Origin of the sequence: Streptomyces xylophagus (assembly GCF_000716435.1) — a bacterium.
In the GTDB taxonomy this organism is placed as follows: domain Bacteria; phylum Actinomycetota; class Actinomycetes; order Streptomycetales; family Streptomycetaceae; genus Streptomyces; species Streptomyces xylophagus.
Window position 1 is genome coordinate 57,672 of record NZ_JNWO01000017.1, and the last position, 57,671, is coordinate 115,342.

47 protein-coding genes, 1 other RNA gene and 3 pseudogenes (2 of these 51 cut by a window edge) are annotated in these 57,671 nt (G+C 68.4%); 35 read left to right on the top strand and 16 right to left on the bottom strand.

What is annotated here, in order from left to right; translation table 11 throughout:
* The 3 genes from OO70_RS32820 to OO70_RS32830 form a co-directional block, all read left to right on the top strand.
* On the top strand, positions 1-452 hold the end of the coding sequence (locus OO70_RS32820; protein ID WP_043679293.1) for a serine/threonine-protein kinase. The gene continues 790 nt to the left of window position 1, outside the view; 452 of the gene's 1,242 nt are visible here — the last part of the coding sequence; the start codon falls outside the window, past its left edge; the stop codon is at positions 450-452.
* Positions 453-801: 349 nt separating this feature from the next.
* The gene (gene prfB / locus OO70_RS32825; RefSeq protein WP_043679296.1) at positions 802-1,908 is read left to right on the top strand and encodes a peptide chain release factor 2; all 1,107 of its coding nucleotides are present in this window, start codon (positions 802-804) and stop codon (positions 1,906-1,908) included.
* A gap of 322 nt (positions 1,909-2,230) precedes the next feature.
* A complete protein-coding gene (locus tag OO70_RS32830; protein ID WP_043679299.1) occupies positions 2,231-2,845 on the top strand; it encodes a hypothetical protein in 615 nt (204 codons plus the stop codon).
* Between the two features lie 97 nt (positions 2,846-2,942).
* On the opposite strand, the gene OO70_RS32835 is transcribed toward OO70_RS32830, so the two are convergent.
* Positions 2,943-3,134: a hypothetical protein gene (locus OO70_RS32835; RefSeq protein WP_043679302.1), complete on the bottom strand. Its 192-nt coding sequence runs from the start codon at positions 3,132-3,134 to the stop codon at positions 2,943-2,945.
* 260 nt (positions 3,135-3,394) lie between these two features.
* Here OO70_RS32835 and ftsE point away from each other — a divergent pair, with 260 nt between their 5' ends.
* Together ftsE and ftsX are read left to right on the top strand one after the other, a co-directional pair.
* A complete protein-coding gene (ftsE, locus tag OO70_RS32840; RefSeq protein ID WP_019065989.1) occupies positions 3,395-4,084 on the top strand; it encodes a cell division ATP-binding protein FtsE in 690 nt (229 codons plus the stop codon).
* 55 nt (positions 4,085-4,139) lie between these two features.
* The gene (gene ftsX / locus OO70_RS32845; RefSeq protein WP_043679305.1) at positions 4,140-5,057 is read left to right on the top strand and encodes a permease-like cell division protein FtsX; all 918 of its coding nucleotides are present in this window, start codon (positions 4,140-4,142) and stop codon (positions 5,055-5,057) included.
* A 36-nt stretch (positions 5,058-5,093) separates the two neighbouring features.
* Here the strand turns inward: ftsX and OO70_RS32850 are convergent, their stop codons facing one another.
* A complete protein-coding gene (locus OO70_RS32850; RefSeq protein WP_043679308.1) occupies positions 5,094-6,296 on the bottom strand; it encodes an RNA-guided endonuclease InsQ/TnpB family protein in 1,203 nt (400 codons plus the stop codon).
* Positions 6,297-6,510: 214 nt separating this feature from the next.
* On the opposite strand from OO70_RS32850, the gene OO70_RS32855 reads away from it, so the two are divergent.
* The 3 genes from OO70_RS32855 (at position 6,511) to ssrA (ending at position 8,819) form a co-directional block, all read left to right on the top strand.
* Entirely contained in the window at positions 6,511-7,695 is a 1,185-nt protein-coding gene (locus OO70_RS32855) for a S41 family peptidase (protein WP_199827455.1), read from the top strand.
* Positions 7,696-7,776: 81 nt separating this feature from the next.
* A complete protein-coding gene (gene smpB, locus OO70_RS32860; protein WP_043679314.1) occupies positions 7,777-8,325 on the top strand; it encodes an SsrA-binding protein SmpB in 549 nt (182 codons plus the stop codon).
* Positions 8,326-8,431: 106 nt separating this feature from the next.
* Positions 8,432-8,819, top strand: a transfer-messenger RNA (tmRNA) gene (ssrA, locus tag OO70_RS51850).
* A 51-nt stretch (positions 8,820-8,870) separates the two neighbouring features.
* Here the strand turns inward: ssrA and OO70_RS32865 are convergent.
* The 7 genes from OO70_RS32865 to OO70_RS32895 all read right to left on the bottom strand — a co-directional run bounded on the left by OO70_RS32865 (position 8,871) and on the right by OO70_RS32895 (position 19,639).
* The gene (locus tag OO70_RS32865; RefSeq protein ID WP_051741855.1) at positions 8,871-11,789 is read right to left on the bottom strand and encodes a glycoside hydrolase family 3 protein; all 2,919 of its coding nucleotides are present in this window, start codon (positions 11,787-11,789) and stop codon (positions 8,871-8,873) included.
* A gap of 46 nt (positions 11,790-11,835) precedes the next feature.
* On the bottom strand, positions 11,836-12,846 hold the full coding sequence (locus tag OO70_RS32870; protein ID WP_043679320.1) for a LacI family DNA-binding transcriptional regulator: 1,011 nt from the start codon (positions 12,844-12,846) through the stop codon (positions 11,836-11,838).
* The gene (yicI, locus tag OO70_RS32875; protein WP_043679323.1) at positions 12,846-15,086 is read right to left on the bottom strand and encodes an alpha-xylosidase; all 2,241 of its coding nucleotides are present in this window, start codon (positions 15,084-15,086) and stop codon (positions 12,846-12,848) included. The genes OO70_RS32870 and yicI overlap by 1 nt, the downstream gene beginning before the upstream one ends.
* A gap of 16 nt (positions 15,087-15,102) precedes the next feature.
* Positions 15,103-15,927, bottom strand: coding sequence for a carbohydrate ABC transporter permease (locus OO70_RS32880; RefSeq protein ID WP_043679325.1), 825 nt, complete (start codon positions 15,925-15,927; stop codon positions 15,103-15,105).
* Positions 15,924-16,901: a carbohydrate ABC transporter permease gene (locus OO70_RS32885; protein ID WP_043679327.1), complete on the bottom strand. Its 978-nt coding sequence runs from the start codon at positions 16,899-16,901 to the stop codon at positions 15,924-15,926. The genes OO70_RS32880 and OO70_RS32885 overlap by 4 nt, the downstream gene beginning before the upstream one ends.
* Positions 16,898-18,169, bottom strand: coding sequence for an extracellular solute-binding protein (locus OO70_RS32890; RefSeq protein ID WP_043679330.1), 1,272 nt, complete (start codon positions 18,167-18,169; stop codon positions 16,898-16,900). The genes OO70_RS32885 and OO70_RS32890 overlap by 4 nt, the downstream gene beginning before the upstream one ends.
* A gap of 255 nt (positions 18,170-18,424) precedes the next feature.
* On the bottom strand, positions 18,425-19,639 hold the full coding sequence (locus tag OO70_RS32895) for an MFS transporter (protein WP_051741857.1): 1,215 nt from the start codon (positions 19,637-19,639) through the stop codon (positions 18,425-18,427).
* A gap of 92 nt (positions 19,640-19,731) precedes the next feature.
* On the opposite strand from OO70_RS32895, the gene OO70_RS32900 reads away from it, so the two are divergent.
* The 4 genes from OO70_RS32900 to OO70_RS32915 all read left to right on the top strand — a co-directional run bounded on the left by OO70_RS32900 (position 19,732) and on the right by OO70_RS32915 (position 25,522).
* Complete coding sequence (locus OO70_RS32900; protein WP_043679618.1) at positions 19,732-20,697, top strand: LysR family transcriptional regulator; 966 nt, start codon at positions 19,732-19,734, stop codon at positions 20,695-20,697.
* Between the two features lie 477 nt (positions 20,698-21,174).
* On the top strand, positions 21,175-21,948 hold the full coding sequence (locus tag OO70_RS53985) for a hypothetical protein (protein WP_158711541.1): 774 nt from the start codon (positions 21,175-21,177) through the stop codon (positions 21,946-21,948).
* Positions 21,949-22,094: 146 nt separating this feature from the next.
* Complete coding sequence (locus OO70_RS32910; protein ID WP_043679333.1) at positions 22,095-24,224, top strand: glycosyltransferase; 2,130 nt, start codon at positions 22,095-22,097, stop codon at positions 24,222-24,224.
* Positions 24,221-25,522, top strand: a complete 1,302-nt coding sequence (locus tag OO70_RS32915; protein ID WP_043679336.1) for an acyltransferase family protein — start codon at positions 24,221-24,223, stop codon at positions 25,520-25,522. Before OO70_RS32910 ends, OO70_RS32915 begins: the two co-directional genes overlap by 4 nt.
* On the opposite strand, the gene OO70_RS32920 is transcribed toward OO70_RS32915, so the two are convergent.
* Positions 25,488-26,114: a hypothetical protein gene (locus tag OO70_RS32920; RefSeq protein ID WP_158711542.1), complete on the bottom strand. Its 627-nt coding sequence runs from the start codon at positions 26,112-26,114 to the stop codon at positions 25,488-25,490. The genes OO70_RS32915 and OO70_RS32920 overlap by 35 nt on opposite strands.
* Positions 26,115-26,302: 188 nt before the next feature.
* On the opposite strand from OO70_RS32920, the gene OO70_RS32925 reads away from it, so the two are divergent.
* On the top strand, positions 26,303-26,944 hold the full coding sequence (locus OO70_RS32925) for a hypothetical protein (RefSeq protein WP_043679342.1): 642 nt from the start codon (positions 26,303-26,305) through the stop codon (positions 26,942-26,944).
* 435 nt (positions 26,945-27,379) lie between these two features.
* Here OO70_RS32925 and OO70_RS32930 read toward each other — a convergent pair whose 3' ends face one another.
* Positions 27,380-28,018: a hypothetical protein gene (locus tag OO70_RS32930; protein WP_078651656.1), complete on the bottom strand. Its 639-nt coding sequence runs from the start codon at positions 28,016-28,018 to the stop codon at positions 27,380-27,382.
* 217 nt (positions 28,019-28,235) lie between these two features.
* Here OO70_RS32930 and OO70_RS32935 point away from each other — a divergent pair, with 217 nt between their 5' ends.
* Positions 28,236-29,627, top strand: a complete 1,392-nt coding sequence (locus OO70_RS32935) for a nitrate/nitrite transporter (RefSeq protein WP_043679345.1) — start codon at positions 28,236-28,238, stop codon at positions 29,625-29,627.
* A 136-nt stretch (positions 29,628-29,763) separates the two neighbouring features.
* Complete coding sequence (locus tag OO70_RS32940) at positions 29,764-30,927, top strand: uroporphyrinogen-III synthase (protein ID WP_043679348.1); 1,164 nt, start codon at positions 29,764-29,766, stop codon at positions 30,925-30,927.
* A gap of 229 nt (positions 30,928-31,156) precedes the next feature.
* Here the strand turns inward: OO70_RS32940 and OO70_RS32945 are convergent, their stop codons facing one another.
* The gene (locus OO70_RS32945; RefSeq protein ID WP_407702851.1) at positions 31,157-31,654 is read right to left on the bottom strand and encodes an anthrone oxygenase family protein; all 498 of its coding nucleotides are present in this window, start codon (positions 31,652-31,654) and stop codon (positions 31,157-31,159) included.
* Positions 31,655-31,874: 220 nt separating this feature from the next.
* Between OO70_RS32945 and OO70_RS32950 the strand changes: the two genes are divergently transcribed.
* The 6 genes from OO70_RS32950 (at position 31,875) to OO70_RS32975 (ending at position 39,062) form a co-directional block, all read left to right on the top strand.
* Complete coding sequence (locus OO70_RS32950) at positions 31,875-32,468, top strand: CGNR zinc finger domain-containing protein (protein WP_043679351.1); 594 nt, start codon at positions 31,875-31,877, stop codon at positions 32,466-32,468.
* Positions 32,469-32,797: 329 nt separating this feature from the next.
* Positions 32,798-33,319: a sigma-70 family RNA polymerase sigma factor gene (locus OO70_RS32955; protein WP_019056398.1), complete on the top strand. Its 522-nt coding sequence runs from the start codon at positions 32,798-32,800 to the stop codon at positions 33,317-33,319.
* A gap of 38 nt (positions 33,320-33,357) precedes the next feature.
* The gene (locus tag OO70_RS32960) at positions 33,358-34,119 is read left to right on the top strand and encodes an anti-sigma factor family protein (protein WP_043679354.1); all 762 of its coding nucleotides are present in this window, start codon (positions 33,358-33,360) and stop codon (positions 34,117-34,119) included.
* A gap of 152 nt (positions 34,120-34,271) precedes the next feature.
* Positions 34,272-36,584 (top strand): HelD family protein, encoded by a 2,313-nt coding sequence (locus OO70_RS32965; protein WP_043679357.1) that lies wholly within the window; start codon positions 34,272-34,274, stop codon positions 36,582-36,584.
* A 339-nt stretch (positions 36,585-36,923) separates the two neighbouring features.
* Entirely contained in the window at positions 36,924-38,363 is a 1,440-nt protein-coding gene (locus OO70_RS32970; protein WP_043679360.1) for an NAD-dependent malic enzyme, read from the top strand.
* Between the two features lie 417 nt (positions 38,364-38,780).
* The gene (locus tag OO70_RS32975) at positions 38,781-39,062 is read left to right on the top strand and encodes an HU family DNA-binding protein (RefSeq protein WP_019056394.1); all 282 of its coding nucleotides are present in this window, start codon (positions 38,781-38,783) and stop codon (positions 39,060-39,062) included.
* Between the two features lie 100 nt (positions 39,063-39,162).
* Here the strand turns inward: OO70_RS32975 and murA are convergent, their stop codons facing one another.
* A complete protein-coding gene (murA, locus tag OO70_RS32980; RefSeq protein ID WP_043679363.1) occupies positions 39,163-40,509 on the bottom strand; it encodes a UDP-N-acetylglucosamine 1-carboxyvinyltransferase in 1,347 nt (448 codons plus the stop codon).
* A 252-nt stretch (positions 40,510-40,761) separates the two neighbouring features.
* Between murA and OO70_RS32985 the strand changes: the two genes are divergently transcribed.
* The 11 genes from OO70_RS32985 to OO70_RS33035 all read left to right on the top strand — a co-directional run bounded on the left by OO70_RS32985 (position 40,762) and on the right by OO70_RS33035 (position 53,997).
* Positions 40,762-41,334: a YqgE/AlgH family protein gene (locus OO70_RS32985; RefSeq protein WP_043679366.1), complete on the top strand. Its 573-nt coding sequence runs from the start codon at positions 40,762-40,764 to the stop codon at positions 41,332-41,334.
* A gap of 84 nt (positions 41,335-41,418) precedes the next feature.
* Complete coding sequence (locus OO70_RS32990) at positions 41,419-41,706, top strand: DUF3039 domain-containing protein (protein ID WP_078632165.1); 288 nt, start codon at positions 41,419-41,421, stop codon at positions 41,704-41,706.
* Between the two features lie 217 nt (positions 41,707-41,923).
* On the top strand, positions 41,924-43,228 hold the full coding sequence (locus OO70_RS32995) for an extracellular solute-binding protein (RefSeq protein ID WP_043679370.1): 1,305 nt from the start codon (positions 41,924-41,926) through the stop codon (positions 43,226-43,228).
* A gap of 42 nt (positions 43,229-43,270) precedes the next feature.
* Complete coding sequence (locus tag OO70_RS33000) at positions 43,271-44,188, top strand: carbohydrate ABC transporter permease (RefSeq protein ID WP_199827457.1); 918 nt, start codon at positions 43,271-43,273, stop codon at positions 44,186-44,188.
* Entirely contained in the window at positions 44,185-45,030 is an 846-nt protein-coding gene (locus tag OO70_RS33005; RefSeq protein WP_043679376.1) for a carbohydrate ABC transporter permease, read from the top strand. The genes OO70_RS33000 and OO70_RS33005 overlap by 4 nt, the downstream gene beginning before the upstream one ends.
* A gap of 1 nt (position 45,031) precedes the next feature.
* The gene (locus OO70_RS33010; protein ID WP_043679378.1) at positions 45,032-46,657 is read left to right on the top strand and encodes a beta-N-acetylhexosaminidase; all 1,626 of its coding nucleotides are present in this window, start codon (positions 45,032-45,034) and stop codon (positions 46,655-46,657) included.
* Positions 46,658-46,891: 234 nt separating this feature from the next.
* Complete coding sequence (locus OO70_RS33015) at positions 46,892-47,785, top strand: FAD binding domain-containing protein (RefSeq protein ID WP_043679380.1); 894 nt, start codon at positions 46,892-46,894, stop codon at positions 47,783-47,785.
* Positions 47,782-49,434: a 2Fe-2S iron-sulfur cluster-binding protein gene (locus OO70_RS33020; RefSeq protein WP_043679384.1), complete on the top strand. Its 1,653-nt coding sequence runs from the start codon at positions 47,782-47,784 to the stop codon at positions 49,432-49,434. Before OO70_RS33015 ends, OO70_RS33020 begins: the two co-directional genes overlap by 4 nt.
* Positions 49,431-51,749 (top strand): xanthine dehydrogenase family protein molybdopterin-binding subunit, encoded by a 2,319-nt coding sequence (locus OO70_RS33025; protein ID WP_043679387.1) that lies wholly within the window; start codon positions 49,431-49,433, stop codon positions 51,747-51,749. Before OO70_RS33020 ends, OO70_RS33025 begins: the two co-directional genes overlap by 4 nt.
* 248 nt (positions 51,750-51,997) lie before the next feature.
* Positions 51,998-53,170 carry an SUKH-4 family immunity protein gene (locus tag OO70_RS33030; RefSeq protein WP_043679390.1) on the top strand — a complete coding sequence of 391 codons (1,173 nt, stop codon included), beginning with the start codon at positions 51,998-52,000 and terminating at the stop codon, positions 53,168-53,170.
* A 101-nt stretch (positions 53,171-53,271) separates the two neighbouring features.
* Positions 53,272-53,997: a DinB family protein gene (locus tag OO70_RS33035; protein ID WP_043679393.1), complete on the top strand. Its 726-nt coding sequence runs from the start codon at positions 53,272-53,274 to the stop codon at positions 53,995-53,997.
* A gap of 9 nt (positions 53,998-54,006) precedes the next feature.
* Here OO70_RS33035 and OO70_RS33040 read toward each other — a convergent pair whose 3' ends face one another.
* Positions 54,007-54,393, bottom strand: coding sequence for an AQJ64_40280 family protein (locus tag OO70_RS33040; protein WP_043679627.1), 387 nt, complete (start codon positions 54,391-54,393; stop codon positions 54,007-54,009).
* Positions 54,394-54,459: 66 nt separating this feature from the next.
* A pseudogene (locus OO70_RS33045) lies at positions 54,460-54,869 on the bottom strand (antibiotic biosynthesis monooxygenase family protein).
* A 501-nt stretch (positions 54,870-55,370) separates the two neighbouring features.
* Between OO70_RS33045 and OO70_RS54790 the strand changes: the two are divergent.
* Both OO70_RS54790 and OO70_RS53990 read left to right on the top strand, forming a co-directional pair.
* The gene (locus tag OO70_RS54790; protein ID WP_267881243.1) at positions 55,371-55,697 is read left to right on the top strand and encodes an effector-associated constant component EACC1; all 327 of its coding nucleotides are present in this window, start codon (positions 55,371-55,373) and stop codon (positions 55,695-55,697) included.
* Positions 55,694-57,178, top strand: a complete 1,485-nt coding sequence (locus OO70_RS53990) for a caspase family protein (RefSeq protein ID WP_106971807.1) — start codon at positions 55,694-55,696, stop codon at positions 57,176-57,178. Before OO70_RS54790 ends, OO70_RS53990 begins: the two co-directional genes overlap by 4 nt.
* Here the strand turns inward: OO70_RS53990 and OO70_RS56240 are convergent.
* A pseudogene (locus OO70_RS56240) lies at positions 57,175-57,502 on the bottom strand (transposase family protein); the annotation flags it as partial. The gene OO70_RS53990 and the pseudogene OO70_RS56240 sit on opposite strands and share 4 nt — an antisense overlap.
* Positions 57,503-57,510: 8 nt before the next feature.
* Here OO70_RS56240 and OO70_RS33050 point away from each other — a divergent pair.
* A pseudogene (locus OO70_RS33050) lies at positions 57,511-57,671 on the top strand (tyrosine-type recombinase/integrase); it runs 1,116 nt beyond the window's last position.

Below are 57,671 nucleotides of genomic sequence, written 5' to 3' on the forward strand. Positions count from 1 at the left end.
CCCGCCTGCGCGAACAGCTCCCCCTGCTGGCCGGGATGCCTCCACTGGACGTGGACGAACCGGACACAGAGCAGGAGGAGGCGGAGCAGGAGGAGGCCCCGGTGGCCACGCCCGCGCGCGGCGAGCGGGTACGGCGCGGTGCCGTACCGCTGGTGCCGGGCGCCAAGCCCGCCGACTCCAACCGGGACACCCACACCTCGATGCGGGTCCCCGCGCCGGACGAACTGGCGGGCGGCCCCCGCGGCACGGCCCGGGCACCCCGCCCGGCGGGCGCCCCACGCCCCGGTTCGGCTCGGCACCGGGCGGCTACGCGACGCAGGCGGCTGACCCTGGGGGCGGCGGCGGTCGCGCTGATCGCGGCGGTGGGAGTCGGTACGTGGGTGGCCACGTCGAGCGACGACTCCGGAGCGAACTCCCCGGACACGAAGAACTCGGCACCGGCTTCGCCGTAATTTCTCGCCCCCGCCGCCCCTACCCGTCCCATCCCAAGGGGCTCCGCCCCCTGGACCCCCGGTCGGCCTGAACGGCCTCGTCCTCAAGCGCCGGACGGGCTGGGTGATGCGGACCGGCGCTGGAAAGACCGAGCCGGGCGGGCTGGGTGATGCTTACCGGCGCTTGAGAGACCGAGTCGGACGGGCTGGTTGTGGTGCACCTCTCGGCCGACCGAGTCGGGTGGTGGCTGGGCGCAGGTCGGGGGGTCTAGGGGCGGAGCCCCCAGGTGCGGCGGCACCGGCACGGGGTGATCAGAGCCCGGTAACGGCCACGGCGCACCCCGCTTGGCGGAGCCGTTACGCTGGGGGCGTGGCAGTCGTCGATGTATCCGAAGAGCTCAAGTCCCTCTCCTCGACCATGGAGTCGATCGAGGCCGTCCTGGACCTGGACAAGCTGAGGGCAGATGTCGTCGTCCTCGAGGAGCAGGCGGCAGCGCCCTCCCTGTGGGACGACCCGGAAGCGGCGCAGAAGGTCACCAGCAAGCTGAGTCACCTCCAGGCCGAGATCCGCAAGACCGAGGCCCTGCGCGGCCGGATCGACGACCTCTCGGTCCTCTTCGAGATGGCCGAGGAGGAGGACGACCCGGACACCCGCGCCGAGGCGGAGAACGAGCTGACCGCCGTCAAGAAGGCGCTGGACGAGATGGAGGTCCGCACCCTCCTCTCCGGCGAGTACGACTCCCGCGAGGCCGTCGTCACCATCCGCGCCGAGGCCGGAGGCGTCGACGCCTCCGACTTCACCGAGAAGCTCCAGCGCATGTACCTGCGCTGGGCCGAGCGGCACGGCTACAAGACGGAGCTCTACGAGACGTCGTACGCCGAAGAGGCCGGCATCAAGTCGACCACCTTCGCCGTGCACGTGCCGTACGCCTACGGCACGCTCTCCGTCGAGCAGGGCACCCACCGCCTCGTGCGGATCTCGCCCTTCGACAACCAGGGCCGCCGCCAGACCTCGTTCGCCGGCGTGGAGATCCTCCCGGTCGTCGAGCAGACCGACCACATCGAGATCGACGAGTCCGAGCTGCGTGTGGATGTCTACCGGTCATCCGGCCCCGGCGGCCAGGGCGTCAACACCACCGACTCCGCGGTCCGCCTCACCCACCTCCCCACCGGCATCGTCGTCTCCTGCCAGAACGAACGCTCGCAGATCCAGAACAAGGCCAGCGCGATGAACGTGCTCCAGGCCAAGCTGCTGGAGCGCCGCCGCCAGGAGGAGCAGGCCCGGATGGACGCCCTCAAGGGCGACGGCGGCAACTCCTGGGGCAACCAGATGCGTTCGTACGTCCTGCACCCGTACCAGATGGTCAAGGACCTGCGCACGGAGTACGAAGTCGGCAACCCCGAGGCCGTGTTCAACGGCGAGATCGACGGCTTCCTCGAGGCCGGAATTCGCTGGCGCAAGCAGCAGGAGAAGTAACCCCGCACGTAGTTTTGTCGACAAGGCAACTGCCGTCCACCGGGCGGCAGTTGCCTTTTGTCTTCCCGTCGCGCTCCATGATGTCTGGGTTTTACATCACACTCACAGGTTTCATCTCCCAGTAAAGAACGCTTACTTGGACATTGCGCTCGCAACGGCCTTGACGTTGCTGTGAAAAATGGGAAGGGTGAAGCGTGGCATGCGTGTCTCTGGGGCGCATGTGAACCGGGGGAGTCGAGCTTTCGCCAGCCGCTACCCCTGTCGATCACGGCCCCGGACACCGACGCACCACTGACGACGAGCTACTGGGGGTAGCAACCAGATGACCAAGAAGACGCGGATCCGTGTCGCGCGCATAGCGGCCGGTGCCGTCATCGCCGCCGGTGCCTCGCTGACCGCCGCGGGTGCCGCCTCGGCGCTCGACCTGGGCGTGACGCTGAGCGCCACTACCACCACCGACGACGCACCGGGCGACGGGACCGACTCCCCGACCCCGACCGACACCAGTGTCCCGACCGCTCCGAACACGCCGACGAGCGAGCCGCCGTCCTCGGAGCCCCCGTCCTCCGAGCCGCCGACGTCGGAGCCGCCCACGTCGGACGACCCGACCGAGCCCACGGACAACCCCACCGAGCCGACGGACGAGCCCACCACCGACAGCCCGTCGGACGGCAGCACCAGCGGCTCCGGCACCGGTTCCACCGGCGGCAACAACACCGACCCCGACGGCGGCTCCTCCGCCCAGGAGGCGGGCACCTCCGCCCTCACGGACACCGGCTCCGACACGTCGGCCCAGGGCAGCGGTGACGAGCTCGCCGAGACCGGTGCCGGCCAGACCGCGTTCCTGCTGATCGGCGCCGCGACGATGATCGCCGGCGGCATCGCCTTCCGCGTCCTCCCGCGCCTCGGGAACAGCCGCGGCGGCACGGCTGCCTGACGGTAGCCGTCCCCGTACGGAACGTACGCGCAGTGCATGACGAAGGGCCCGGAGCGGGAATCGCTCCGGGCCCTTCGTGCGCGCTCTTCGGTGTGGCTCAGGCGGTCTGGTGCGCCACCAGCGCCAGCGCCGCGATCAGTACCGCGAGCAGGGCGATCAGCGCCATCGGGTTGAGATTGCCCCAGGGATTCTCCTGCTGCAGCCGCTCGCGGTTCGCACGGCAGACGGGACAGCGGCCCTCGTTCACGGGCGCCGCGCAGTTCGCGCACACCAACCGGTCGTACGTCATGCGCTCGCCCTCCTTGCACCGGCTATCACAGACACAACGCCGCGGGATACGAGAACGTTCCCGAACGTTCCCCTCCACTGTGCCAGGTTCCGCGGGATTCGGCGCGGCTCGCCTTATCCTGCCCCGACCCTGTGCGTTCCAGCCCTTCAAATGCGCGACAAAACGTGCAAGCCTCGCACAACCCCGGAGGGCGACTGCGCGGGCACACCCGGGTCGCGTATGGTCACGCTCACCTACCCCCGGCTACCCGTGGTGCACCCGTGATCCGATTCGACAGTGTCTCCAAGGTCTACCCCAAGCAGACCCGCCCCGCTCTCAGGGACGTCTCCCTGGAAGTGGAGAAGGGCGAGTTCGTGTTCCTCGTGGGGTCCTCCGGCTCCGGGAAGTCCACCTTCCTGAGGCTGGTCCTCCGCGAGGAGCGGTGCAGCCAGGGCCAGGTGCACGTGCTGGGCAAGGACCTCGCCCGCATCTCCAACTGGAAGGTGCCGCAGATGCGCCGCCAGCTGGGGACCGTCTTCCAGGACTTCCGCCTCCTGCCCAACAAGACGGTCGCCGAGAACGTGGCCTTCGCCCAGGAGGTCATCGGCAAGTCCAAGGGCGAGATCCGCAAGTCCGTGCCCCAGGTGCTCGACCTCGTCGGGCTCGGCGGCAAGGAGGACCGCAGGCCCGGTGAACTGTCCGGTGGTGAGCAGCAGCGCGTGGCCATCGCGAGAGCCTTCGTGAACCGGCCCAAGCTCCTCATCGCGGACGAGCCCACCGGCAACCTCGACCCGCAGACCTCCGTCGGCATCATGAAGCTGCTCGACCGGATCAACCGGACGGGCACCACCGTGGTGATGGCGACGCACGACCAGAACATCGTGGACCAGATGCGCAAGCGCGTCATCGAGCTGGAGGGCGGCCGCCTCGTCCGTGACCAGGCGCGTGGCGTCTACGGCTACCAGCACTGACAGCCGATCGACCGCCGTCTGATGTCCGTCCACGGAAAGGCCTGAAGAAGCCGCCATGCGCGCCCAGTTCGTACTCTCCGAGATCGGTGTCGGTCTCCGCCGCAATCTGACGATGACCTTCGCGGTCGTCGTCTCCGTAGCCCTGTCCCTGGCCCTCTTCGGCGGCTCGCTCCTGATGAGCGACCAGGTCACCACGATGAAGGGCTACTGGTACGACAAGGTCAACGTCTCGATCTTCCTCTGCAACAAGAGCGACGCCGAGTCCGACCCCAACTGCGCCAAGGGCGCGGTGACCGACGACCAGAAGTCGCAGATCAAGTCCGACCTCAGCAAGATGTCGGTCGTCGAGAAGGTCGTCTACGAGTCGCAGGACGAGGCGTACAAGCACTACAAGGAGCAGTTCGGCGACTCCCCGCTGGCCAGTTCGCTGACGCCGGACCAGATGCAGGAGTCGTACCGCATCAAGCTCAAGGACCCGGAGAAGTACCAGGTCATCGCGACCGCCTTCGACGGCCGTGACGGCGTCCAGTCGGTACAGGACCAGAAGGGCATCCTGGACAACCTCTTCGGCCTCCTGAACGGCATGAACTGGGCCGCGCGCGCGGTCATGGCCCTCATGCTGGTCGTCGCCCTGATGCTGATCGTCAACACCGTGCGCGTCTCGGCGTTCAGCCGCCGGCGCGAGACCGGCATCATGCGCCTGGTCGGCGCCTCGGGCTTCTACATCCAGGCCCCGTTCATCATGGAGGCCGCGGTCGCCGGCCTGATCGGCGGCACGGTCGCCTGCGGATTCCTGGTCGTCGCCCGGTACTTCATCATCGACCACGGCCTCGACCTGTCCCACAAGCTCAACCTGATCAACTTCATCGGCTGGGACGCCGTCCTGACGAAGCTCCCGCTCATCCTCGCGACGAGCCTCCTGATGCCCGCGCTTGCGGCGTTCTTCGCGCTGCGCAAGTACCTGAAGGTTTGACTGCTCCCCTCTCCGGCAAGGGAGGGGATTCCTGACTCAGGCCGCCTCCTGGAGCAACGCTCCAGGAGGTCTTGTGCCCTCGACACCAGCCGGGTTCAGACCAGCCCGGACGAGCATCACACGGGCGGAGTTCTTGTCCCTGGGGGACACAGTTCCGCACGTGGTGCAGGTGTAGGTACGTTCCGACAGCGGGAGGGCGTGCTTGGTTCTCGCTCCGCACCGTCCGCAGTCCATGGTGGTGTGCGCGGGATGCACCAGCCGTACGTCCCGCGCGTGCTTGCGTCCCATCTCGATCAGGGCCCGCTTCGTCGCCCCGATCGCGGCGTCCGCCGCCTTGCGCGCCATGGACGTCTTCGCGAGGAACTTCGGTCTGAAGTCCTCCACCGCGATCGCGTCATGGTCCCGCACGACCTTCTTGGCCCACTTGCGCGCGGTGTCCTGCCGTTGCCGGGCGATCTTCCGACAGGTCTTCGCTCGCCATCGTTTCGCCTCCCGGTAGCCCTTCGAGGCCGCGCGGCCCTTCTTCGGTTTGCGGCGGGCCACCATCCGGTCGTACCGGGACAGCTTCGCCTGGGCCCTCCTGCCGTGCCCGGCATGGGGAAGGTCGTGGGCATCGCTTGTGGTGGTGGCGGTCTCCCGTACACCCCAGTCCACGCCGAGCACCCGGCCGGTCGCGGGCAACGGCGCGACCTCGGCGGGGACGACGAAGGAGGCGTACCAATCGCCGGCGCTGTCCCGGTACACGCGTACCGACGAGGGCTCGGCGGGCAGTTCACGCGACCACACCACGGTCAGGACGATCCCGCCCGCCAAGTTCAGCCGCCCACCCTTCAATCGGAAACCGCGCCGTGTGTAGCTCAGACTCGGGCGGCTTCCGTGCTTCTTCCTGTAGCCGGGCATTCCCGCCCGGCGCGTCACCGACAGGCGTTCCTTGATGTCCTTCAGGGCCTTCGCACGTGACTTACCGAAGTCGCGGATCACTTGCTGCTGCGGGACGGACGCGCCCTCGGCCAGCCATGGTGTGACCGCCCGAGCCTCGGTCAACATCCTGTCCAGGAGGGCCGGACCGCACATCTCCCCATCCCGATAGGCCCTTTTGGAACGGGCCACGCACTCGTTCCACACCCACCGACAGCGTCCCCACTCGGCCAGCAGCGCCTCCCCGGCGGTGGACGAGACCCGCAACCGGTACGTGAACCGGGCATGCCCGATACGGGCAGCCACCTGCGTCGCGACCATGTCCTCCCCCTCACTCACCGCAGACCGTATGCGCGACACTCGAACACCTGGGTCGTCTTCCGCCCGCTTCACACCGACGAGCGAATGCCCGTACGTCTGATCACTTCCGCGCGATTTCGCCGTGCCCCGCCCCAGGCGCCTCGGTGACGCATGCCACGACAGCCGTACGGGCAACCGCCCGTGCGGCTCTTCGCGTTGTCCTAGACTCACCGCCATGTCAGGTCGTGACCTGTTCTGTCAGCCCCGCCGCATTCGCCGCGGGGCCGCCCTGACGTTGGTGTTCGCGAGTGTGCTGGTCGCTGGTGCGGCGACGGGGGCGTTCGACGAACCCGACCGGTCCGACCGGAAATCGGCGTCCGGTACGGCCCGTTCGGCGACCGTCGCCCGCCATGAGGACGTCGCGAAGGCCGCCGCCGAGGCCAAGGCCGACGGCAAGTCGCCCATGGAGGCCGCCGAGCGTGCCGTCAGCCGCAGCGGGGACCGTTGGGGTGCCGTGTACTCCCAAGGGGAATACGAGGAGTTCGAGGAGGCGCTCGACGGCCAGTACACCGGCGTCGGGCTCTGGGCCCGGCGCGAGCGGGACGGCCGGATCGAGGTGACCCGTGTGCAGTCCGGGTCGCCCGCCGCGGCCGCGGGTGTGCACAAGGGCGACCGACTGCGCACCGTCGACGGTGAGAACGTCGACGGGCAGCCCGTCACCGAGGTCGTCTCCTTACTGCGCGGTGACGCCCAGGACGCCGCCGCCGGCACCACAGTCACCCTCGGCCTGGAGCGCGGCACGCACGCGTGGAGCGAGACCGTACGCCGCGCCCGGCTCTCCACTGACTCCGTGACCGTCACCAAACTGGCCGGCGGCGTCACGGTCATCAAGATCGCCGCGTTCACCAAGGGCGTCGGCGACGTCGTCCGCACCGCCGTACGGCAGGCCCCCGCCGACTCGGGGTTCATCCTCGACCTGCGCGGCAACTCCGGCGGACTGGTCACCGAGGCCGTCACCACCGCCTCCGCCTTCCTCGACGGCGGCCTCGTCGCCACGTACGACGTCGACGGCGAGGAGCGCGCCCTGCACGCGACCACCGACGGCGACACCACCAGACCCCTGGTCGCGCTCGTCGACGGCGGCACGATGAGCGCGGCCGAGATGCTCACCGGCGCCCTCCAGGACCGCGGCCGCGCGGTCGTCGTGGGCACCAGGACCTTCGGCAAGGGCTCGGTCCAGATGCCGAGCAAACTGCCCGACGGCGTCGTCGCCGAACTGACCGTCGGCCACTACCGCACCCCCTCCGGCCACACCGTCGACGGCCGGGGCATCACCCCCGACCTCGATGTCACCGCACAGGGACAGGCCGCCGTGGAGCGGGCCGAGACGGTGTTGAGCGGTCTCGGGGACGCGTCCTAGCCGTCCGTTTTCGCCCTCGGTAATCGCCTTTCCCTCACACCCCTTCTTAGTGCGAAAATGGTCAGCACTATGAGCAAGGGAATGTACGTACCCAAGGAGTCCCAGCCCAAGCAGGGCGGTGGGGCCGCCGCCGGCAAGGCCAGGGACGGCGAGAAGGGCGGCAAGCGCAAGATCGTCGCCCAGAACAAGAAGGCCCGGCACGACTACGCGATCATCGACACCTACGAGGCCGGGATCGTCCTCTCCGGCACCGAGGTCAAGTCGCTGCGTGAGGGCCGGACCTCGCTGACCGACGGCTTCGTCCAGATCGACGGGGGCGAGGCGTGGCTGCACAACGCCCACATCCCCGAGTACCACCAGGGCACCTGGACCAACCACTCCGTGCGCCGCAAGCGCAAGCTGCTCCTGCACCGGGAGGAGATCGACAAGCTGGAGTCCAAGACCCAGGAGACGGGTCACACGATCGTGCCCCTCGCCCTGTACTTCAGCAACGGCCGGGCCAAGGCCGAGATCGCGCTCGCCCGAGGCAAGAAGGAGTACGACAAGCGGCAGACCCTGCGCGAGAAGCAGGACCGCCGGGAGTCGGACCGCGCGATCGCGGCGGCGAAGCGGAAGCAGCGCGGCGAGTAGCCACGAGGAATACGGTGGCATCGGCGTGCGTTGGTCACGTACGATGGCTACTGCACCCCACAGCGGGTGTGGCGCCCTCTTCGGAGGGACATTGAAAAAACAACATGGGGATGATCGGTTTCGACAGCGGATGTCGAAGCAGGTGAAGCGTGTCGAGGAAGCGGCAATGATCTCGTTAACCATATGTCGCAACCAATAATCGCCAATTCCAAGAGCGATTCCCAGTCCTTCGCCCTCGCTGCCTAATAACAGCGACTGAAGGACCCTAAAAGGGTGTCAGCCCGGGGGTGTTCCCGACCCGGACCCTGGCATAATCTAGGGAACTAAACCATCGAGCTCGGTCACGGGGTTCGATGGGAAATCAAACAGTGACTGGGCCCGTCGGCGACTTGTTCGCGTGATCACCGGGGCCGAGAAAATCACAGCGAACTGCACACGGAGAAGCCCTGATTCTGCACCGGTGGACGCGGGTTCGATTCCCGCCATCTCCACTCATCCCATGTGGGTAAAGCCCCCGCTGTTTCGGCAGCGGGGGCTTTTTCCTGTCACCGAACAGTGAAGGTCGATATTCGTAGGCCGTTGCTCAGGACCAGATATACGTCCGTACGGCCTTTCGCCGTACCCGACAGATCCGCGGTCACTGTCTCGTAGTCGTACGACGATGAAGTCGCCGCCGTGTGAACCGTCCCCACGAGCCTGCCCGTCGGAGAGCCCAGCCGGACCTCGATCGTCCCGGCGGCCGTTCCCGCCACCCGGGCCGTGAACTTCGTTGCGCCCGCGCCCAGTTGCGTGTCCGCGAACTTCAGCCACGCGCCGTCCGCCGCCGCGCCCACCGCCGTACCGCTCGCCTTGGACTCGTCGACGAGGTGAATGCCGGAGTAGTCGTCGAAGTTCTCGGCGCGGGTCGTCCGCGACAGGTCGCGGGGTGGGATGGTCTCGCCGTGGACCCGCCAGGTCGTACGGGTGCGGATGTCGGCGGAGGAGGCTCCGGCCAGCACGTCGTACGTGCCGGATTCCACGGCCCATTTCGAGCGCGTGACGTCCCAGTGGGCCAGGTCCTGCTGCCGGAGCTTCAGGTGGACCGTTTTCGTCTCGCCGGGTTTCAGGGACACCCGTTGGAAGGCTTTCAGCTGCTTCAGAGGCTCCTTGTCGCGGGAGGTGCGCTGGTGCGTGTAGAGCTGTACGACCTCGTCGCCGGACCGTGTGCCCGTGTTGGTGACCGGGACCTCGTAGCCGCCGGCGACGGCTTTCAGGGTGCCGTAGCGGAAGGTCGTGTAGGAGAGGCCGTAGCCGAAGGGGTAGAGCGGCTTGCCCTGGAAGTACTGGTAGGTGCGGTCGGACTTGATGATGTCGTAGTCGAGGATCGAGGGGAGGTCCGAGGTCGACTGGTACCAGGTCTGGGTGAGGCGGCCGGACGGGTTGGTGTCGCCGTAGAGGATGTCGGCGAGGGCGTTGCCCGTCTCCTGGCCCGCGTGGGAGGTCCAGAGGAGGGCCGGGACCTCCTTCTGTACAGCGTCCAGCGTGGTGGGGTAGCTGTTCTCGACCACCACCACCGTCTTCGGGTTGGCCTGGTGGACTGCCTTGACCAGGGCCTCCTGTGAGGGGGCCAGGGACATGTCCGTGCGGTCGTGGGCCTCGCGGCCGTTGATCGACGGCATCGAGCCGATGACGACGACCGCTGTGTCCTTGCCCTTCACGGCGGCCACGGCGTCGGCCACACCGCTGCGGACCACGTCCTTCGTGTAGTGGGCTGCCTGGTCCTTGGAGACCAGGCCCAGGGTGCCGTTCGCGTCGGTCGGGCCGAGGTAGACCGGGCTCGACCACCAGGACTCGGCGGTTTCGTAACCCGCGTACTTCAGCAAGTACGTGCCGTCGTCCTGCTGTTCCAGCTTGAACTGCTGCTGGACGTACCAACCGTTCGGCTGTGTCTGGTCGTTGACGAAGTTCGACCAGTTGTAGCCGACGTACTTACCGTTGGCGGCCGAGCGCAGGGTCACGATGCCCGAGCCCCAGTCGAAGGCGTCGAACTGGGCGGCGGTCGTGGCGGTGTCCGTGGTCTCCTGCAAGGGGGCGCCCGTGTCGCCCGTGCCCGCCGTGACGTATTTGCCGGTCGCCGTGTCGCGCAGGGCGATGCGGTCGACTCCCTCGCTGGTGGTCACTCCGGTGCCGAGTTTCGAGGCGATGCCCTTCGCGGGGGTGACGGCGTAGGGGAGTGTGCCGGAGTACCAGTCGGTGTAGAGGGTGTCGGCGAGGGGGCCGACCACCGCCACGTCCTTGCTCGAACTCCTCAGTGGCAGCGTGCCGTTGTTCTTCAGGAGTACCGCGCTCTCGGCCGCCGCCTTGCGCGCCAGCTGCTGGTGCGTCGGGCTGTTGATGACCGACGCGTCGATCGAGCCGTACTTGCCGCCGCCTGGGTCGAATTCACCGAGTCGGACGCGGACGGAGAGGATGTCCGACACCGCCTTGTCGATGTCCGATACCTTCAACAGGCCTTGCTGCAAAGCCGAGTTGACCGCTGTCGTCGTCGGGCCGGAGTCCGCGCTGTTGTCCGTGAAGCTGTCGACGCCGGCCTTGAGCGCCGCCGCGTCGCCCTCCGCGATCGTCGGGTAGTACTGCTGCGGTGAGACGAGGTTGCCGGGCGCGAAGGCGTCGGTGACGTTCAGCAGGCTCTGGTCGGTCCAGGTCCGCACGACGTCGTTCAGGTCCGGATTTACCGTAGCAGGGCGGCCGTTGACCAGGTTGTACGACGTCATCACGCCCGTGGCCGCGTCCGCCTCGATCGCCGGCTTGAAGGCTGCCTCGTCGTACTCCTTCTGCACGCGTGGGCGCAGGTCGGAGGACGTGGTCGCGCGGTCGACCTCGTTGTTGTAGGCGAGGTAGTGCTTCAGGGTGGGGGCCGTCTTGAGGTGGTTCGGGTCGCCGCCGGTCAGGCCCTCGCCGTAGGCCGTGGACAGGGCGCCGGTCAGTTCCGGGTCCTCGCTGTAGCCCTCCTCGTTGCGGCCCCAGCGCGGGTCGCGGAGGAGGTTGACCACCGGGGCCCAGAGGTTCAACCCCCAGCCGTCCGGGCGTTGTTGCTGGAAGCCGCGGGCCTCGTCGCCGACCGCCGAACCGACCTGCTCCATCAGTGCCGGGTCCCAGGTCGAGGCGAGTCCGACGGCCTGCGGGAAGACCGTGGCCTTGCCGAGCCAGGCGACGCCGTGCAGGGCCTCGGTGCCGGTGCGGAAGGACTGGATGCCGAGGCGGGGGATCGCGGGCTCGTACTGGTGGAGGAGGGAGATCTTCTCGTCCAGGGTCAGGCGGCCGAGCAGGTCGTCGACGCGCTGCTGGACGGAGAGACCCGGGTCGCGGAAGGGGTACGGGGTGTCGGCCGTCGCCGGGACCGTCGCTCCCAGACCGGCGATCAGGGCCAGCGCCACGACGAACGTGGTTCTGTGTCCTCTGGTTCCTTGTCTCTTGCCTTTCATGTCACGGCTCCTTCAAGTAGGGCCTTGCATGCGGGCGTTGCGAACGTCAGGGTGCGTTGCGCGGTGCCGTGCTCGCGCGTTCCGTGAGCCGGGGTGCCAGCAGGGTCGCGTCGGGTACGGTCTTGCCGTCCAGCTTCTTCATCAGCAACTCGACTGCGCGGGAGCCCAGTTCGGCGGCGGGCAGGGCGACCGAGGTGATGGGGACCCGTACGGATTCGGCTAGTTCGTCGGGGCAGATCGCGGTGACCGAGAGATCGGCGGGGACGCGCAGTCCCAGCTGCTCGAAGGCGTCGATGAGGGGTTCGAGGAGCGGTTCGTTGTGGACGACCACTCCGGTCAACGCGGGCTGTTCGCGCAGCAGTTGTTCCGCAACGGCCGCTGCCGCCCCGGGTGCCGCCTCGCAGGGGTGGACGGAGGAGGCGAGCCTGTTGCGGTCGGCGGCGGCGGTGAAGCCCTGAACGACCCGCTGGGCGAAGGCGGTCCCGCGGACGTACACCTCGGGCGGTGAGCCGACGAGGGCGACGACGCGGTGCCCGAGGCCCGCGAGCCGTTCCACGCACAGTTCACCGGCGGCCTTGAAGTCGAGGTCGATGCAGGTCAGTCCGTCCGCCTCGGCGGGGAAGCCGATCATCACGGACGGCCGGTCCAGGGAACGGAGCAACGGCAGCCGGGGATCGTCGAGTTGGACGTCCATCACGATCATCGCGTCCACGAGTGCCGTGTCCGCGACCCGCCGGAGGCCCTCCTCGCCCTCCTCCTGCGTGAGCAGCAGCACGTCGTGGTCATGGCGGCGAGCCGTGGTCACCACGGACACCGCGAACTGCATGACCACCGGGACATGGATGCCGGTCCGTAAGGGGATCACCAGGGCCAGCACGTTGGACCGGCTGCTGGCCAGGGCGCGGGCGCCGGCGTGCGGCCGGTAGCCCAGTTCGCGGATGGACGCCTCGACGCGCTGCCGGGTCTCCTCGGAGATCGGGCGCTTGCCGCTCAGGGCGTACGACACGGTGCTGGGGGAGACCCCGGCGTGCCGGGCCACGTCAGTGATCTTCACCATCAGCCCAGCTCCAGGGTAAGGAAGCCGGTACCCGACTTCGTCCGCTCCCCGGCGGCCAGCGCCCAGGAGAGGGCGGGATCACTGCACGACGCCCGGAGCGTGTCTCCTTCCCGTACGACGGTGAAGGTCACGTCGCCGACCGGGACCGTCACCTGCGCGCCCCGCTCCAGGCCGTAGGCCCGCAGGGTGACGCCGTCGGCGAAGTCGTAGTCGGGGCGGTCGGACACTGCGCCGACCGGGATCACCGCGCCGGGCCGGACGAGGAGCGGCACGCTGTCGAAGGCGTGCTTCTCGCGGACCCAGCGCGGTCCGGTGACCGTGCGGCCGGTGAGGTAGTGGGTCCAGGTGCCGTCGGGGACGTAGTACGAGACGTCGCCGTCGTCGCTGAAGACGGGCGCGACCAGCAGATCGCTCCCGAGCATGTACTGCCGTTCCAGATGTGCGCACCCGGGGTCGTCCGGGAACTCCAGGACCATCGCCCGCATCATCGGGACGCCCTCGGCGGAGGCGGTGCGCGCGGTCTCGTAGAGGTAGGGCATGAGGCTCAGCTTCAGGCGGGTGAACTGCCGTAGTACGTCCACGGATTCCTCGTCGAAGAGCCACGGGACGCGGTAGGACGAGCTGCCGTGCAGGCGGCTGTGGGAGGACAACAGGCCGAAGGCCAGCCAGCGTTTGAAGAGGGCGGGGGTCGGGGTGCCCTCGAAGCCGCCGATGTCGTGGCTCCAGTAGCCGAAGCCGGACAGGCCGAGGGAGAGTCCGCCGCGCAGCGACTCGGCCATCGACTCGTACGTCGCCTCGCAGTCGCCGCCCCAGTGAACGGGGTACTTCTGGCTGCCTGTTGTGGCCGAGCGGGCGAAGACTACCGCCTCGCCCTCGCCGCGGTGTTTGCGCAGGACGTCGAAGACCGTGCGGTTGTAGAGGTAGGTGTAGTAGTTGTGCATCCGCTCGGGGTCCGCGCCGTCCGCGTAGGCGACGTCCACGGGGACCCGCTCGCCGAAGTCGGTCTTGAAGCAGTCGACGCCCTGCGCGAGCAGCGCCTCCAGCTTGGCCGCGTACCAGTCGCGGGCGGCCGGGCTGGTGAAGTCGACAAGGGCCATGCCGGGTTGCCACAGGTCCCACTGCCAGACGCTGCCGTCCGGCCGGCGCAGGAGGTGACCGAGTGCCTTGCCCTCGGCGAAGAGCGGCGAGCGTTGCGCGATGTACGGGTTGATCCAGACGCAGATGTGCAGGCCTTTGGACTTGAGCCGGGTGAGCATGCCCTCCGGGTCGGGGAAGACGCGAGGGTCCCATTCGAAGTCGCACCAGTTGAACTCGCGCATCCAGAAACAGTCGAAGTGGAAGACGGAGAGCGGGAGTTCGCGCTCCCGCATGCCCTCGATGAAGGACGTCACCGTCTCCTCGTCGTAGGAGGTGGTGAAGGACGTCGACAGCCACAGGCCGAACGACCAGGCGGGCGGGAGCGCCGGGCGGCCGGTGAGGGCGGAGTACTTGCGGAGGATGTCCTTGGGGGTCGGGCCGTAGATGACGTAGTACGTCAACTGCTGGCTCTCCACGCTGAATTGGACCCGCGACACCGCCTCCGAGCCGACCTCGAAGGAGACCCGGCCGGGGTGGTCGACGAAGACGCCGTAGCCCGCGTCGGTCAGGTAGAAGGGGACGTTCTTGTAGGCCTGTTCGGTGGCGGTGCCGCCGTCGGCGTTCCACATGTCGACGACCTGGCCGTTCTTGACGAGCGGGCCGAAGCGTTCGCCAAGTCCGTAGACGGATGTGCCTACTCCCAGGCCGAGTTGCTCGCGCAGGTAGTGCGCACCGGTCGCGTCCCGCATGATGCCCATGCCCTTGGGGCCGCTGCTGGTGAGGGTCCGGCCGTGGGCGAGGAAGTCGACGTGCCAGGGCCCGGTGCGCGCCACCTGGACCGACAGCGCACCGGAGGTGAGGGTCGCGCGCTCGTCGTCGTAGGACGTGTGGACCGCGAACTCCTCCTTCTGCACGTCGAATTGGGGACCGCGCGGCTGCTCGCCCTCGAAGTGGGTGAAGGTGACGCCGATGACGTCGGGCATCGGGGCGTGGGCGCTGATCGTCACGACCGGTCCCTTCAGCAGGTCGCCGCGGTGGCGGATCGGCATCGTCGGCGCGTGGATCTCCAACGCGCCCTCGGGGGCGGTGACATCGAGGACCTCGACCGGGTGGGCGGCGGTGACGCCCTCGCGCAGCAGCCAGTAGCCGTCGGTGAACTTCACGTGGGGGGTCCCCTTACTACTTGACGGCACCCACGGCGATGCCGCGCGTGAGGGTCCGCTGGAAGACGAGGAAGAAGACGATGGCGGGCAACACACCCAGCAGGGCAGCCGCGTTGGTCATCGTGGCGTCCATCAGGCGCTGGCCCTGGAGGACGCCGAGGGCCACCGACACGGTCTGGTTGTCGTTGGAGATCAGCATGACCAGGGGGAGCAGGAACTCGTTCCAGGTCCAGATGAAGAAGAAGACCAGGAGGACCCCGATCGTGGGGCGGCTGACCGGGACCACGATCCGCCACAGCACCTGCCACTTGTTGGCGCCGTCGATCCGGGCGGCTTCGAGGATCTCGCGGGGGAACTGACCGAGCACGGACGAGAGGAGATACGTGCCGAACGCCGCCTGGATCACCGTGAAGACGATGATGACGCTCAACCTCGTGTCGTACAGGCCGACTTGCTTGCTCAGGTAGTAGATCGGGTAGACCAGCGCCTCCTGCGGCAGCATGTTGGCGAGGACGAAGAAGGCCAGGACCCAAGTGCGGCCCCTGATACGGCCGATGCCGATCGCGTAGGCGTTGAGGACGGAGAGGGCGGCGGCGAGGGCGGCCACCGAGCCGCTGATCAGGACCGAGTTGAAGAGCTTCTGGCCGTAGTCGACGCGTTGCCAGAAGTCCTTGAGACCGTCCAGGTAGAGGCCTTTGGGGAGGCTGAGCGGGCCGTGTTCCGAGTATTCGGCCGGTGACTTCACCGCGTTGATCAGGACGATCAGGAACGGGACGACCATGAAGAGGGCCGCGAGGCACAGGGCGATCAGTACCGGATAGCGGCGCAGGGCGGTGGTCATGCTCGGGCCCCTTCCTCGGCGTCCTCGGCGCGGGTCTGGAGTTTCAGGCCGATCAGGGAGAGGACCAGGATGATCACGGTCAGCACCGTGGAGATCGCGGCGCCGTAGCCGACCTGGGTCTTCTCGAAGAACGTGGTGAAGGAGAAGTAGGACGGGACGTCGGTCGCGCCGCCCGGTCCGCCCTTCGTCAGGACGTACACCGCGCCGAACACCTTGAGCGCGGCGATCGTGCACCAGGTGAGGACGACGTAGATCTCGGGGCGGATCTGCTGCAGCGTGATGTGCCAGAAGCGGCGCCACCAGCCGGCGCCGTCCAGCTCGGCCGCCTCGTAGAGCTGGGGGTCGACGCGTTGCAGCCCGGCCATGAACACCACGAGCGGGAAGCCGAGTTGGACCCAGACCATGACGCCCATGACGCTGTAGAGCGCGATGTCGGGGTCGCCGAGCCAGTCTTGCTGCCAGGAGCCCAACCCGACTGCTTTCAGTAGCGCGTTGAGGGAGCCGTTGTCGGGGGCGAGGATCCAGCTCCAGACGATGCCGGCGACCGCGATCGGCAGCACCTGGGGGAGGTAGAAGCAGGCGCGGAGAATCGTGGCGATACGGGTGCCGAAGTGCTTGCCGATGTAGTCGAACAGGGCGGCGGCGAGGACCAGTCCGATCAGTGTCGGTACGGCCGCCATCGCCACGACCATGAACAGGCTGTGCCGGAAGGACGCCCAGAACTCCGCATCGTCCAGCAGGTCACGGTAGTTGGCGAGGCCCGTCCACTTGGGGTCGCCGACGCCCTGCCAACTCGTGAAGCTCACGGCCGTGTTCATCAGGAACGGGACGACGATCACGGCGAGCGCGGCGAGGGCGCCGGGGAGCAGGAACAGGGCGTAGGAGTCGCGGGGGCGGTGGCTACGAGGGTTGCGCGGGCCGGGGTGCCGGCTCTTGCGGGAGGCCCGCGCGCCCTTCTCGACGGTGACCGTCATGTCGACGGGACACCCTTGTCGTACGCCTTCTGCAGGTTGCTGAGATAGGCGTCCGGTTTCTCGCTGTTCGTGATCAGCTTCTGGGTCTCGGAGACGAGGACGTCGTAGAAGCCGGGGACCGGCCAGTCGGGGTAGAAGGCCAGACCGTCGCGGGCCGTGAGGGTGTTGAAGTTGGCGATGAGTTCCTTGGACTTGGGGTCGGTGATCGCGGAGGTGTCGGCCGCGACCGGGATGCCGCCCTTGTTGCCCATCAGGTTCTGGATCTTCTTCGACAGGGTGATGTCGATGAAGTCGTAGGCGAGTTGCTTGTTCTTGGCGCCCTTGGGGACGACCCAGATGTTGCCGCCGGAGCCGAGGGTGAGGTTCGAGCCGGGCCAAAGGGTCGTGTCCCAGTCGAACTTGGCCTCCGTCTGGAAGCGGCCGTACCACCAGCTGCCGGAGAACAGGATCGGCGCCTTGCCCTGGATCCAGGAGACACCGGCGTCCTCGGCCTTGGTGGAGCTGGACGTCTTGGCGATGTAGCCCTTCTTCACCCAGTCGGCGAAGGTGGTCGCCGCGTACGTCCAGGCCGCGTCGTGGAAGTCCGTCTTGCCCTTGTACAGCTCGTACTTGTCGACCCAGGCGCGGTCGGCCTTCGAGAGCGCGAGTTGGTAGAGGTACTGCTGGGCCGGGTACTCGGCGCCCGCGTTCGCGAGTGGGGTGATGCCCTTCGCGGTGAACTGGGCCATCGCGGCGGTCAGTTCGTCGAACGTCTTCGGCTCGGCGATCTTGTACTTCTGGAAGAGGGCCTTGTTGTAATAGACCATCGTGTACTCGCCGTAGTCCGTGACGCCGTACCACTTGCCGGAGCCCATCACTCCGTTGGTGTCGTAGAGGTCTGTCGTGCCTACGCTTGCGGGGATCTTCTTGTCCCAGCCGCGCGTTTTTGCTTCGGCGGTGAGGTCTGTGAGCAGGCCCTGCTTGGACAGGAGGCCTGCCGTCGCGTTGCCCTTGTTGTACTCCATGATGTCCGGGGCGTCTGATGAGTTGAGGACCATGGGGGCTGTTTTTTGGATCTGCTCGAAGCCCTTCTCCTCGAACTTCACCTTCACGCCCGGGTGTTGGGCCTCGAACTCCTTGATGGCCTCGTTCCAGGCCACGCCCATCGCGCTGTCCGGGCCCTCGTAGTGCCAGAGTTTCAGCGTCTTGCCGTCGGAGGAGCCGCCGTCCGAGCTGCCGCCGCAGGAGGACAGGAGCAGGGATCCGCTCAGGATCACTGCGGCAGCCATCGCACGCCTTTGTGCCGTCAACATCCAGTGCCTCCAGGGGAGTCGGATGGGGTGTCGAATCGATTCGACGGTGGGCGTCGAAGCGCTTCGATGGAGGAAGGTATGTAGGGGCTGTGAGGGCGTCAATGGGTGCGGCAGGGATTGGGGCAAGCGGTTCGATGGGTTGTCTTTCGAGTGCAGGCGCGTCGTGGCTGGTCGCGCCCACGCGGCGGAGCCGCAAATAGATACAGCCCCGCGCCCCTGGGTGAGCTGCCCTTAGGGAGTTGCCTTGCTCAGTACGCCGATAAGGAACGCCGTTGCTGCTGCCGCTATCGGCACTGCGAAGCCAGCCGTTGGTGATGCGTGGTCCGCTGTCCAGCCGCCTGCCGCCGAGCCGCACGCGATGCCCGTCAGCAAGCCCGTTACCGCCAGGCTCATGCCCTCGTTCAACCGGCCTTCAGGGGTGCGGTGTTGGACGAGTGTCATTGCGGTGACCATCGTCGGGGCGGTTGCCATGCCTGCCACCAGCAAGGCCACTCCCAGTGCGGGGAGGGAGCCCAGGGTGCTCGCCACGAGGAGCGGCAAGGACATCAGGGTCGTCATCGCCAGCAGGCACCACCGCAGGCGGCGTTCCGCCGGGCCCCTCGGTTTCAGCTGCCCGTAGAGGAGGCCCGCCATGCAGGAACCGGCTGCCTGGAGGGCCAACACCGCGCCGCCTGCCGCGCGTTGGCCCGCCGCGTTCGTGTACGCGAGGGTGGCGATCTCCAGTGAGCCGAACACCGCGCCGGTTGCGACGAAGCCGGCGAGGAGGGGAGGGATTCCGGGGGTGCGGAGGGGGGATCTGCCTTTCGGGGTCGGACTTGGTGGTGGTTCCGTCGAGCGTTGGGCTGTGAAGATCAGGATGCCGGTCATCAGCAGTACCGCTCCGGCCAGCGTGCCCGCCTCCGGGAAGAGCGTGCCGCAGAGGAAGGCCGCGAGTGCCGGGCCCAGCATGAAGCAGAGTTCGTCGGCGGCCTGTTCGAAGGAGTTCGCCGTGTGCAGGGCTTCGGTGTCCTCGGCGAGCAGGTGGGCCCAGCGGGCGCGGGACATGCCGCCGGTGTTCGGGGTTGTGGCCGTGGCCGCGTATGCGGCGAACAGGGTCCAGTCGGGGGCGCCGTAGTGGACGCAGAGGAGGAGGGCCAGAGAGCCCAGGGTCGCAACTGCCGTTGCCGGTACGGCTGTTCGGGACTGGCCGTGGCGGTCGGTCAGGCGCGCTATCCAGGGGCCGGTGACTGCCGTTGCCGCGAGGCCGGTCGCGGTGACGGCGCCGGCGAGGGCGTACGAGCCCCGCGAACCGGCGATCATCACGACCGCGCTCACGCTGAACATGCCTGCGGGGAGGCGGGCGATGAGGTTGCCGGCGGTGAAGGCGCGGGTGCCGGGGAGGGTGAAGAGGCGGCGGTAGGTGGTCCGGCGGCCCGTGATCCGGTGGTCGGTGGTCGATTGCGGCATGGGTCCACCGTCGCCCGGTGTGGATCAACGGGTCCAACACCTGCTCCGCGCCCATTCACGCACCTGCGTTGTAAGTTCGCCGGATGTCCTGGATGCCCACGCCCACCCATCTCGATCCCCGACTTCTGCGCGCCTTCGTCGTCGTGGCCGAAGAGCTGCACTTCACCCGCGCTGCCGCTCGGCTCTACCTCGCCCAGCAGGCGCTCAGTCGTGATGTGCGGCGGCTGGAGCGGGAGTTGGGGGCCGAGTTGTTCGTGCGGACCACTCGGCAGGTGACTCTGACGGCGGACGGTGAGCGGCTGCTGCCGTATGCCCGGCGGGTGCTCGCCGCGCAGGACGAGTTGCTCGGTGCGTTCCGGCAGGCACGGCCGTTGCTCGTGGATCTGAACTCGCCGGGGCTGGTCACCGGGCGCCGGGTGCTGCACCGGGCGCGTGAACTCGCCCCGGAACAGGAGCTGATGGCCCGGTACGAGAGTGGACTGACATGGGCCGCAGGGGAGTTGCTGGCGGGGCGGCTCGATGTGTCGTTCGGGCGGTTCGCCGGGCTTGAGCCGGTGCTGCGGGCCGGGCTCGATCATCAGGTGGTGCGGTACGAGCCGATGGCGGTCGTGCTGCCCGAGGATCACCCGCTGGCGTCCCTCGCGGCGGTGCCGGTGGACGCGTTGGCGGGGGAGACCGTGTACGCGGGTGCCGGGAATCCGCGTACTCCCGAGTGGACGGATCTCGCCCGTCGTTTGTTCGAGGGGCGTGACATCGAGGTTGCGGCGCCCGCACCGATGGCCGTAGGCGAAGAGGAGTTCGAACGGGTCATGGCGAAGACGCGGACCCCGATTCTCGCGGTGGTGGACTTTCCGGCCATGCCCCGGACCGTGCTGCGACCACTGGTGCGTCCGGTGCCGTTGTCCGCCGTGTCACTCGTGTGGCGAAAGGGGCTGGTGCACCCAGGATTTGATGCGCTTCGACGTGCCGCGGTGGAGATCGGCAGCGTCGAAGGGTGGCTTCGCCGGCCGGTTGATGGATGGATTCCGGACATCGACGTGGACATGCTAAAGACGTAGAAAATACGCATCCCGCCACATGTGAAGTCCCGTTGCGCTACCTTCGAGGGCCTGAGCGCGGTGTGGTAAGGGGGGCGCGTGGACCGGGTGGGGGCCCGGTTCGGCGGCGTGTGCTCAGGGTCGTCTGCGCGCCCCGAACAGTTCCGTGGGGGGATGTGCGTGCGCATGGAAAAGTGGCGGGAAGACGCCCAACCGGAATGGCCTCAGGCTGCATCCGCGACCACAGATGTACCGGTCATAGGCGGAGAGGCCCAGGCGTTCCCGGAGACCGGAGCGGCGAGAGGATCGGACATTCTGGAGGGCGGCCGGCATGCCGCCAAGGACGGACGTCGTGCGACCAAGGACGGCCGTCGTATACGGACCGGGTGGCCCGAGCCTCCGGCAGGCAAAGGCGCACCCATTGCTCCCATCGCACCCGTCGCGGGCGTCGGTGCCGGCATCCTCGCCGATCCCTGGGGCGCGCCGGCGGAGACGGGGATGGGAACGGGGACGGGGGCCGGGACGGGAGCAGGAGCCGCCGACCCCGACGAGGTGACCGTCCAACTCGACGGACCGGCACCGGAGTTGGGCGATCCGCACAAGAAGGGCGCCGGTCACGACGACTCCGACGGGCCCGTCTTCGTCGACGAGTCCGGGCGGCGCAGCCGTAGGTACCGCCGGATCGGTATGGCCATCGGCTTCGCCTGCGCGGCCTACGCCGTCGTCATCGTCGTCACGCTGCTGTCCGGCAGCTCGGACGCGCCGTGGCTCCCGGTGCCGGGGCAGAAGAACGACCCGCCCGCCGGCAAGGTCGACACCAAGCCGCTGCCCGCCGAGTCGGGGCGGCCGTCCGGTGGCAGCGGCAGTGTGGCGCCGGGGAACATCCCGACGGCGAGCGACGGTACGACGCCGTCGCCGGGCGCCAGTGCGAGTCGTGGCGCGCCCGGCGCGTCCAAGGCCCCGGGCAAGGCGAGCGCGTCCGCGTCCGCCGGGCCGTCGGTGAGTGCGAGCGCCTCGGCGACCGCGGGCGGGGGCGGAAGCAATCCGGTCGTACAGCCCACGCGGGCGTCGTCCTCGCCGCCCGCCGGCCCGACGCCGTCGAACAGCCCGGTCACCACGCCTGACCCGACACCGACGCCGACCCCGAGCGCGACCACGGGTACCGGCACGGTGGCCGACGCGCCGAGCACGCCGTCGCCCGTGGCGCAGGAGCCGGCCGCCTCCGAACCGGCAGCACCGGCACCGTCCAAGACCCCGGAGCACATCCTCTGATGGCATCGCACAACCGCCGCCCCAGGGCCACGCACCCGGCCCCGGGCGGCCGTCACGGCACAACTCCGGCTGCGGCGAACGGAGTTGGGCCCAGCACCTCGCATGGATCCCGCGCCTCGCGCGTTCCCCGGCGTCGTCGGCTGTCGATGCGGTTCCTGCTGCCGATGCTGCTCCTCGTCGCGCTGCTGGCGATGCTGATGCTGCGCGGCTATGTGCACAGCGAGATCCTCGCCGACCACCGCATCCGGCCCGAGGCCGCGACGAACAAGGTGCCGGACAAGATCCTCGACGGCGGCCCGGTCATCGACACCCGCAGCGGCCGTACGGCCAGCCTGGACGTGCCGGACCACCACATCGTGCTGACGTTCGACGACGGCCCCGACCCGACCTGGACGCCCAAGGTCCTGGACGTGCTCAAGAAGCACCACGCGCACGCCGTCTTCTTCGTCACCGGCACGATGACCTCGCGCTACCCGGGCCTGGTCAAACGCATCGTGGACGAGGGCAACGAGGTCGGCGTGCACACCTTCAGCCACCCCGACCTCTCCTTCCAGTCCAAGAAGCGGATCGACTGGGAGCTGTCGCAGACCCAGCTCGCGATCACCGGCGCGGCCGGCATCCGGACGTCGCTGTTCCGGCCGCCGTACTCGTCCTCCGCCGACGCGATGGACAACCTGTCCTGGCCGGTGACCGAGTACATCGGCAAGCGCGGCTACCTCACCGCCGTCAACAACACGGACAGCGAGGACTGGCAGAAGCCCGGCGTCGCGAAGATCATCAGCAACGCCACCCCGCACGGCGGCAAGGGCGCGATCGTCCTGATGCACGACTCCGGCGGCGACCGCCACCAGACCGTGCAGGCGCTCGACAGGTTCGTGCCGGAGATGCAGGCCAAGGGCTACACGTTCGACAACCTCACCGAGGCCCTCGGCGCGCCCAGCGCGCTCACCCCGGTGACCGGCGTCGACCTCTGGAAGGGCAAGGCGTGGATCTTCCTGGTCCAGGCCTCGGACAGCGTCACGGACGTCCTGGTGGTCGGCCTGGCGATCACCGGCTCCCTCGTCATCGCCCGCTTCGCGCTGATGCTCCTGCTCTCCGGCATCCACGCCCGCCGGGTGCGCCGCAAGGACTTCGCCTGGGGCCCGCCGGTCACCGAGCCGGTCACGGTCCTCGTCCCGGCGTACAACGAGGCCAAGTGCATTGAGAACACGGTCCGTTCACTCATGGCGAGCGAACACCCCGTCGAGGTGATCGTCGTCGACGACGGCTCGGCCGACGGCACGGCGAGAATCGTCGAGGCGATGGCCCTGCCCAACGTCCGCGTCGTACGCCAGCTCAACGCGGGCAAACCGGCCGCCCTCAACCGCGGCCTGGCGAACGCCAGTCACGACCTCGTCGTCATGATGGACGGCGACACGGTCTTCGAACCGGCCACCGTACGGGAGTTGGTCCAGCCCTTCGGCGACCCGCGCGTCGGCGCCGTCGCCGGCAACGCCAAGGTCGGCAACCGCGACTCCCTCATCGGCGCCTGGCAGCACATCGAGTACGTGATGGGCTTCAACCTCGACCGCCGTATGTACGACATCCTCCGCTGCATGCCGACGATCCCGGGCGCCGTGGGGGCCTTCAGGAGAAGCGCGCTGGAGCGGGTCGGCGGCATGAGCGACGACACCCTCGCCGAGGACACCGACATCACGATGGCGATGCACAGGGACGGCTGGCGGGTGGTGTACGCCGAGAAGGCCCGCGCTTGGACGGAAGCTCCGGAGACGGTCCAACAACTCTGGTCGCAGCGCTACCGCTGGTCCTACGGCACGATGCAGGCGATCTGGAAACACCGGGGCGCCGTGCTGGACCGGGGCCCGTCCGGCCGCTTCGGCCGCGTCGGCCTCCCGTGGGTGGCCCTGTTCATGGTGGTCGCCCCGATCCTGGCCCCCCTGATCGACGTCTTCCTCCTCTACGGCCTGGTGTTCGGCCCCACCGAGAAGACACTCCTCGCCTGGCTGGGCGTCCTCGCGATCCAGGCGTTCTGCGCGGCGTACGCCTTCCGCCTCGATCGCGAACGCATGACCCACCTCGTCTCGCTGCCCCTGCAGCAGATCCTCTACCGCCAACTCATGTACGTCGTGCTGCTCCAGTCCTGGATCACGGCACTCACCGGAGGCCGCCTGCGCTGGCAGAAGCTGCGGCGCACGGGGGTCGTGGAAGCGGCGCCCGGCGGTCCGGTGCCGACCCAGCGAAGCCGTAGTGGCAGTGATCGGAGGCCGGTGGCATGACGCACGGATACACGACCGGGGCGGGTACGAATCCGGAGCCGGAGCCCGACCTCGAATCGACACCGGTCTACGGAATTCCCCAACAGCGGCAGCAGGAACCGCAGTTGGCACCGGAACCGGAGTCGGCACCGGAACCGAAGAAGGCGAAAGGCGGCGGCCGGGACCGCTACCTCGACCTCCTCCGCTCGATCGCCCTCGTCCGGGTGGTCATCTACCACCTCTTCGGCTGGGCCTGGCTGTCGGTCCTGTTCCCTTCCATGGGCGTGATGTTCGCGCTGGCGGGTTCGCTGATGGCCCGCTCGCTGAACCGTCCGGCGCTGGGTGTGATCAGGGGTCGGCTACGACGACTGCTGCCCCCGCTCTGGGCGTTCAGCGCGGTCGTGCTGGTGATGATGTTCGCGAGCGGCTGGAATCTGCTCAAGGACCCTGATCTGGGCGGCACTTGGTGGGGCGCGGCGAAGGTGTTCGACTACGTCGTGCCGATCGGTGCGCCGCCGTACCCCGAGCATCTCGGTTCGGATTCCGGCCTGTTGGAGAGCACGTGGGCGGAGCAGGCGGCGGGTCCGTTGTGGTACCTGCGGGCGTATCTGTGGTTCGTGATCGCGTCACCGCTGTTGCTGTGGGCGTTCCGGAGGGTCCCGTGGGCGACGCTGCTGGCGCCTCTGGCATTGACGGCGGTCGTAGGCACAGGTCTTGTGACGATCCCCGGTGAGACGGGCAACGCGGTGTCGGACTTCGCGGTGTACGGCGGCTGTTGGGTCCTGGGCTTCGCGCACCACGAGGGGGTACTGAAGAAGGTCCCGCGTTACCTCGCGGTGTCCGGCGCGGCCCTGATCATGGCCTTCGGCCTGTGGTGGGCCTCGGGTCATCTCGGCCCGGACGGCTGGGACTTGAACGACATCCCGCTGGCCCAGGCGACCTGGTCCTTCGGCATCGTGGTGATCCTGCTCCAGTACGCACCGTCCTGGCAGCAGTTGCCGGGCAGGCTGGCCCGCTGGGACAAGCTGGTGACCCTCTCCAACAACCGTGCCGTGACGATCTACTTGTGGCACAACCTCCTCATCATGGCCACGGTCCCGATCATCGACCAGCTGTACAACCTCCCCTTCATGGAGAGCGACAGCGCGACCGCCCTCCTCGACAAGGCGGACACGTTCCTGATGTTCCTGCTGATCTGGCCGCTCATCGCGGTGGCGATCCTGGCGTTCGGATGGATCGAGGACATTGCCGCGAAGCGGGGGCCGAGGTTGTGGCCCAACGGGGTCAGTGGTGGGGGGAGTCGGCGGAAGGGGATGTGAGAACGGGGACGCGTCGTCGGCGCAGGAGCAGGCCTGCGGGCCGCCACAGGGCGAAGGCCAGGCCGAGGCCGAGGGGGATCTGCAGGAACTGCTGGATCACCGGAGGCCCGGGCCTGTCCCCCCGTTTGAGCTGGGCACTGCCCTGCGGGTCGACGGTCACCGTGTAAGTGCCGCCTACCACCCACTTCCAGCCCATGAGCCCGTTCTCCTCGAACGGAGCCAGCGGCGGGCCGTCGAGGACGGTGACCGTGTAGCGGTGAACGCCCGGATCCATGCCGTCACCGGCGGACCACTGAATCTGTCGGACCCTGACGTGTTCGGTACGCCCGTGCTGGTGCAGCGCCTGCTGATCCAGCTCCAGGCTCTGCAGGAACAGCACCCCGAAAAGGCACACCGCACACAGCAGCCACCGGATGTCCAAGTACCAGCACGTGCACAGGAGTACGCAGCCGAGGAGGATCGCCAGCGCGCACAACGCGTCGATCCACTGGGCATGCGCGACGAAGGCCGTGCGCACGATCAAACGCACGATCGCCCACAGCGCCAACGCCGTGCCGGTGCTTGCGGCGCCCACCAGCACCCGCCAAGCCACGCCTGTCCGCCCTGTACCTGCTTCCTCCGCGCTCACCCTCACCCCTGCTCTCGACGAAACCGCCGGCCTGATGGTGCACGCGTTCCAATGTATGGATTGTTGAACGATCCTTCAATAGAATGGCTCAACATCCCCTCGTCTGCTTCGCGGACGCGGAACGGCGGCAACCAACCGGAGGGCTGCAGGAGATGAGCTGGTATCAGTTCGAACAGGTCGACGACCTCGGGCGGATCCTGTTCTGCGACGACCCCGCGCTGCAGCTCGAGTGCGTGCTGGGGGGCCTGAAGACCGCGGAAGGCACAGTCACCTTCCATCCCGCACAGACACCCCGCATGCCCACCGCCCTCTTCGAGTTCAGGCGTGCCCGGGGCGTGGGCTACTTCGGGTACGTCGTGCCGAACGGAGCCTCGCTCGACGAGACACCCGAGGAACCGCAGCTCGAAGGCGCCATCCTGTTCGGCATGAGGCGCCTACCGCCCGACGTCTACTGCGACCTGCCCTTGATCCCCGGATGGGAGCTGCACGAGATACCCGATGAACAGCCAAAACTGGCGCAGCGCTACGGATACACCTACTCCCGGCTGGAACTGCGGACGCCCGACGGTGAGATCTACTCCCGGACCTGGGTCCCGCACGACCCCGAGTGGACGGCCGCCGCCCGGCGTCACGGCTACGTCGTGTGCCTGTGCGGCGTGGAACTGGGGATCCGCGGGGTGTACGCGATGACCGACGCCCAGCACACCCCGGCCATGCGCCACGAGTCCTTCCGCCGCGGATGCGCGCTGGGCCTGAACATCGGTGGACTGGTCACCTACGTCGACCACCGCTGACGCGCAACACCGGGCCGGCACGCTTCGAGTACGAGCCGGGCCGCGACGCGGCGTCCGAGCGCGCCCTGCGGACGAGGTGAGGTCGACGTGCTGAAATCCCGGCTGTGAGGCTGTGCGGGCTCGGCTGCTACGAGTGCGTTCTGACGCATCGAGCGGGCCATCTCCTCTCAGCCCGGGAGAAGTCCAGCAGGTCTGCGGCCCGCAGCCGTCGCCGGCAGGTCATCCCCGAGCCGAAGCCCAGCTCCTGGGGCCCCGTCATTCCCGGAGACGCACAAGCCGCCTTTTGTCAGGAGTCGTAAGTGGACTTCCGCCAGGGGCGGTTGGGCAAGGTCGGGCTCCTCAATGCGGGGATTTGAGGGTGCGTATCAGGTGCCGTAGGCGTTCGGTTGTCGTCGTCAGGATGACTTCCGGGGTCGGTGGGTCCGGGTGGGTCCGTCAACCGCGCACCGTCAGGTACAGGCCGATACCGGCACAGAGCACCGCGCCGACCGCCAACGGATCAGCAACGACCGACCAGTTGAAGTACCGCCGAAGCCCGGCGGGACCCGGCACCAGCCCGGCTTCCGACTCGGCCCGCACATGAGCCCGCATGGCGTCGTCGCAGACCCTGGAGAAGTCGTAGTACAGGTCCCAGAACGAACCGTCGAACAACGCGAAGTCGATGTTCTCCCCGCCGTGGGTCTCCAGGGCAAGATGGCCTCGCCACGTGTCGCGGTGCAGCCTCTTCACCTCCGAGCAGGGGACCACCACGTGCCGCCACATACCGATGCGCACGATCTCGCCCGGCCGGAGCACCACCCTGATCAGCGAGCCCCGCCACAGGAACGACGCCATTGCCAGCGCCATGGCACACATCACGGCACGGTCCCGTGCCAGGCCCACCGCGTCCAACTGGACCTCCAAGGCGAAACCGACGGCGCCACAGGCCAGCCCCCTGAGGATGCCGACACGCAGCCAGCGCACCAGTTTGATCTCTCCGCGCCGGTTCGGCCGGTAACCCCGTACCCGCTGGACGATCGGGGTTCCGGGCCCGTACCAGTCACGCAACCCCGACTGCCACAGCCCTGACGTCACGTGCGTGACGTTACCGCGACCCATTCCCTCCGACACCGAGAGTCCCCGCGCCGACCGGGTTCCACCTCACCGCGCCCATCCCCGGCTCGTGAGAGCAACGTTCCCTTCCAGTCACTCACAGCCACAGCACCGAAACGCGCCCTCCCTACCTTCGGGACTCATCACCGCTCGTTACCCCATAACGACACCCTGAGCCCCGGACCACCGTGGAGGCGTCATGACAGCCCCAGTCCCAGCCCCCGCCACCGACCCCGCTCCCGCCCCTGGCAAATGGATCGAGCACTGGGATCCCGAGGACGAGACCTTCTGGCGGGAGACCGGTGAGAAGGTCGCCCGGCGCAATCTCGTATTCTCCGTGCTCTCCGAGCACATCGGCTTCTCGATCTGGACCCTGTGGTCCGTCCTGGTGCTCTTCATGGGCCCGGAGTACGGGCTGACGCCGGCCGACAAGTTCCTGCTGACGTCGATGGTCACGCTCGTCGGCGCGGTCGTCCGGGTGCCGTACACCTTCGCGGTCGCGGTCTTCGGCGGGCGGAACTGGACGATCGTCTCCGCGAGTCTGCTGCTCATCCCGACCATCGCCGCCTTCGTGGTGATGAAGCCGGGGACGTCCTTCGACACCTTCCTCTGGATCGGCCTGCTGGCCGGTATCGGCGGCGGCAACTTCGCCTCCTCCATGACCAACATCAACGCCTTCTTCCCCTTGAGGAAGAAGGGGTGGGCGCTCGGGCTCAACGCCGGGGGCGGCAACATCGGGGTTCCTGTGATCCAGTTGATCGCCCTCGCGATCATCGGGGCCAGCGGCGGGCCGCGCGTGCTGCTCGGGATCTACATCCCGCTGATCCTGATCGCCGCCACCCTCGCCGCCCTCTTCATGGACAACCTCACCTCCGTGAAGAACGACACCGGCGCCGCCAAGGACGCCGCGCGCGACTGGCACACGTGGATCATGGCGTTCCTGTACATCGGCACGTTCGGGTCGTTCATCGGGTACGCGTTCGCGTTCGGGCAGGTGCTTCAGGTCCAGTTCGGCCGTACGCCGCTGCAGGCCGCGTACCTCACCTTCATCGGCCCGCTGCTCGGCTCGCTCATCCGTCCGGTGGGCGGCTGGCTCGCCGACCGCTACGGCGGCGCGAAGATCACCCTGTGGAACTTCGTCGCCATGGCCGCCGCGACCGCGATCCTGGTCGTCGCCAGCATGCAGAAGTCCCTGCCGCTGTTCGTCACCGTCTTCATCGTCCTGTTCGTGCTCAGCGGGCTCGGCAACGGGTCGACGTACAAGATGATCCCCGGAATCTTCCAGACCAAGGCCCTCGCGAAGGGGCTCGAGGGGGATGAGGCGGCTGCCTACGGGCGGCGGCTGTCCGGGGCCTCCATGGGGCTCATCGGGGCCGTGGGCGCGCTCGGCGGGGTCGGCATCAACCTCGCCTTCCGCCAGTCGTTCCTCTCCTACGGCTCCGGGACCGGCGCGTTCGTCGCCTTCCTCGCCTTCTACGCCCTCTGCTTCGGGGTCACCTGGGCCGTATACCTTCGCCGCCCGACCGCCCAGGCGCAGGCCAAAGCTTCCGCATCGAAGGCGAAGTCGCAGCTCAGCTATGCCGAGGTGTGACGTAACACCGGCGACATGAAGCCGAACCGAGCCTGTCACGCACCGTTGACAGGCTCGATCGGCATGTAGGCACCGAGCCCTTCCATGTACGACCGCCTGTACGACTGCCTGTACGACTACGTTCGGGACGAGAGCCATGCACGAGGACCAACAGCAGCGACCGGAACGCGCGCAGCACGGCCCCCTCTCCGGGTTCACCGTGGGCGTCACCGCCGCGCGCCGCGCCGACGAGCTGGGGACACTGCTCCAGCGGCGCGGTGCGGCGGTCGTGCACGCGCCCGCGCTGCGCATCGTGCCGCTCGCCGACGACAGCGAACTGCTCGCCGCGACCAAGGAGTTGATCGACCTGGCGCCCGACGTGGTGGTCGCCACGACCGCGATCGGGTTCCGGGGGTGGGTCGAGGCCGCCGACGGGTGGGGGCTCGGCGAGGCGCTCCTCGACCGGTTGCGCGGGGTGGAACTGCTCGCGCGCGGGCCCAAGGTGAAGGGCGCGGTGCGGGCCGCCGGGCTCACCGAGGAGTGGTCGCCGTCGTCCGAATCCATGGCCGAAGTGCTCGAACGGCTCCTGGACGAGGGCGTCGAGGGGCGCCGCGTAGGCATCCAGCTGCACGGCGAACCGCTGCCCGGGTTCGTGGAGTCGTTGCGGGCGGGGGGCGCGGATGTCGTCGTCGTCCCCGTGTACCGGTGGATGCCGCCCGAGGACATCGCCCCGCTGGACCGGCTCCTGGACGCCACGGTCTCGCGCGGCCTGGACGCGCTGACCTTCACCAGCGCACCGGCCGCCGCGTCGCTGCTGTCCCGCGCCGAGTCCCGCGGCCTGCTGCCCGAACTCCTCGCCGCCCTGCACCACGACGTCCTCCCCGCCTGCGTCGGCCCCGTCACCGCCCTCCCGCTCCAGAACCACGGCATCACCACCGTCCAGCCCGAACGCTTCCGCCTCGGCCCCCTCGTCCAACTCCTCTGCCAGGAACTCCCCGGCCGCGCCCGCACGTTGCCCATCGCGGGGCACCGGGTGGAGATCCGCGGCCACGCGGTCCTCGTCGACGGCACGCTACGACCCGTTCCGCCGGCCGGTATGTCCCTGCTCCGGGCCCTGACCCGGCGGCCCGGCTGGGTCGTCGCCCGCGCGGAACTCCTCCGGGCGCTTCCCGGCGCCGGGCGCGACGAGCACGCCGTAGAAACGGCAATGGCCCGTCTCCGTACGGCACTTGGTTCTCCGAAGCTGATCCAGACGGTGGTGAAGCGGGGGTATCGGTTGGCGTTGGATCCGGCGGCAGACGCGAAGTATTCCGACGAGTGAACCGGCGTTGGTGCGGGCGTTGCTGGGGGCTGTGCCCCCAGACCCCCCTTCGGCCCTGAAGGGGCCTCGTCCTCAAACGCCGGACGGGCTGATTTTTCGCGGCCTGTGTTGAGAGGTGCCGACGGGCTGGATTGTGTCGGCCTGTGCCGAGAGGCGAGCCGGGACGGGCCGGATCGTGTCGGCCCGCGCCGAAAGGTGAGCCCGGACGGGCTGGATTGGCCGGCCCGCGTCAAGACGCGAGCCGGGACGGGCTGATTCCCACCGACCGGCGTTGGTGCGCCCCGTACAACACCACCGCCCGCACCAAACACCCCACCCCCACCGTCGACAACACCGCCCGCACCACGTTCCACCCCACCCACGCACTCTCGAAGTGATCCCGCGCCACCGCCACATCCGCCGTGTCCGCGAGGTCGTTGTTCAGCGGGATGTTGAAGGCGACCGTCACCACGAAGGCCAGCGCGTACGCCGCCAACCCCGCCCACACCCACCCCCGGTACGGCGTCCCGCGTACCTGCCAGGCGGCCACCGCGGTCAGCAGCAACGCCCCCATGAAGCTGAGGAAGAACACCGGGTTCTGGATCACGTCGTTGATGTTCCGCATGACCTCGACGAACACCCGGTCGTCGCTGCGCGCCAACGCCGGCATCACCGCGCACGCGAAGATGTAGAAGACCCCGGCGATCAGCCCCATCGAGACCGTGGCCGCACCCAGTACCCAACCCACACCTGTACCCGCACCTGTACCCGCGGCAGTCCTGTTCTCTTTCTCCGTCATGCCCTCCAGTCAACGGACGCGGCACGGACGCCGACATCGCCGAGACGCGCGACCGCATACGCAGCCGTCTACGCGCGCCCCGCCCGAGGGGTTCCGGCCGCGCGAGCGGGCAGGCACTGTAGAGACATCGGTTTCCCGACCGGGGCAATCCCTAGGCGGTGACAGGCACATGGCACTGGGTTCGACCATGGCCCCGTACGAGCTGCGCTTCGACGCCGGGCGGATCTGCCTGGATCTCCTCGCGACCACGCATCCCGAGGAACGGCTCGACTCGCCGGAGCCCCTGCGCGCGTGGATCGTCCGCTCGGGGCTCGTTCCGGCGGCCACTCCGCTCGCGCACGTCGATTCCGGCTGGCTTGTCGGGTTTCGCGAACTGCGGGGGCAGATCAGTCAGTTGGTCCGGAGCAACGCGGCCGGCGACACCCCGCCCTACGACCTCGCCCTCGCCCGCGTCAACGACCTCGCCCGCGCCGCACCCCCGGCACCCCGTGCCGTACGCGGTGAAGACGGCGCGCTGGTGCGGCAGTTGGACGGGCCGCCGGGGTGCGACGGGCTGCTCGCGGTGATCGCGCGGGACGCCGTGGAGCTGCTCACCGATCCGGTCGCGCGGGCCTCGCTGCGGGAGTGCGAGGGGGACAACTGTCCGATCGTCTACCTGGACACGTCACGGGGGCGCAGACGCCGCTGGTGCTCCAGCGAGGTGTGCGGGAACCGCGAAAGAGTGGCCCGGCATCGTCGGCGCGCGGCCCTCGCCCGAGCCTGAGAATCCCTTATGCGGCTTCTGTGAGGTGACGAGACGTCAATTGTCGAAGTGATTTCGACAACAGTGCGTTTCACTCCTCGACCGCACGGGCAGCCCGCGTGATCTTGCTGATGTGGTGGAAATGTAAAGATCGTACGGTGGGAATGTGCCCTCATGTCCCGCTCGTCACGTCAATCCGAAGAAAAGTGTCGCCTCACGTTGAACACCCGCCCACCCGCCCACGTACCTCTTGGCGAGCGACCGACTGGGGGAACCCCCGGACACCGGAGGTGGGCGTGCGCAAGGATTCCGTCGTGGCCAATGAACACGCACCGAGGGCCCGACATCGCATGTCCCAGTCCTCGGAACCTGATGAGGAGCTGATGCGTGCCCTGTACCGGGAGCACGCCGGACCCTTGCTCGCCTATGTGTTGCGGCTCGTCGCCGGGGACCGGCAGCGTGCCGAGGACGTGGTGCAGGAGACGCTCATCCGGGCCTGGAAGAACGCCGGCCAGCTCAATCGAGCGACCGGATCGGTACGACCCTGGCTTGTGACGGTGGCACGGCGCATCGTCATCGACGGTCACCGCAGCCGGCAGGCCCGGCCGCAGGAGGTGGACCCGTCGCCGCTGGAGGTCATCCCCGCGGAGGACGAGATCGACAAGGCGTTGTGGCTGATGACACTGTCGGACGCGCTGGACGACCTGACCCCGGCCCACCGGGAGGTGCTCGTCGAGACGTACTTCAAGGGGCGTACCGTCAATGAGGCGGCCGAGACGCTCGGTATCCCCAGCGGCACGGTGCGCTCAAGGGTGTTCTATGCCCTTCGATCGATGAAACTTGCTCTGGAGGAGCGGGGGGTGACGGCATGAGCATTTACGGGGGATACGGAACGGGTAGTCCTGGTTCCATGCAGGGATCTCAGGGCTCGAACGAACACGAGACCGTCGGCGCCTACGCCCTCGGGATTCTCGATGACGCCGAAGCAACCGCTTTCGAGGCCCATCTCGCCACCTGTGAATGGTGCGCCCAGCAGCTCGACGAGCTGGCCGGGATGGAACCGATGCTGGCGGCGCTCGCGGATCTGCCGGGCTCCGGCACTCCCGCGATCGGCGAGTCCCTGTCCGCGAAGCCCAGCCCACGGCTGGTGGAGCGGCTGGTGGACGACGTCGGTGACCGTCGGGCCCTGAAGCGGCGGCGCAGCTTCTACATGATCGCCGCGGCTGCCGCACTGATCATCGCGGGACCGCTGGCCGTCATCGCGGCCAACGGCGGCGACGGCACGGGTCAGAAGGGTTCGGTGGCGGTGGGCACCGCCAAGGACACCTTCGAAACTCTGTCCGACAAGGTCACGAACACGGACAAGACCACCAAGGTCACCGCGACCGTGGCGATGTCCAAGAAGGACTGGGGCACCCTCGGGGTCGTGGAGCTCAGCAACGTCAAGGGCCCCCTGAAGTGCTCCCTGATCGCGGTCGGCAAGAACGGCGAGCGCGAGACGATGAGCTCCTGGGCGGTCCCGGCCTGGGGTTACGGCATCGCGAACGCCACGAAGGCCGAGGCCAAGGCACCGCTCTACGCCCAGGGCGGAGCGGCCCTCACGCCCAACCAGATCGACCACTTCGAGGTCATGACCTTCGACGGCAAGAAGCTCGTGGAAGTGGACGCGTAACAACTGGTCGACTCGCTCGGTGGGGCCCGGAACGCGCAGGTGCGCGAACCGGGCCCCGCGTCTTTGTCAAGATCCACCGGGCGGGCCCCTCGCTACAGAGGCTTTCTTTCGCGTACGGTTGACGGCTGCCCAGCACGTCAGAAGGGGGCCCGGTGGCCGCACAGGCTCAACAGGAGACCGCGCTCGACACGGTGTCCGACAAATCCGCCCAGGATTCGCTACGGGACCGGGAGATCAGCGTCGAACAGGCACACCTGGACCGGGTGTACCGACGCCTTGAGGAGAAGATCCACGAGGCCGAGTTCCTCATGAACGACGCGGCCAAGCGCGGCCAGGTCGGCACACCCGGCGCGCTCGCCGAACGGGACGCGCAGGTGTTCCGCGCCGGTATCCACCTCAACCGGCTCAACAACGAGTTCGAGGACTTTCTCTTCGGCAGGATCGATCTGCTGCTCGGCAAGGACGGCAAGAAGGGACCCGACGGCGCCTACACCGCCGTGGAGCCCGCCGAAGGCGCCGTGCGGGACGACCAGACCGCCGACATCGCCGAGACCCTCCACATCGGCCGTATCGGGGTCCTGGACTCCGAGTACGCGCCGCTGGTCATCGACTGGAGAGCGCCCGCAGCGGCGCCTTTCTACCGGTCGACGCCGGTCGACCCCGGGCGGGTCGTACGGCGCCGGGTCATCCGCTCCAAGGGGCGCAGGGTGCTGGGGGTCGAGGACGACCTCATGCGTCCCGAGCTGACAGCCCGCCTCGACGGCGACCAGCTGGCCGTCATCGGCGACGGCGCCCTGATGGCCGCGCTCGGCCAGGCCCGCAGCCACACCATGCGCGACATCGTGGCGTCGATCCAGGCCGAGCAGGACCTGGTGATCCGCGCCCCCGCCGCCTCCGTGACGTACGTCGAGGGCGGCCCGGGGACCGGCAAGACGGCCGTCGCGCTGCACCGCGCCGCCTATCTGCTCTACCAGGACCGGCGCCGGTACGCGGGCGGCATCCTCATCGTCTCGCCGACCCCGCTGCTGGTGGCGTACACCGAGGGCGTCCTGCCGTCCCTCGGCGAGGAGGGCCAGGTCGCCATCCGGGCCATCGGCTCGCTCGTCGACGGCGCCGAGGCCACCCTGTACGACTCCCCGGCCGTGGCCCGCGCCAAGGGGTCGTACCGCATGCTCCGGGTGCTGCGGAAGGCCGCGCGCGGGGCCTTGGAGCTGAACGATTCGCCGAGCCGGCTCAGGGTGGTCGCGTTCGGTCGTCGCCTCGAATTGGAGGCCGCCGACCTGGAGCGCGTCCGGCAGAGCGCCCTCAGCGGTACGGCACCCGTCAACATGCTGCGCCCGCGCGCCCGCAAGCTCCTCCTGGACGCCTTGTGGGAGCGCTCTGGTTCGGCCGGCCGGCACACCGACCCCGAACTCGCCGCCGAACTGCGCTCGTCCTTCGACGAGGACATCGCGAGCGAGGACGACTTCATCGCGTTCCTCGACGCCTGGTGGCCCGAACTCACCCCGCGCGCCGTCCTGCAGTCGATGTCCGACGAACGGAAGCTCGGCCGCTGGGCCCGCCGCATCCTCAACCCCGGCGAGGTCCGCAGGGTCGCCCGCGCCCTGAAGCGGGACGGACTCTCCGTACACGACGTGGCGATCCTCGACGAACTCCAGGCGATCCTCGGCACCCCGGCCCGCCCCCGCAAGCGGCGCGACCTGGACCCGCTGGACCAGCTCACCGGCCTCGAGGAGCTGATGCCCGTACGCGAGGAGTCGCAGCGCGAACGGGCCGAGCGGCTCGCCCAGGAGCGCACCGAGTACGCCCACGTCATCGTCGACGAGGCCCAGGACCTCACCCCGATGCAGTGGCGCATGGTCGGCCGCCGCGGTAGGCACGCCACCTGGACGGTCGTCGGCGACCCGGCCCAGTCCTCCTGGTCCGACCCCGACGAGGCCGCCGAGGCCCGCGACGAGGCCCTCGGCTCCCGCCCCCGCCGCCGCTTCACCCTCACGGTCAACTACCGCAACCCGGCCGAGATCGCGGAACTGGCGGCGAAGGTCCTGGCGTTGGCCATGCCCGGCTCGGAGTCCCCGTCCGCGGTCCGCTCGACCGGCGTGAAGCCGCACTTCGCCGTCGTACGGAACTCCCTCTCCGAGTCGGTCCGCGCGGAGGCCGCACGGCTGCTCGACCGGGTCGACGGCACCGTCGGCGTGGTCGTCGCCATGAACCGCCGCGAGGAGGCCCGCCGTTGGCTCACAGGCCTCGGCGACCGGGTCGTAGCCCTCGGCAGCCTGGAGGCCAAGGGGCTCGAGTACGACGCGACCGTCGTCGTATCGCCCGCGGAGATCGCCGACGAGTCGCCCGCCGGACTGCGGGTCCTCTACGTCGCTCTCACCCGCGCGACCCAGCAGCTGACGGTCGTCTCCGCCGAGCGGGACGAGCCGGACGCGAACGGGGTGCCGGATCTTCTCAGGGACTGATCGCGGGGTGCTTTATATGAACTCTCGGGATGGGAATGGCCTTACGGGATCTGTTTGTTAGCCTGGGTGTGACACCGGCCCGATCCAAGCCCCCGGGCCCAACCTTCGTCGCTTAGAGCGACCACTTGCCGCGAGGCGAGCATGGCGGGTCGGTGTCACTTGAACGACAGGAGAGGCCCGCGTCACGGAAAAGTGACGCGGGCCTCTTCTTGTGGTGAACCGCTGTGAATGGCCGCGAACAAAACGTTCGCAATCGGGGGCGGCTAACGCCTACCGGGCAGTAGGTGCGACCATCGGAGCGCGTACTCAGCTCAACGGTGAAAGCAGAGGAAGTCGGCCATGGCTACGGCGCCCAGCGTCTCCTACTCGATCACGGTCCGTCTGGAGGTGCCCGCGAGCGGAACCGCGGTCTCCCAGATCACCACGGCCGTGGAGTCCCACGGAGGCTCGGTGACCGGCCTCGACGTGACCGCCTCCGGCCACGAGAAGCTCCGGATCGACGTCACCATCGCGGCGTCCTCCACGGCCCACGCCGACGAGATCGTCCAGCAGCTGCGCGGCATCGAGGGCGTCACCCTCGGCAAGGTCTCCGACCGTACGTTCCTCATGCACCTCGGCGGCAAGATCGAGATGCAGTCCAAGCACCCGATCCGCAACCGTGACGACCTCTCCATGATCTACACCCCGGGTGTCGCCCGCGTGTGCATGGCGATCGCGGAGAACCCCGAGGACGCGCGCCGCCTCACCATCAAGCGCAACTCCGTCGCGGTCGTCACCGACGGCTCGGCCGTGCTCGGCCTCGGCAACATCGGCCCGATGGCCGCGCTGCCGGTCATGGAGGGCAAGGCGGCCCTGTTCAAGCGGTTCGCCGGGATCGACGCCTGGCCGCTGTGCCTGGACACCCAGGACACCGACGAGATCGTCGCGATCGTCAAGGCGATCGCCCCGGGCTTCGCCGGCATCAACCTGGAGGACATCTCCGCGCCGCGCTGCTTCGAGATCGAGGCCCGGCTGCGTGAGGCCCTCGACATCCCCGTCTTCCACGACGACCAGCACGGCACCGCGATCGTGGTGCTCGCCGCGCTGACGAACGCGCTGCGGGTCGCAGGCAAGGGCATCGGTGACATCCGGGTCGTCATGTCCGGCGCGGGCGCGGCCGGTACGGCCATCCTCAAGCTGCTGCTCGCCGCCGGCGTCAAGAACGCGGTTGTCGCCGACATCCACGGGGTCGTACACGCCGACCGCGAGGACCTGGTCGACGCTAAGCCCGACTCGCCGCTGCGCTGGATCGCCGACAACACCAACGTCGAGGGCCTCACGGGCACGCTGAAGGAGGCCGTGCGCGGCGCCGACGTCTTCGTCGGTGTCTCCGCCCCGAACGTCCTCGACGGCGACGACGTGGCCGCGATGGCCGAGGGTGCGATCGTGTTCGCGCTCGCGAACCCCGACCCCGAGGTCGACCCCACAATCGCCCGTCAGACGGCGGCTGTTGTGGCCACCGGCCGCTCGGACTTCCCGAACCAGATCAACAACGTGCTGGTCTTCCCGGGTGTCTTCCGCGGTCTGCTGGACGCGCAGTCCCGCACCGTCAACACCGAGATGATGCTCGCCGCGGCGAGCGCACTCGCGAACGTGGTGTCCGAGGACGAGCTGAACGCGAACTACATCATCCCGAGCGTCTTCAACGACAAGGTCGCCGGAGCGGTCGCGGGCGCGGTGCGTGACGCGGCGAAGGCGGCGGGAGCGGCGGCGGCCTCGACGGGCACCTCCGCGTCGTAGACCCGTCCTGGCCCCTCGGACGGCGGGTGTGTTGCGGCTGTGAGGATCGCCACGGCCGCCGACACACCGGCGCGTCGCGGAACCCGGGGCCTTCGGTGGCCGTTTATCGTGGCGGCCAGGTTTCGGGCCTTCCAGGCCCGGCCCGACGCTGCCGGGAGCGGACGGAACGTCACCACACTGAGACGGTGGCGCTTTTCGTGTGACTCCCAGGGGTGTTCTCGCGACTCCTACGGGTGCCGGATTGGCTTTCCCGCCGCAGGTAGGGGCAGGATGCGTCTTCGGGCGCGAGGGTCTGGACGACGGACCCGGGTCCGGGGACTCACCGAGGACCCTGGCAGCATCGGCATCACCGTGCCCGATATGCGGCTCCGCCGCGTGGCACGCCTCAAACGGCAAGAAGAACACGGGAGTAACAACATGAACCGCAGTGAGCTGGTGGCCGCGCTGGCCGACCGTGCCGAGGTGACCCGCAAGGACGCCGACGCCGTTCTGGCCGCGTTCGCCGAGACCGTCGGCGAGATCGTCTCCAAGGGCGACGAGAAGGTCACCATCCCCGGCTTCCTGACCTTCGAGCGCACCCACCGTGCCGCTCGCACCGCGCGCAACCCGCAGACCGGCGACCCGATCAACATCCCCGCCGGTTACAGCGTCAAGGTGTCCGCGGGCAGCAAGCTCAAGGAAGCCGCCAAGGGTAAGTAGTCCTTCGCGTACGCGACGGGATTGCGTACGAGGCTCAAGTAACGCGAATGGGGCGGCCACCCGGTCAGGGTGGCCGCCCCATCGTCGTACGTACGACTGCTTATCCGAGCGCCTTGCCCGGCAACTCCACCTTCGCGCCCAGCTCCACGAGCTTCTCCATGAAGTTCTCGTAGCCGCGGTTGATGAGGTCGATGCCGTGGACGCGGGACGTGCCCTGGGCCGCCAGCGCCGCGATGAGGTACGAGAAGCCGCCGCGGAGGTCGGGGATGACCAGGTCGGCGCCCTGGAGGCGGGTCGGGCCCGAGACGACCGCCGAGTGGAGGAAGTTGCGCTGGCCGAAGCGGCAGTGGGAGCCGCCGAGGCACTCGCGGTAGAGCTGGATGTGCGCGCCCATCTGGTTGAGCGCGGAGGTGAAGCCGAGCCGGGACTCGTAGACCGTCTCGTGGACGATGGAGAGGCCGGTCGCCTGCGTGAGGGCGACGACGAGCGGCTGCTGCCAGTCCGTCTGGAAGCCGGGGTGCACGTCCGTCTCGAGCGCGATGGACTTCAACTGGCCGCCGGGGTGCCAGAAGCGGATGCCCTCGTCGTCGATCGCGAAGGCACCGCCCACCTTCCGGTAGGTGTTGAGGAACGTCATCATCGAGCGCTGCTGCGCGCCGCGGACGTAGATGTTGCCCTCGGTCGCCAGCGCCGCCGACGCCCAGGACGCGGCCTCCAGGCGGTCCGGGAGGGCCGCGTGGGTGTAGCCGCCGAGCGAGTCCACACCGGTGATGCGGATCGTGCGGTCGGTGTCCATGGCGATGATCGCGCCCATCTTCTGCAGTACGCAGATGAGGTCCTCGATCTCCGGTTCCACGGCCGCGTTGGCGAGTTCGGTGACACCCTCCGCCAACACCGCGGTCAGCAGCACCTGCTCGGTCGCGCCGACGGACGGGTACGGCAGCTGGATCTTCGTACCGCGCAGCCGCTGCGGCGCCTCCAGGTACTGGCCGTCCGCCCGCTTCTCGATCTTCGCGCCGAACTGCCGCAGCACCTCGAAGTGGAAGTCGATCGGCCGGCCGCCGATGTCACAGCCGCCGAGCCCCGGGATGAACGCGTGCCCGAGCCGGTGCAGGAGCGGACCGCAGAACAGGATCGGGATGCGCGACGAGCCCGCGTGGGCATCGATGTCAGCGACGTTGGCGCTCTCGACGTGCGACGGATCGAGCACCAGCTCGCCCGGCTCCTCACCCGGACGGACCGTCACCCCGTGCAGTTGCAGCAGTCCGCGTACGACCCGAACGTCTCGGATGTCCGGTACGTTGCGCAGTCGACTTGGCTCACTGCCCAGCAGGGCGGCGACCATGGCCTTGGGTACGAGGTTCTTCGCACCGCGGACACGGATCTCGCCCTCCAGCGGGGTTCCGCCGTGGACAAGCAGTACGTCGTCTGAGCCGTTGACGGTCATGAATCTCGCGTTCCGTGGAGTTGGTCAGGGGCCGAAGAGACAGAGTAATCGCCGCCCACCCCCCTCCAGTAAGCCCAAGGACCACCCAGCCACGTCATAGCTGTGTCACAACACGAACCGTTCTCAATCGGGCACATGGGGTCACCGGGCGAGGGTGTGCGCGTCGGACGCTTCGGTGCGCCCTGAGCTGCGTTCACTCAGGTACCCGCATTGCCTCCCCCTTCACGGGGAAGATGCGGGATCATGTCTGGCATGACCGAGGTGTCCTCGCTCACAGGGCGGTTGCTCGTGGCAACACCCGCCCTGGCGGACCCGAACTTCGACCGCGCGGTGGTGCTCCTTCTCGACCACGACGAGGAGGGCTCCCTCGGTGTCGTCCTCAACCGACCGACCCCGGTGGACGTCGGCGACATCCTGGAGGGCTGGGCGGATCTCGCCGGTGAACCGGGAGTTGTCTTCCAGGGCGGCCCGGTCCAGCTGGACTCGGCCCTCGGCGTCGCCGTCATCCCGGGCGGCGCGGCCGGCGAGCGTGCCCCGCTCGGCTGGCGGCGCGTGCACGGCGCGATCGGACTCGTCGACCTGGAGGCGCCGCCGGAGCTGCTGGCCGCGGCGCTCGGCTCGCTGAGAATCTTCGCCGGTTACGCCGGCTGGGGGCCCGGGCAACTGGAGGACGAACTGGTCGAGGGCGCCTGGTACGTCGTCGAGTCGGAGCCCGGTGACGTCTCCTCGCCGTCCCCGGAGCGGCTCTGGCGCGAGGTGCTGCGCCGCCAGCGCAGCGAGCTGGCGATGGTGGCGACGTATCCGGACGACGCTTCCCTGAACTGATCCCTGAACCGATCCCGGACTGATCCCCGAACTGAACGACCCTTCGCGGAACTGATGCCGGTGAGCTTCAGTACCCTTGGCACTATGAGCACTCTTGAGCCCGAGCGCGGGACTGGTACGGGGACCCTCGTAGAGCCGACGCCCCAGGTGTCGCACGGTGACGGGGACCATGAGCGCTTCGCCCATTACGTCCAGAAGGACAAGATCATGGCGAGCGCCCTCGACGGCACTCCCGTGGTGGCGTTGTGCGGAAAGGTCTGGGTGCCGGGCCGCGACCCGAAGAAGTACCCGGTGTGTCCCATGTGCAAGGAGATCTACGAGTCCATGGGCGCCGGCGGGGACGGCGACAAGGGCAAGGGCGGCGACAAGTAGCCGTTCGGCCGGTCTGACTTAGCAAGACTTCGTAAGGCCCTCGGGGCACGCTTCGGCGCGCCCCGAGGGCCTTTTGCATGTCACGAAGTGGTTGAGACCTCTTGTGGGCGCGTTCATCTACTCCTTAATCTCCGTGGTGTTGTGCAGAGCGAAACGCCCATTGCATATGTTGCAACGCCCGCCCGGATTCACGCCCGGATTCCCGGAGGAACGCTCCATGAAGCTCGCCCCCCGATTCGCCGTACTCCTGGCGACCGCTGCCGTCGTCGCCGGCTGCGCGCCCCAGACCTCCGACAACTCGTCGTCCGACAAGGACGACCAGAGCGGCACCCTGCGCGTGTGGCTCTTCCAGGAGGTCGGCAACGACCCGAAGGCGAAGGTCGTCGACTCCGTGGTGGCCGCCTTCGAGAAGGCGCACAAGGACACCAAGGTCGACGTCGAGTACATCCCGATCGACACACGCGCCCAGCGCGTCAAGGCCGCCTTCAACGACCCGAAGTCCGCGCCCGACGTCATGGAGTACGGCAACACCGACACGGCCGGTTACGTCCACGACGGCGGACTCCTCGACGTCACCAAGGAGTTCGGCGCCTGGAGCGAGGCCAAGGACACCGACCCCACCGCGAAGCAGTCCGTCACGGTGGACGGCAAGCTGTACGGCTCCCCGTTCTACGTCGGTGTCCGCGCCCTGTACTACCGCACCGACGTGTTCAAGGACCTCGGCCTGCAACCCCCCAAGTCCATGGCCGAGTTGGCGGCCACCGCCCGGAAGATCCACAAGGCGAAGTCGGATCTCTACGGCCTCGTCGTCGGCGGCGCGTACACGTACGGCGCGATGCCCTTCGTGTGGGCCAACGGTGGCGAACTCGCCACCGCCAAGGGCGGTTCGGGGGGCTCGTACACCTCCGCGATCGACAGTGCCGTCGCGCAGAAGGGCATCAAGGCGTACACCTCGCTGTTCACGAGCGGCAACTGTCCCGCCGCCAAGTGCGCGGTCATGGGCGGCAACGACACGATCACCGCGTTCGCGGCCGGCAAGGCGGGGATGGCGATCGGCGGCGACTTCAGCCACAGCGCGGTCGAGGCGGGCAAGGTCAAGGGCAAGTACGCGGTCGTGCCGTTGCCGGGTGTCGCGTCCGGGTCTGTCGCTCCCGCGTTCGCCGGGGGCAACAACATCGGTGTCCTGAAGAGCACTTCGCACCGCACGCTCGCGGTGGACCTGATGGAGCAGCTCACCTCGAAGGCGACGCAGGCTTCGATGTTCGACGCGATGGGGTTCCTGCCGACGTTCACGGATGTGCGGGACGCGGCTGCGGCGAAGGTGCCGTTCGAGAAGCCGTTCGTGGAGACGCTGGCCGCCGGGACGAAGTTCGTTCCCGCGTCGCCGGGTTGGTCGGAGATCGACTCGTCGCTGGTGCTGCCGACGATGCTGCAGGAGGTCATCAGCGGGAAGAAGAGTGTGGGGGCGGCTTCGAAGGATGCGGCTCGGAAGATGAACGACGCGTTTAGCTCCGCGGGTTGAGCGGTGGCGCCTACTAGCTCGGTTGGTGCGGATCGTTCGCGGGTGCGGGGCCGTCGTGGCTTGTCGCGCAGTTCCCCGCGCCCCTGGGGGAGTTCGGGTACGCCTTGGTTGTATCTTGCCCCGGCTCTCGTCGTCCTTGGTGGGTTGCTCGTCTACCCCATCTATCAGCTCGGGTTGATCTCGTTCTTCCAGTACACGCAGGCCCAGGTGAGTGGCGGTGAACCGACTACCTTCAAGGGGTTCGGGAACTACTCGGAGTTGTTCTCCGACAGTCAGTTCTGGCAAGTACTGCTGGCCACTGTGCTGTTCGCGGCGGCCTGTGTGGTGTCGACGCTCGCCGTCGGCTGTGCGCTCGCCGTGCTGCTCACGCGCGTGCGTGCCGTGCCTCGACTCGTGCTGATGCTGGCCGCGTTGGGGGCGTGGGCGACGCCGGCGGTGACCGGGTCGACGGTCTGGCTGTTGCTCTTCGACCCGGACTTCGGGCCGGTGAACCGGATCCTGGGGCTCGGTGACCACTCGTGGACGTACGGACGCCTCAGCGCGTTCTTCCTTGTCCTGCTCGAAGTGGTGTGGTGCTCCTTCCCGTTCGTGATGGTCACGGTCTACGCCGGGATTCGCGCCGTGCCCTCCGAGGTGCTGGAGGCCGCCGCCCTGGACGGTGCCTCGCAGTGGCGGATCTGGCGGTCCGTGCTGACGCCGATGTTGCGGCCGATCCTGACCGTCGTCACCATCCAGTCCGTCATCTGGGACTTCAAGGTATTCACCCAGATCTACGTCATGACCAACGGCGGCGGCATTGCGGGCCAGAACCTCGTGCTGAACGTGTACGCCTACCAACAGGCGTTCGCGTCCTCGAAGTACAGCCTCGGCTCGGCGATCGGTGTCGTCATGCTGCTGATGCTGCTCGCCGTCACGCTGGTCTATCTGCGCCTGCTGCGCAGGCAGGGGGAGGAGCTGTGAGTCTGCTTCGCGGTCTTGTACGACGGCCCTGGCGGCTCGCGGCAGAAGCCTCGGCGCTGCTGATCGCGGTCGTCGTCGCCTTCCCCCTCTATTGGATGGTGCTCAGCGCCTTCAAACCGGCCGGTGAGATCGAGTCGAGCGAGCCGCGGCCGTGGACGCTCGCGCCCTCTCTGGACTCGTTCCGGCGCGTGTTCGGGCAGCAGGAATTCGGCCGTTACTTCGTCAACAGCCTTGTCGTGGCGGGCTCGGTGGTCATCGTCTCGGCGCTGATCGCCTTTCTCGCCGCGACCGCCGTGACCCGATTCCGGTTCCGCTTCCGGACCACCCTCCTGATCATGTTCCTGGTGGCCCAGATGGTGCCCGTGGAAGCGCTGACGATCCCGCTGTTCTTCACCATGCGGGGGCTCGGGCTGCTGAACACCCTGGGGTCGCTGATCCTGCCTCAGATCGCGTTCTCGCTGCCGTTCGCGATCTGGATGCTGCGGGGGTTCGTGAAAGCCGTACCGGACGCGCTGGAGGAGGCCGCGTACATCGACGGGGCGAGCCGGACGCGATTCCTGTGGCAGATCCTTTTCCCGCTCGTCTTCCCGGGGTTGGTGGCCACGAGCGTGTTTTCCTTCATCTCGGCCTGGAACGACTTCCTCTTCGCCAAGTCCTTCATCATCAGCGACACTTCCCAGTCGACCCTGCCGATGGCCCTGTTGGTCTTCTACAAGCCCGACGATCCTGACTGGGGCGGGGTCATGGCGGCCTCCACGGTGATGACGATTCCGGTGCTGGTGTTCTTCGTACTCGTACAGCGACGTCTGGTCTCGGGGCTGGGCGGAGCGGTTAAGGACTGACGTGACCGAACTGATTCCTCAGCCCGGCGGTGTTGCCATCGGTTCCGGCGAGGTGCGGCTGACGAAGCGCTCCAAGCTCTACGCCGGCGACGCGACGGAAGGCGTCGGCAACTGGCTGCGCACCGTCCTCCAGCAGGCCACCGGTCTTCCGCTGCCCGAGGGGCGGGAGCTCGACGACGCCCGCGACGGCGGCATCGGGCTTCAACTCGACGACGCGCTCGGCCCCGAGGAGTATCGCCTCGTCAGCGACTCGAACGGGGTCTTCATCGAGGGCGGCGGCCCGGCCGGTGTCTTCTGGGGCGCCCAGACGCTGCGTCAACTCCTCGGCCCCGACGCGTATCGCAGGGCTCCGCTCCACCGCGACCGCACCTGGGCCGTGCCGCACCTCACGATCCAGGACTCCCCCCGCTTCCCGTGGCGCGGCCTCATGCTCGACGTGGCCCGGCACTTCATGCCCAAGGAAGGCGTCCTGCGCTACCTGGATCTGATGGCGGCGCACAAACTCAACGTCTTCCACTTCCACTTGACGGACGACCAGGGCTGGCGCGTACAGATCAAGCGGTACCCGAAGCTGACCGAGATCGGCTCCTGGCGGGCCCGCACGAAATTCGGCCACCGTGCCTCATCCCTGTGGGACGACAGGCCCCACGGCGGCTACTACACCCAGGACGACATCCGGGAGATCGTCGCCTACGCCGCCGAGCGGCATATCACCGTGGTCCCCGAAATCGACGTACCGGGACACTCGCAGGCCGCCATCGCCGCGTATCCGGAACTGGGCAACACCGACGTCATCGACACCAACTCCCTTCCCGTCTGGGACACCTGGGGGATCAACCCAAACGTACTGGCCCCCACTGACAACACCCTGCGCTTCTACGAGGGGGTGTTCGAGGAACTCCTGGAGCTGTTCCCCTCGGAGTTCATTCACGTCGGCGGTGACGAATGCCTCAAGGACCAGTGGAAGCAGTCGGCGACCGCGCAGGCGCGGATCGCGGAACTCGGGCTCGCGGACGAGGACGAGTTGCAGTCGTGGTTCATCGGACACTTCGACAAGTGGCTCTCCGCGCGCGGGAGAAGGCTCGTCGGCTGGGACGAGATCCTGGAGGGCGGTCTCGCGGAGGGGGCGGTCGTGTCGTCCTGGCGCGGTTACGAGGGCGGGATCACGGCCGCCCGCGCGGGCCACGACGTCGTCATGTGCCCTGAGCAACATGTGTACTTGGACTGGCGTCAGGCCCCCGGTGAGGACGAGCCGGTGCCGATCGCCCATGTGCGCACCCTGGAGGACGTCTACCGCTTCGAGCCCGTTCCCGAGCAGCTCAGCGAGGTCGAGGCCCGTCATGTGCTGGGCACGCAGGCCAACGTGTGGACCGAGGTGATGGAGGACCACGCACGCGTGGACTACCAGACGTTCCCCCGGCTCGCGGCGTTCGCCGAGGTCGCCTGGAGCGCGCTTCCGGCGCCCGCGGAACGGGACTTCGCCGACTTCGAGCGCCGGATGGCCGCCCACTATCCGCGCCTCGACGCCCTGGGCGTCGCCTACCGCCCGCCCACCGGTCCCCTGCCGTGGCAGCGGCGCCCCGGAGTGCTCGGACGACCCAAGGACGGCCCGCCCCCGAACGCGTAGAACGAGGAGGAGAGAAAAGCCCCAGGAGTCACCGATGAGTGGCAATTCGCGCATGCCGGTGATGCCGTACGAAAACGGACCATCTCCCTGATGAGGCGGGCGAATGCCTCCTAGCGGACCCCCGCGTTCGGGTCTTGCGAAGATGTGCCAGAGTTGCCACGTCCGCCCTGTCAGCACGTACCGTACGGCAGCAACAGGTGGGACCAGGTGGGGCAGCGGGAAGGGGCAGCCGGTTTGACCACGCACGCACCGCAGGCGGGGCAGTCCGTCACGCTGCCCACGACGCTGGACGAGGCCGTGGCGGCGCTCACGGCCCTGCCCACGGCCGTTCCCGTGGCCGGCGGCACCGACCTCATGGCGGCCGTCAACTCGGGGCAGCTCAGGCCCAGCGCGCTGGTCGGTCTCGGCCGGATCAGCGAGATCCGCGGCTGGCAGTACCAGGACGGGCACGCGCTGCTCGGCGCGGGCCTCACGCACGCCCGCATGGGCCGCCCGGACTTCGCCGCCCTCATCCCGGCGCTCGCGGCCTCCGCACGTGCCGCGGGCCCGCCGCAGATCCGCAACGCGGGCACCCTGGGCGGCAACATCGCCTCGGCCGCCCCCACCGGTGACGCGCTGCCCGTACTGGCCGCCCTGGAGGCGACGCTGATCATCGCGGGCCCGGGCGGAGCCCGCCGGGAGATCCCGGTGTCGCACCTCCTGGCCGGCGTGGAGATGCTGCGCGGCGGCGAACTCATCGGCTTCGTGCGCGTGCCGCTGCTGCACGCCCCACAGGTCTTCCTGAAGGCCACCGGCCGGACCGGCCCCGGGCGCTCGATGGCGTCCGTCGCGGTCGTCCTCGACCCCGCCCGGCGCGGGGTCAGGTGCGCCGTCGGCGCCATAGCGCCGATGCCGCTGAGACCGCTGGACGCCGAGCAGTGGGTGGCCCGGCTGATCGACTGGGACAACAGCCGCACGATCGTCCCCGAGGCGCTGAGCGCCTTCGGGGAGTACGTCGCGGCGGCCTGCATCCCCGACCCGGCCCCGGCCGAGGACGGGTCCGTGGAACAGCTTCCGCCCGCCGTACTGCACCTGCGGCGCACCGTCGCCGCACTGGCCCGACGAGCACTCGGGAGGGCGCTGTCGTGACCGACGACCAGCACGGAGAGAGCACCCCTCAGGGCGGCGGACGCTGGGACCCGCTGCCCCAGGGCGACTACGACGACGGTGCCACGGCCTTCGTGAAACTCCCCGAAGGGGGCATCGACGCCCTCCTGGCCGCCCCGGGCCACGGCTATGTGCCGCCGCCCATCACGGCCAACCCCGCCCAGGACGCGGACCCCTCGGGCACCGGCTCCTGGGCTGTGCCCGCAGAGGGCGTCCAGTGGCCCGACCCGAACGCCGTACCGCAGCAGGGGACGGCCGGGGGCGACCAGTTCTCGTACCGCCCCGGGGCCACCGGCCAGTGGACCTTCCAGGACACCAACGCCCCGGACGGGGGTGCCGCTTCCGGGCGCGACGTGACCGGGGAGTGGTCGATCCCCGTCGCCGGTGGTGATCTGCCGGACGAATCGGGCGAGTTCACCACGTCGGCCCTGGTCGAGCAGTGGGGCGGTACCCCGCCCGCCACCCTGCCCGGCGGCGCGCCCGCGCCCTGGGCGACGGACGGCGCGGGCCAGAACTGGGCACAGCAGGCGTCCGGCGCGGACGTGGCGGAGCGGCCGGACACCCGGCCCGGTGAGCACACCGACGGGCGCGGAATGGCGCATCCGGGGACGCACGCGACCGGCGAGGTGTCCCCGCAGGCGACCGCCCGTACGCCCGCCGAGGCGCCCCGGCAGCCGTACGCGGAACCCCAGGGCGACCCGTACGCGCACACCCGGACCGACGCCGCCGGCGACCCCTACGGCGACGCGCGCGCCGACCACCACGACGACGCCTCCGCCGAACTCGCCGCGACCGACGCGCAGTCGGCTCAAGGCAGCAGCGGGGCGGGCGACGATGTCGAAGGCGCCGAGGAAGCCGCTGAGGGCCTCGCTGAGCCGTCCGCGACGGCCGACGCGGCCGAGGGTGCCCAAGCCGCCCCGGAGGCCGCTGAGGCCCCCGTGACGGCCGCCGGGCCCGACGCGCTGGACGAGGCCGCCGAACCGGCCCCGAAGATCCCCGGCGAGGAACACCCGCTCGCCTCCTACGTGTTGCGCGTCAACGGCGCCGACCGGCCCGTCACCGACGCCTGGATCGGCGAGTCGCTGCTCTACGTGCTGCGCGAACGCCTCGGCCTCGCGGGCGCCAAGGACGGCTGCTCGCAGGGCGAGTGCGGAGCCTGCAACGTCCAGGTCGACGGACGGCTCGTCGCCTCCTGTCTGGTACCCGCCGTGACCGCCGCCGGCTCCGAGGTCCGTACGGTCGAGGGTCTCGCCGTCGAGGGGCAGCCCTCGGACGTGCAGCGGGCGCTCGCCAAGTGCGGTGCCGTACAGTGCGGTTTCTGCGTGCCCGGCATGGCGATGACCGTGCACGACCTCCTGGAGGGCAACCCCGCGCCCACCGAACTGGAGGCGCGCCAGGCCCTGTGCGGCAACCTGTGCCGCTGCTCCGGCTACCGGGGTGTCCTGGACGCCGTACAGGAAGTCGTCGCCGAACGCGAGGCGCACGCCGCGGCCGCCGAACCTGAGTCGGACGGCGACGAGGCGCGTATTCCCCACCAGGCGGGACCCGGAGCCGGTGGTGTCCACCAGTCGGCGTTCGAGTCGCCGCGCACGCAGGACCAGGTGTACGGCCAGGACGGAGGTCAGGCGTGAGCAACGAAGCCGCCACCGCGACCACGGAGGCCGCGCCCGCCCCGGAGCATCCGGGCCACGGCCTGGGCGCCTCGCTCCCGGCCGCCGACGCCCGCGCCAAGACCGAGGGCACCTTCCCGTACGCCGCCGACCTGTGGGCCGAGGGCCTGCTGTGGGCGGCCGTCCTGCGCTCGCCGCACCCGCACGCGCGCATCGTGTCCGTCGACACGTCCCACGCGCGCGACATGCCGGGCGTACGGGCCGTCATCACCCACGAGGACGTGCCCGGCAGAGACCGGTACGGCCGGGGCACCGCCGACCGCCCGGTGTTCGCCTCCGAGGTCGTACGCCACCACGGGGAGCCCATCGCCGCCGTCGCCGCCGACCACCCCGACACCGCGCGGATGGCCGCCGCCGCCATCATGGTCGAGTACGAAGTACTCGACCCGGTGACCGACCCCGAGCAGGCCTTCGAGGCCGAGCCGCTGCACCCCGACGGCAACCTGATCCGGCACATCCCGCTGCGCCACGGCGACCCGGACGCGTCCGGCGAGATCGTCGTGGAGGGCCTGTACCGCATCGGCCGCCAGGACCCCGCCCCCATCGGCGCCGAGGCCGGCCTCGCCGTGCCCCGCCCCGACGGCGGCGTCGAGCTGTACATCGCCTCCACGGACCCGCACACCGACCGCGACACGGCCGCCGCCTGTTACGGCCTGGAGCCCGACCGCGTGAAGGTCGTCGTCACCGGCGTCCCCGGGGCCACCGCCGACCGCGAGGACCAGGGCTTCCAACTCCCGCTCGGACTCCTGGCGTTGAAGACCGGCTGCCCGGTCAAACTCACTGCCACGCGCGAGGAGTCCTTCCTCGGCCACACCCACCGCCACCCCACGCTCCTGCGCTACCGCCACCACGCCGACGAGGACGGCCGCCTGGTCAAGGTCGAGGCCCAGGTACTCCTCGACGCGGGCGCCTACGCCGACACCTCCTCGGAGGCCCTGGCCGCCGCCGTCTCCTTCGCCTGCGGCCCGTACGTCGTCCCGAACGCCTTCATCGAGGGCTGGGCCGTCCGCACCAACAACCCGCCCTCCGGCCACGTGCGCGGCGAGGGCGCCATGCAGGTCTGCGCCGCCTACGAGGCGCAGATGGACAAGCTCGCCAAGAAGCTCGCCATGGACCCGGCCGAACTGCGCCTGCGCAACGCCATGGCCACCGGTGACGTCCTCCCGACCGGCCAGACGGTGACCTGCCCGGCACCCGTCGCCGAACTCCTCCAGGCCGTACGGGACTTCCCGCTGCCGCAGCTCCCCAAGGACACCCCCGAGGACGAGTGGCTGCTGCCCGGCGGCCCCGAGGGCGCGGGCGAACCGGGCGCGGTGCGCCGGGGCGTCGGCTACGGCCTCGGCATGGTCCACATGCTCGGCGCCGAGGGCGCCGACGAGGTCTCCACGGCCACCGTGAAGGTCCACGACGGCATCGCGACAGTCCTGTGCGCGGCCGTGGAGACCGGCCAGGGCTTCACCACCCTCGCCCGCCAGATCGTCCAGGAGACCCTGGGTATCGACGAGGTGCACGTAGCCCCCGTAGACACCGATCAACCTCCTGCCGGCCCCGGCTGCCGAGGCCGCCACACCTGGGTCTCGGGCGGCGCGGTCGAACGAGCCGCCAAGATGGTCCGCACCCAACTCCTCCAGCCCCTGGCGCACAAGTTCGGGATGTCGACCGAGCTGCTCCAGATCACCGACGGCAAGATCACGTCGTACGACGGAGTCCTGTCTACGACCGTCACGGAGGCCCTGGACGGCAAGGAACTGTGGGCCACCGCCCAGTGCCGCCCGCACCCGACCGAGCCCCTGGACGAGGCGGGCCAGGGCGACGCCTTCGTAGGCCTCGCGTTCTGTGCGATCCGCGCGGTGGTCGACGTAGACATCGAACTCGGCTCCGTACGGGTCGTCGAGTTGGCCCTCGCCCAGGACGTCGGCCGCATCCTGAACCCGACCCAACTGGTCGCCCGCATCGAGGGCGGCGTCACCCAGGGCGTAGGCATCGCGTTGACGGAAAACCTGCGCACCGCGCGCGGGTTGATCCGCCACCCCGACCTCACCGGCTACGCCCTGCCCACCGCCCTGGACACCCCCGACATCCGCATCGTGAAACTCGTCGAGGAACGTGACGTGGTCGCCCCCTTCGGGGCGAAGGCGGTCAGCGCGGTACCGGTGGTCACCTCCCCGGCGGCGATCGCCGCCGCGGTACGCGCCGCGACGGGCCGCCCCGTGAACCGCCTCCCGATCCGCCCGCAGGCGGCGGTGGTGACGAACAACGGGCCCTACGGGCAGTAGGCGGCGCAGGCAGAGCGGTTGCCGAGGGACGGGAACGTTCACGGGTGGTCTGAGCGTCTGATGGGGTGAGGACGTTTCGCGTCCGTCCGCGCCCTGCGAGGCGTTTTCGCTGCGGGTTCACCGCGTTTTCGCTGGTCAGAGCCATTGTCAGTGGTGCCGCGTAGTGTTCTGGGCAGTGGGGATGACAGCGGAACACCAGTGCCGCACGGGGATGATTCACGCACGGGGGAACCATGCACGGGGGAACGATGAGCAGGACCGACGCCGGTTCCACGGCGACCATGACCGCGATCACCTTGACCGAGGACGACCTCGATCCGTACATCACGCACGCGTCGACGCGCCGCTGGCTGACGGGCCCCGGACTGCCGGGCGACAGCGCCCTGTTGACGTTCGGGGAGCTGCGCAGGGAGGGCCTGCGGACGGTGGCGGACTCGCTGGGCGACCCCGACCCCCTGGCGGCGGAGCTCCGGGACCAGCTGGTGATAGGCGCGCTGTGGGGCCCCGACGGCGGCGAGGCGGAGTCGATCCTGTTGGACGGCGAGACGGGCGAGATCGCGACGACGTACTTCTTCCACGACCGCCCGGACCTGATGGAGACCGGCCCGCTGGCCCCGTCGATCGAAACGCTGACGCGCTTCACGGCGACGACGGACGAACTGACGGCCCTGCGCGGCCAGTTCGCGTCCTACAAGGGCCGCCACGGCACGAAGACGGCGGCGGAGGCATCACGCCAGCTGCTCGCGGTGTTCGAGTCGGAGACGCCCGGCGAGGTGCCCCCGTTCTGGAAGGCGGCGGCACTGATCCGCCCGCTGGCCCTGGTCGCCGGCCCCGGCACGACATCGGGCTTGACCCTCGACATCCCGGCCCGCCTCCTGGACCAGGAGTTCGGTCAGGGCACGGTCGCCCGCTTCGAGGAGGTCGACTTCCCCGCGACCCTCACCCACGAGCCGACCCGCCGCTTCCTGCGCGAGACGGGCCTGCCCGAGGACGCGTTCCTCTTCCAGCTGGACACGGACGTCCCGCTCCCCACCCTCTCCGAGTTCTACGAGGACGAGCCGGCCGAGGAACTCCCGCCCCGGGCCGACCACTTGATTCGCCTCGGCTACCTCCTGGAGGACAACAGCCTGGTGGTGGACGGCGCAACGGGCGAGATCCTGACCTGGAGCGAGCCGGAAACGACACTGGCTCCCCTCAACACGGACGTCTCGACCCTCGCCTTCACCCTCTGGCTGCTCCACCGCGAGAAGGCGATAGACGCGGACCTGTCGGGCGAGCTGACGGCAGAGGCGTACGACCAGTTGGCCACGACGATGCTTCAGACCCTGTCGACGGTGGACCCCACGGGGACGGATGCCCGAATGGCCGGCCGGCACTACTGGACGGAGGCGTTCCAGGACGAGGCGGGCGGGGTGCTCTGACGCGTACGCGGCCGGTCCCGGTCCGCCGAGGAATTCGGTCGCGCCGAGCGAGGTGAGCCGTTACCGTCCGCCTGACCGCACCGTGGCGAGGGGGACCGGACATGAAGACCGAGAGCGGCGTACGGCGGACCGGCCGACTGGGCTTGCTGCTGGAGCAGTTCGACAAGGCCCGGGAGATGGCCCAGGTACGACTGACGGGACTCGGCGACGAGGAGTACCTGTGGGAGCCGGCCCCCGACTGCTGGTCGCTCCGACGCCGGAACGAGGCGGCGACACCGAGGGCGTTCGGACCGGGGGAGTGGGTGCTCGACCTGGGCGCGGCGGACATCCCGGCGAGCGAGTACGCCGAGGTAGCCCGCCAGGCCGCCGACGGGATGACCGTCACCAAGATCGCCGAGGACTGGAGCGTGAGCGTCGAACGGGTCGAGGAGATCCTGGCCCACACGGGCGAGCCGGACCCGGACAAGACCCCGATCACGACCATCGCGTGGCGTCTCGGCCACCTGCACTTCCAGTTCGCGGGGGCGTGGGAGTGGACGTTCGGTGAGCGGCGCCAGGACCCGAAGCAGATGATCGACTTCAGTCCCTCGGCGGCCCTGACCCTCGACCAGTTCTGGCCGGTGATCGACCGCTGGCGCGCAGCGGTAGCCACGGTCACGGAGGACCAGTTGGACGTGATCGGCTTCTCCCAGTACCCGTACGGCTCGGACCCCGACGACCCGTACGTGGCCGTGGTGGCGGGGGCCAACCTGGAATTCATCCACCACATGGCGGAGATCGCGCTGCTGCGGGATCTGTGGCGGGCGCGGGATGCGAGCGGGCTGTGAGTCGGTGAGTCAGGTACCGGGGTGAGCGCTCCACGCGTTCTGGAGAGCCGCAGGCACGTCCGCCCCGAGAACCGCGCGCATCGTCAACCCGCCCGGCAGCATGGGCAGTTCGGCCCAGTGGGTCACGGTCTCGGCACTGGCGAGGCCGTAGGGCAGCCGGACGATCCCGTCGGAGTCGACGAAGCAATCCCGGTGCTCGGTCCCGTCGTCGCTGAAGTGCAGAGTCGTGAAGTACATGGGTCTGACTAGCCAGAATTCCTCACCCAGCGCGGTGTCGGACTGGCCGCCGTCCTCGGCCGAATACCGACCGGTGATCGCCGCTGCGACAGGCGTCCCACTCGAAGGCAGTGCGCTGCGCGCTTCGACCCATCTCACCACGGTGTCCAGACTCGTCATCTCCACGCCCGGCAAGACGACTTGGGGCTCCGGGAGGTTGCTTGAGATGCCCGGTAGGTAGTGCTGTTAGTCGTTGGTCCGGCTCCCGGCCATGTCCTGCCTCTGCGGGACCTGTGCTCGCAGGAACCCGTGGCTCCGCTCCACCTTCGCCACATGTAGCGTGTAGCTCTGGTACCACTGGTCCCGCCCGCGCTTGTGCGCCGCACGATGCTCGGCGTTGCTCCGCCACTCCGTGAGGGCGTCGGCGTCGCGGAAGTACCCGAAGTACCCGACGGTTATACCCAGCCCACCCGGAGTCTGAGCGTGGTCCATCCCCAGGAACCCGGGGATGTCCTTCACCAGGTCTTCCATACGTGCGTTGGTCTCGCGGTAGCCGCTCTGCTCCTGGGGCCGCACCGTGTGGTGAAGACAGCAACGTAGTAAGGGGGTTCATAGGCCTCGACGGGCGTGATGGGCGCTTCGGAGTGATCGCTCATGGCGCCACCGTGAGGCAGGACGAAGACCGTCTACCCGGCCCTTGCACGGTGTGGTGCTCTGTGGAGCCAGGTCAGTCGGCAGTGGACCAAGCGGCTAATGATGGAGTTTGCGCAGCTCGCCCACTCCCGATTGCATTCGCCAGCGCTCGGCGTGGGTGACGCCGTGTTACAGAGACAGCCTCAGGGCCCATCGCTCACACTCGGATACAGCTGTCGTGGCTGTGTAGAAGGCCAACCTGCGCCTTGCAATGAGCGATGAGAGTTCCGGCGACATTGGGACCTCGATCGGTTGATCGAAGCACACATGGGCGAACAGCGGCCGACAAACTTCCGCGCAGGAAAAATTCCGATTCTCATCGCGAAGACTCGTCCCGTCCGTAGAATGAGTCGGTGACGCACACGCGCCGGGGGCGCAGAGTAATCCTCGGAGGAAGCGTCAGACAGTGCACATTGCAGAGGGGGAATGTGAAGGCCGAGATTCGGTTCGTAGGCGGTGAAAGTGTGCCCCTCCTGGAGTCTATGAAATCTTGGCTCGTGATGGAGGACGAGCTAAGAGGGCGTGTGAGCGTCTGCAGCACCATCGGCAAGGGTGACCTGGGTACAGGAATCGACCTTCTTTCCGTGGTCGTCGGCAGCGGCGGCGCTGCCACTGTGCTTATTTCATCTATAAGCGCATGGCTTCAGCAGCCCCGAAAATCGGATGTGGTCGTGAAAGTGACGACATCCGACGGGAAATCCATCGAGATTGATGCCAAGCGTGTCACGACTTTGGAAGCGCAGGAGCTGCTGAGGAACGCCTTTGAGGCGGATCAAAGAGAAGGAACATGAAGCGCGCGCTACCGGAGCCCCGTAAGTCGAGGGTTGTGCTGATCGGTACATCTAAGTATGAATCGACGGATTTGGAAGATGTTCCGGCAATTGAGAGGAACCTTAGCTCTCTGAAGCAGTTTCTTACGTCGGAAGAGGGCGGGATCGTGCCGACGGAGAACTGCACGGTAATCGAGAATCCGAAAAGTCAGGCCGTGGTAGGGGAAGGGATTGCTCGAGCCGCGGACGCCGCTGAAGATCTTCTGCTAATTTACTACTCAGGCCATGGGTTATTGAGCAGTGCGCGGCATGAACTTTTTTTGGGGATGCAGGGAACTGCGACAGGATCTCACCTCCCGTTCACTGCAGTTGACTTCTCCCATGTACGTGATGCATGTCTGGGGAGTTCGGCCCGAAGCCGGGTCTTGATCCTTGATTGTTGCTATTCGGGGCGTGCGATTCCCGGGACACTGTCAGCAGGGTCGACTAGTTCACTCTTTCTAAATCAGGTCCAAGTGTCAGGTACGTATACGCTCACAGCATCACCGGCTAATTCGGTTGCCAAGGTTTATCCCGGCGCCCTGCATACCGTTTTTACGGGCGAGCTTCTGAGAGTTCTACGCGATGGGGTGCCTGGCGGCGAAGAGATGTTGACTTTAGGTACTCTGTACAGGGCCCTCCATGCCTCGCTGCGGGAAAGCGGAAATCCTGTCCCTCAGCAATGCAATACTGCCCTTGCAGAATCGATTGCGATTGGTCGAAACTATGCTTTCGATCTCTCGTCGAAGAGTGCAACTTATGAATTGCGTGATTCGGCGAGTGGATCGGGCGTGTCAGGAGAGGTTCCGCTTAGCTTCGCGACCTTCACTCCAGGTAGAACAGTGGAGGTGCCCAAAGTTCCGAGATCTCAAGCTGAGCGCTCCAAGCTGATGGTCGAGAGGCCTCATAGCTGGGAGTATCTTCTCTATGCATCATCGCTTTATCTGGGGCTGCGATCTCTTGATGGTAAATGGCGCCAGTATGAGGAGGGGCGAGGTGAAAATTCTCGCCGTATGAGTGTGGCTCAACTTTGCAGATATCTAGATGATTCCATTGGGGAGTTGCAGAAGATCATTTCGGAGATCGATGAATGCTTGAGTCAAGAACTGCAAGATCAGGCTTTTGAGCCTACAACTGGTCAAGAAAACCCTGACCTCATCATGCGTATGGCTAGCCGTCTCGTCGGAGTTTTGGAGGACTTGCTCGGATGGGCAATGGCTATCCGAGGAATTGAATCTCACCGTAAGGCAGGTAAACTCATCAAAAGCGCGGCATCGCTGGCTGATCTCCCTGCTCGCCAAGTTCGAGCTTTTATTGAAGAATACATTAAGGAGACTGACGATCTGAATCGGCAGTATGCCGAGAGCGAGACGGGATCCGTCTCGGTGCACTTGACTCTTAAACTGGAAATTGACCAGGCGGCCATTGATGATTTTCTTGGAGAGCGCACCCGATTGAACTAGCCGATACAGAAGGGTCTGCTCGCACCGGCCAACTGAAACGGGCGATTCGGGCTTCTCCGAGATCTGAGGAAGATACGCCAGGGCTTGAGTCGTGCGATGCCGCGTTCGACCGGTGCCCACTGCGGACGGCGCACGGTTGACGGTCTGTTGGGTGGGTGTGAGTTCACGGCCCGGCGGGCATCTGAGGGCCTCGTCACCCATGGGCCAGCTCTCCCAATAGGCACGGTCGGCGGGGACCGGGATGCCCTGGCGCTTGCAGATCCTGATGATCCGGTGGGTGGCGACCGTGGTGAGGTTGTGCGCACGACCGAGCGGTGCGGGCGAGTCTGCCTGTGGCAGAGGACGAGAAGAAGCGCACCCGACAGCCCAACGGCCGCAGCTCGATCTACTTCGGCAAGCACGGCAAATGGCACGGCCGCGTCACCGTCGGCGTGCGTGACGCCGGAACGCCGGACCGCCGTCATGTCGAGCGCAAGACCCGTGCGGAAGTCAC

Bases quoted from the DNA above. Each gene is read 5' to 3' on its own strand.
- OO70_RS32970 (WP_043679360.1), top strand. From the start codon at position 36,924: ATGGCTACGGCGCCCAGCGTCTCCTACTCGATCACGGTCCGTCTGGAG.
- OO70_RS32890 (WP_043679330.1), bottom strand. From the start codon at position 18,169: ATGGCTGCCGCAGTGATCCTGAGCGGATCCCTGCTCCTGTCCTCCTGC.
- OO70_RS33040 (WP_043679627.1), bottom strand. From the start codon at position 54,393: ATGACGAGTCTGGACACCGTGGTGAGATGGGTCGAAGCGCGCAGCGCA.
- murA (WP_043679363.1), bottom strand. From the start codon at position 40,509: ATGACCGTCAACGGCTCAGACGACGTACTGCTTGTCCACGGCGGAACC.
- OO70_RS53990 (WP_106971807.1), top strand. From the start codon at position 55,694: ATGAAGCGCGCGCTACCGGAGCCCCGTAAGTCGAGGGTTGTGCTGATC.
- OO70_RS32925 (WP_043679342.1), top strand. From the start codon at position 26,303: ATGAGCTGGTATCAGTTCGAACAGGTCGACGACCTCGGGCGGATCCTG.
- OO70_RS32975 (WP_019056394.1), top strand. From the start codon at position 38,781: ATGAACCGCAGTGAGCTGGTGGCCGCGCTGGCCGACCGTGCCGAGGTG.
- OO70_RS32900 (WP_043679618.1), top strand. From the start codon at position 19,732: ATGCCCACGCCCACCCATCTCGATCCCCGACTTCTGCGCGCCTTCGTC.
- OO70_RS32940 (WP_043679348.1), top strand. From the start codon at position 29,764: ATGCACGAGGACCAACAGCAGCGACCGGAACGCGCGCAGCACGGCCCC.
- OO70_RS32830 (WP_043679299.1), top strand. From the start codon at position 2,231: ATGACCAAGAAGACGCGGATCCGTGTCGCGCGCATAGCGGCCGGTGCC.
- OO70_RS32835 (WP_043679302.1), bottom strand. From the start codon at position 3,134: ATGACGTACGACCGGTTGGTGTGCGCGAACTGCGCGGCGCCCGTGAAC.
- OO70_RS32870 (WP_043679320.1), bottom strand. From the start codon at position 12,846: ATGGTGAAGATCACTGACGTGGCCCGGCACGCCGGGGTCTCCCCCAGC.
- ftsX (WP_043679305.1), top strand. From the start codon at position 4,140: ATGCGCGCCCAGTTCGTACTCTCCGAGATCGGTGTCGGTCTCCGCCGC.
- OO70_RS53985 (WP_158711541.1), top strand. From the start codon at position 21,175: ATGGGAACGGGGACGGGGGCCGGGACGGGAGCAGGAGCCGCCGACCCC.
- OO70_RS32985 (WP_043679366.1), top strand. From the start codon at position 40,762: ATGACCGAGGTGTCCTCGCTCACAGGGCGGTTGCTCGTGGCAACACCC.
- OO70_RS32935 (WP_043679345.1), top strand. From the start codon at position 28,236: ATGACAGCCCCAGTCCCAGCCCCCGCCACCGACCCCGCTCCCGCCCCT.
- OO70_RS32865 (WP_051741855.1), bottom strand. From the start codon at position 11,789: ATGAAAGGCAAGAGACAAGGAACCAGAGGACACAGAACCACGTTCGTC.
- OO70_RS32855 (WP_199827455.1), top strand. From the start codon at position 6,511: ATGTCAGGTCGTGACCTGTTCTGTCAGCCCCGCCGCATTCGCCGCGGG.
- OO70_RS33030 (WP_043679390.1), top strand. From the start codon at position 51,998: ATGAGCAGGACCGACGCCGGTTCCACGGCGACCATGACCGCGATCACC.
- OO70_RS32850 (WP_043679308.1), bottom strand. From the start codon at position 6,296: ATGGTCGCGACGCAGGTGGCTGCCCGTATCGGGCATGCCCGGTTCACG.
- OO70_RS33035 (WP_043679393.1), top strand. From the start codon at position 53,272: ATGAAGACCGAGAGCGGCGTACGGCGGACCGGCCGACTGGGCTTGCTG.
- OO70_RS32995 (WP_043679370.1), top strand. From the start codon at position 41,924: ATGAAGCTCGCCCCCCGATTCGCCGTACTCCTGGCGACCGCTGCCGTC.
- OO70_RS32950 (WP_043679351.1), top strand. From the start codon at position 31,875: ATGGCACTGGGTTCGACCATGGCCCCGTACGAGCTGCGCTTCGACGCC.
- OO70_RS32880 (WP_043679325.1), bottom strand. From the start codon at position 15,927: ATGACCACCGCCCTGCGCCGCTATCCGGTACTGATCGCCCTGTGCCTC.
- smpB (WP_043679314.1), top strand. From the start codon at position 7,777: ATGTACGTACCCAAGGAGTCCCAGCCCAAGCAGGGCGGTGGGGCCGCC.
- OO70_RS32990 (WP_078632165.1), top strand. From the start codon at position 41,419: ATGAGCACTCTTGAGCCCGAGCGCGGGACTGGTACGGGGACCCTCGTA.
- OO70_RS32960 (WP_043679354.1), top strand. From the start codon at position 33,358: ATGCAGGGATCTCAGGGCTCGAACGAACACGAGACCGTCGGCGCCTAC.
- OO70_RS32910 (WP_043679333.1), top strand. From the start codon at position 22,095: ATGCGGTTCCTGCTGCCGATGCTGCTCCTCGTCGCGCTGCTGGCGATG.
- OO70_RS32895 (WP_051741857.1), bottom strand. From the start codon at position 19,639: ATGCCGCAATCGACCACCGACCACCGGATCACGGGCCGCCGGACCACC.
- OO70_RS32885 (WP_043679327.1), bottom strand. From the start codon at position 16,901: ATGACGGTCACCGTCGAGAAGGGCGCGCGGGCCTCCCGCAAGAGCCGG.
- OO70_RS32955 (WP_019056398.1), top strand. From the start codon at position 32,798: ATGTCCCAGTCCTCGGAACCTGATGAGGAGCTGATGCGTGCCCTGTAC.
- OO70_RS32915 (WP_043679336.1), top strand. From the start codon at position 24,221: ATGACGCACGGATACACGACCGGGGCGGGTACGAATCCGGAGCCGGAG.